The sequence below is a fragment of the Roseovarius confluentis genome (assembly GCF_002917925.1).
In the GTDB taxonomy this organism is placed as follows: domain Bacteria; phylum Pseudomonadota; class Alphaproteobacteria; order Rhodobacterales; family Rhodobacteraceae; genus Roseovarius; species Roseovarius confluentis.
Map to the genome: position 1 here is coordinate 227,727 of NZ_PPFE01000003.1, position 55,918 is coordinate 283,644.

The window sequence follows — 55,918 nt, forward strand, 5'->3', positions numbered from 1 at the left end:
GAACCCTGAACCTTTACCGCCTGGCAGTTTGGACCAAGATTTCTCTGACCCCAGTATAGATCGCGACAGAAATAGCCCGATTTCCATTGCCAAGCACCTGTAACCGGGCGACCAAAAGCCTTTCCCTTGATTTGGCCGGAAGGCGTCACAGTAAGGTTGATACCAAGCCGGGTGAGGTTCCGATCAGCAACGACCGACAAGAATTCAGACTTATTGTCGATCTGGTCGAACTCCTCCGCGATGGCTGGTCCGCTGGCAAACGCAGCGATTAACGCAATAACAGTCAGGCGCATTTTCTGGCTCCCGTAACAAACAATATCTAATACGGGGCACTGGCGGGTCTGGATTAGTTTTCGTTCAACCCCAGTACGTCCAACATGTCGTATTCGCCTGGTTTGCGTCCCTGACCCCACAAAGCGGCCTTCAAGGCACCTCGGGCGAAGACAGCGCGGTCAGAAGCAACGTGACGCAGAATGATGCGTTCGCCCTCTGTCGCGAACATCACGTCATGCTCACCCACGATATCGCCGCCCCGAATGGCGGTGAAGCCGATATGACCAGGCTTGCGAGCGCCCGTAATGCCGTCGCGGCCCCGGTCGGCATTCTGTTCCAGCAATATTCCGCGCCCGTCGGCGGCCGCCTGTCCGAGCATGAGTGCGGTGCCAGAAGGCGCATCGACCTTCTTGTTGTGATGTGCCTCGATCACTTCGATATCGTAATCCTCGTCCAGGGCGGCGGCGACTTTCTTTGTCAGTTGAACGAGCAGGTTGACGCCAAGGCTCATGTTGCCAGCACGGATGATGGTCGCGTGCCGGCCGGCCGCGGAAATCTTTGAAAGATCGTCATTGGCAAGGCCGGTGGTGCCAATGACGTGAACGCATCGTGCCTGCGCTGCCAATGCTGCGAACTCGACCGTGGCTGTAGGCGCCGTGAAATCCAGCACGGCATGTGCTTTCGAAATTGTTTCCAGTGGATCGTCTGACACAAAAATGCCCACAGGCGCACCGCCCATCGCTTCGCCTATGTCTTTACCAATCCAGGCGTGACCGCTTCGTTCCAGCACGCCGATAAGTCGCGCGCGTTCCGAGGCTTGCACCGTCTCGATCAGCATTTGGCCCATGCGACCGGAGGCGCCCGTCACTACGATACCTGGCAGGTCGGTCATGTCATTCTCCGTCTTACTGTTTGCATTCCTTAACTCGGTGATCATCGCTTGGCAAAGCCATGCACAAGGCTTAGATGCATTCTTATGGCAAAGAACAAGTTCCATGATGGGCCCGGACCGTCGCAGCGGCAATTACGGGTTGGAGAGTTGATACGCCGGACGCTGGCCGATGTGCTTGCGCGCGGTGATATCCATGACCCCGACCTGAACCGTCTCTCGGTTACGGTGGGCGAGGTGCGCACATCGCCCGATCTGAAGGTGGCGACGGCATATGTTCTGCCTCTTGGCGGTCATGGCAAGTCCGACGTGCTGGAGCTTTTGGGTCGCAACAAGGGCGAGTTGCGCCGAATCATCGGCAAAAAGGTTGGTCTGAAATTCGCACCGGAATTGCGGTTCCGGCTGGATGAAACGTTCGACCAGCTTGATGAGACGCGGCGACTGTTCGCGCAGGACGCCGTACGGCGCGACGTCGAGAACTGAGCCAATGTGGCGCGTGGTGCTTTTGGGGATGACGCTGATGGCCGGGCCGGCTTCGGCCGTCGAGTGCCAGCAGATCAGCTATGACGGTGCGCGTTTTACCACCTGCAAGGTCGACGTGGGCAAAGACAATTTGCGCCTTTTTCTGAATGACCCGATGTCCGGTGACCCGTTAGGCAGCTTTTCCAGCGTGGAGCGCAATGTGCGCGGAGAGGGCGGCGAGCTTTTGTTCGCGATGAACGCGGGAATGTACCATCAGGACCGAAGCCCGGTCGGGTACTATGTCGAGAACGGTAAAGAAACGAAGCCATTGGTGATGCGGGACGGACCAGGGAACTTTGGTCTGTTGCCGAACGGGGTCTTCTGCATCCGGCCAAATCGCACGGACGTGTTCGAAACGCGACGCTTCGACCGGGACAAGCCCGACTGTAGTTTCGCAAGCCAGTCGGGGCCGATGCTGGTGATCGATGGCAAGCTGCATCCACGTTTTCTCAAAAACAGCGACAGCCTTTATGTGCGCAATGGCGTGGGCTCTTCTGCCGACGGACGCACGGTATGGTTCGTCATTTCCGAGGACAGGGTGAACTTTCATACCTTTGCCAAGGTTTTTCGTGATCTTCTGAAGACGCCGCAGGCGCTGTATTTTGATGGCAACATCTCGCGGCTATTTGCGCCTCAACTGGGGCGGCATGACGGCGGTTTCCCGATGGGGCCTATCGTAGGCGTTGTCGCCGATTGAGCGCCGCTTGACGAATTGACTTGCACGGGGTGCTGCGATACGCGGCGATCTTTACACAGGCTAAGGCAGGAAGGTCATGGGGCGCAAACGCAAGGGACGTGATATTTCGGGCTGGTTGATCGTGGACAAGCCGTCAGGCGTTACTTCGACCGCAGTGGTCAACAAGGTACGATGGGCGCTTCAGGCCAAAAAGGCTGGCCATGCAGGAACACTGGATCCCGATGCGACAGGTGTGCTTGCGGTGGCGCTGGGCGAGGCGACAAAAACCGTGCCGTTCATCACCGATGCGTTGAAAGCTTATCGATTTCTCGTGCGTTTGGGGCAGGCGACCAACACCGATGATGCGGAGGGTGAGGTTGTGGCCGAAAGCAGCGAACGGCCGAGCGATGAAGATATTAAGAGCGCGCTTTCCCGGTTCGTTGGTGACATCCAGCAGGTGCCGCCAAAATTCTCGGCGGTGAAGATCGATGGTGAAAGGGCCTACAAGCGCGCCCGGGAAGGTGAAGAGTTCGAAGTCTCGGCGCGACCGCTTTGGGTGGAGGAATTACTGCTGACCGACCGGCCGGATGCCGATACGGTCGAGCTGGAAATGATCTGTGGCAAAGGCGGCTACGTGCGGTCCATTGCGCGCGACCTTGGCGAGGCGCTGGGGTGCTACGGGCATGTCGCTAGCCTGCGGCGAATTTGGTCCGGCCCTTTCTGTACTGCGGATGGCGTGACGATGGAACAGGTTGAAGCGATGGCACACGATCCTGCGCTGGACGCCTATTTGCGGCCTTTGGAAGAAGGCCTGAGCGAGCTGCCGCGAGTCAGTTGCAATGAGATGAGCGCAGCCCGGCTAAGGCATGGCAATCCTGCTCCGGTGATTGGTGGCGATGTCGAATATGGTGGTGAATGCTGGGCCGCGCTGAAGGGCCAAGCCGTGGCGGTGGGGCACTTCAAGGGCGGTGACCTGTATCCCAGCCGGGTGTTCAACGTCGCCCCGATGGCGCAATGAAGCAAGCTGCTCACGATCCTGGTGGCAAGGTGCGCCTTCGCTTGCCAGACGGTGTTGTCGGTGAGGCGCAGTTTTCGGATTGCGGGCGATACCGGCAGTCCCTGACGCGAGACTGGACGCCGAAAGACGCAGACCCTCGCGCGGTGCTGTTTATCGGTATGAATCCATCGGTTGCAGATGAGTCTACCTCGGATCCTACATGTCATCGGGAACTGATGTTCGCACGCGATTGGGGGTTCACCCGCTACCTCAAAGGGAACGTGCTTGACTGGCGGGCAACCTCACCAAAGGATATTCCACACGATCCCGGTCTCGCGTGCAGCACGGACAACATTCCCGCGCTGGTCGAAATGGCTATGGATGCAGAGATGATTGTTCTGGCCTACGGCAAGCTGCACAATCGGTTTGCGCCGTTGGTGCACGAAGCGCTGTCTGCTGTTGCAGCAACGGGACAGCCGTTGAAATGCTTAGGATTGAACAAGGATGGCTCAGCCAAGCATCCGCTTTACCTGCGGAAGGATACGGCTCTGCAAGAGTTCCCGACGCCGTTTTGAATGGTGGTCGCTTCGAAACGAAAACGGGCGCTTTTTAAAAGCGCCCGTTTCCCGTTCTGACTAAATAGCGTCTTTACTGAGGCTCATCTTCCGGTGCATCCAGCGACAGCGCTACAAAGCGCGGTTCGCCAGCGCGACGCACCAAGAGGAGGATCGACTTGCGGCCCGCTTCGCGTGCATCATCGATTCGGGCTTCCAGGTCGGATATGCTGGACAGCTTTTGTTGGCCGGCCTCGGTGATGACATCACCGGCGCGCATGCCTTTCTCGTAGGCTTCCGACAGGTTGTCGATGTCCGACACGACGAGGCCGTTGGCGTTGTCGTCCAGCTCCAGTTGGCTGCGCAGTTCGTCGTCGAGCTGCGACAGTGTGAGGCCAAGAATTTCGGCTTCGGACGGCGCTTCGGTCTCGCCCGGCTGGGCCGCGGGAACGACGCCTTCAGCCGCTTCGCGGCGGCCAAGCGTGACGCGCAGGGTCTGGGTCTTGCCTTCGCGGAAGACCACGACGCGCACAGTCTTGCCCACGGCGGTGTTCCCGACCCGGCGGACCAGCCCGCGGGTATCCTCGACCTCGTAGCCGTCGAACTGCATGATCACGTCGCCCGCTTTCATACCGGCTTCTCCGGCAGGGCCTTCGGGAACGTCCGTCACCAACGCACCGGCGACCTCTTCGAGGCCCATCGCCTCGGCGACGTCGTCGGTGACGTCCTGAATGCGGACGCCGAGCCAGCCGCGGCGGGTTTCACCGAATTCCTGCAGTTGGTCGACCACGCGGGTCACGACGTTGGAGGCCATCGAGAAGCCGATGCCGATCGAGCCACCGTTGGGTGACAGGATCGCGGTATTGACGCCGACGACCTGGCCGTCGAGGTTGAAAAGCGGTCCACCCGAGTTGCCGCGGTTGATGGCGGCGTCGGTCTGGATGTAGTCGTCGTAGGTGCCCGAAAGTTCGCGGTTGCGGGCCGACACGATCCCGGCGGAAACCGAGAAGCCCTGACCGAGGGGGTTGCCCATGGCGATCACCCAATCGCCCACGCGGGCGGTGTCGCTGTCGGCAAAGCTGACGAAGGGCAGCGGTTCGTCCGCATCGACCTTGAGCAGGGCGATGTCGGTCTTGGGGTCGGTTCCGATCACCTCGGCTTCGAGCTCGCGACCCGAGAAGAACTCGATGATGATCTCGTCCGCGGTTTCGATCACGTGGTTGTTGGTGACGATGTAGCCGTCTTCGGAGATGACGAAGCCCGAGCCGAGCGCGGACGTGCGCCGGGGGCGGTTGCCCTCGCCGTTGTTCCGGTCTTGGAAATCGCGGAAGAAGTCCTCGAAGGGCGAGCCTTCGGGAACAATTGGTGACGGGCCGGTGCCCTGGGCTACGACGGTCGAGGTCGTGATGTTCACGACTGCGGGGCTAACCTCCTGCGCGAGGTCGGCAAAACTTTCGGGACGGGCATTGGCGCTGATCGCCTGTGCGATGATCAGGGCCGTTGCCAGCGCCGTGAGCCAGATCGCGCGGATCGCTCCAGGCGGCGTCATGGGTTGAGAGAGAGTTTGTGCTTTCACGCGGGACCACTCCTTGATCAGTATTTGGAATTCCGGGGCCTACCGCGTGCGCGCGCGCAGACCGCTCTGGACCTTATTTAGGCACGCTCAACGAGAACGCAAAATTCACAACACGATGTCACGCCCATGTGAACGCTTTGTCAACGGTGGTGCAAGCACCTTGCGTCACGCGCCCACCATTTTGGCGCACCAGACCAGGATTATGCCGAAGGCAAGTGCCGCGAGGCCGACCAGCCGCCTGTGTTCGTCCGGCAGGGTGCGCAGGGCCGCCAGCATCTGTTCCACAAGCGAAGGGGCCAGTGCGTACACCAGCCCCTCGACAATCAGCACGAGCCCGAAGGCCAGAAAGATCGTTCCGATCAATTTGTGACGTCCTCGTCGCCCGCGTTGTCTTCCGCGGCCTCCTCGGCGGCGCCTTCCCTTTCGGCTTCCGCCTCCTCGGCCTCTTCCGCCTCTTGCTGGGCGGCGTCCTCTTCAAGGCGCTGGCGTTCGCTTTCAGGCAGGTCGGGTGAAATCTCTGTCTCCGGTGCCATATCGCGGAGACGGTCGATGTCGATATCCTCGAGCGCAACCTGGCCCAAGCCATCGGCGCGCACAGCGTCGAACATCTGGCCCAAGAACTCGCTGTTCGGCGAAAAGACCAGCGTGGAGTTTTCCTCGTTCATTGAGCGTTCAAGCGCGGCGAGCGAGCGGTAGAAAGCGAAGAAGTCGGGATTGTTGCCGAAGGCTTCGGCATAGATCCGGTTCCGCTCGGCGTCGGCTTCACCGCGGGTGATCTCGGCCTCGCGTTCGGCGTTCGACACGGTTTCCACCACCGTCCGGTCGGCGGCGGCGCGGACGCGCTGGGCGGCCTCGTTACCGCGGGCGATCTCGTCGGCAGCCTCGCGTTCACGTTCGGCCCGCATCCGGGCGAAGGTGGCTTCGAGGTTTTGCTGCGGCAGATTGGTCTGCTTCAGTCGGACGTCGACGATTTCGAGCCCCAACCCGGCCGCGCTGGCGCGGGCCTGTTCAAGAATACGCACGGCAAGTTCGCGCCGTTGCGGCGACAGGATCGTGTCGGATGTCACCTGATCAGCGCCGAGAACCTCGCGGATTTGGGCGTTCAGAACAGAAGCGAGCCGATCTTCGGCAACGCGGGTACCGCCGATGCCGACGGCTTGCCGGAACTGAACCACATCTGCGATCCGGTAGCGGGTGAAGGCGTCGACCACGAGGCGGCGATCATCAGATGGCGTGACCTCGATCGCGTCGGTATCCAGCGACAGGATGCGGCGGTCATAGCGCACGACCTCTTGGATCACCGGGATCTTTATACCGATGCCCGGCTCTTCGACGACCTTTTTGATCTGGCCGAATTGCAGCACGAGCGCTTTTTCACGTTCGTCCACGATGTAGAGCGAGGACAGGATACCGATGATCGCAACGGCGAGGACGGGAAGTAGCAGAGCGGATTTACGCATCAGTTCGATCCTCCGTTGCCGGTCTGGTTGGAGCGGCGTAACTGGTCAAGGGGCAGGTAGGGCAATACGCCCTCGCCCGAGGCCCCGGTGGATTCGTCGAGCAGGATCTTGTCCATCCTGCCCAGCGTGCGTTCAACGGTTTCGAGGTAGAGGCGGCGCTGCGTCACTTCGGGTGCCTCGTTGAATTCCTGCGCCACGGCGATGAAGCGGCTGGCCTCACCGATGGCTTCGTTCACCACGCGGGCGCGGTAGCCCTCGGCCTGTTCGAGGATCTGCGCGGCCTCACCGCGAGCCTCGGCCAGAACGCGGTTGGCGTAGGCGTCTGCCAGACGTTGTAGGCGGTCACGTTCCTGTTCGGCGGCCTGAACCTCGCGGAAGGCGTCGATCACGTCACTCGGCGGATCGGCGGTGTCGAGGTTGACCCGGACGATGTTGATACCGCTTTCGTACTCGTCGAGCGTCGCTTGGATATTCTCCCGCGCGGTGTCGGCGATGAGACCCCGGTCACGGTTGAGAATCGGCGCCAGGTTGGTGGCCGCGATGATCTCGCGCATTACGGCCTCGGACACGGCCTGTACGGTCAATTGCGGATCGCGGATGTTGAACAGCAGCTTGGCTGGCTCATTGATGTTCCAAACGACTTGGAAGTCGATGTCGACAATATTGGCGTCGGTGGTCAGCATAAGGCCGTCACCGCCCGCGGAGCTGCCGCGTCTGCTGCCGATGTTCTCGGTCCGCTCGGAGGTGACATTGACCACTTCCGCGGTGACCAGCGGCCACGGCGCAAAGTTCAGACCGGGATCGCCGGTGGAGTAGTACTTGCCCAAAAAGAGTTCGACCGACTGTTCCTCGGGCTTGACGGTGTAGAAGCTGGCCGCACCCCAGAGCGCCACCGCGATCAGGGCGCCGATCACTATGGTGCCGCGCCCAAAGCCGGGGCCGCCGCCATCGCCGCCGCCGGCACCGTTGCCACGGCCCTTGCCGCCGCGCCCGCCCATCAGCACGCGCAGCTGATCCTGTCCGCGACGGACCAGTTCGTCGATCTCGGGAATCTGCGACCCGCCTTCGGGGGGGCGCCGGTTGTCATTGCCGCGGTTGCCGCGATCGTCGTCGTCGCTCCCGCCGCGGTTGCCACCATTGCCGCCGCCGCCCCAAGGACCGCCAGAATGTCCAGCCATATAATCTCTTCCCTCTATCCTAACGCGCAGAGCGCCATCCCTGTGTCATAACTGTGCACAACAGTCAAAAATTCAACCAGTGCGCATCGGGTCGCGCATCGTCACGATCTCTTCCGACATGGTCGGGTGCACGGCGACAGTGCGGTCGAAATCCGCTTTTGTCGCGCCCATCTTGATCGCGACGCCGGCCAACTGGATCATTTCGCCCGCGCCCGGTGCGACGATGTGGCAGCCCAATACCGTGTCAGTCTCCCTGGATACGACGAGTTTCATCAGAACGCGGTAGGGTTGATCCGCGAAGGCCGTGCGCATGGGGCGAAACGAGGTGCAGTAGACATGCACCGGCTCCTGCTCGCGGGCTTCGTCCTCGGTCATGCCGACGGTGCCGAATTCGGGCTGGGTGAACACCGCCGACGGGATCAGCTTGTGATCGACCGGCGTGGGGTTGTTGTTGAACACGGTCTCGACGAAAGCCATTCCCTCGCGGATGGCGACGGGGGTCAGGTTGACGCGGTTGGTCACATCGCCAATGGCATAGACCGAGGGCACGGCAGTCTGGCTGTATTCATCGACGACGATCTCGCCGCCGCGGCCGAGTTCGACGCCGATCTCCTCAAGCCCCATGTCTTTCGTGTTGGGGGCCCGGCCGGTGGCGAAGAGAACCTTGTCGAAGACCGCTTCCTTGCCGTTGGTCGCCTTGACCCAGATCGGGCCGTCGTGGTCCTCGGCAATGTCGTGGGCCTCGGGCTCGTTCGCGGGGGCACCCATGGACGCGTCGGACGAGGTGAGCGCGCCGCTGACGCTGTGATCTTCGGAGGCGGGGGCCATATCGACGATATTGGTGCCGAAATGCAGGTCGATGCCTTTTTCGCTCATGCCTTCAGCGATGATGCCGCGTGCCTCTTCGTCGAAGCCGCGCAGGATCTGGGCGCCGCGATAGTAAAGCGTCACGTCAACGCCAAGGCCCGCCAGAACGCAGGCGAATTCACACGCGATATAGCCGCCGCCGACGATCAGGATGGATTTGGGCAGGGTATCCATGTGGAAAAGGTCATCCGACACGATGCCGAGTTTGGCATTCGGCACTTCGGGCCGGACGGGGTGGCCGCCCGTGGCGATGAGGATGTGTTTCGCGGTGACGTTCTCCCCCGTGGACAGGGTGACGGTGTTGGCGTCCTTGAGGCGGGCGCGGGCATCATAGGTGGTGACGCCGGAATTGCTGAGCAAGCTACGGTAGACACCTTCGAGGCGGTCCAGTTCCCCGTGCAAACGGTCGCGGAAGCCGCACCAGTCGAAGTCGCCCAGCGACATGTCCCAGCCATAGGCGCGTGCTTCGTCGGGCAGGTTGGAAAATTCCGACGCGAAGACCATCAGCTTCTTTGGTACGCAGCCCCGGATGACGCAGGTGCCGCCATAGCGGTCGTCCTCGGCCAGGGCGACTTTGGCGCCGGTGGCGCTGGTCACCCGGGCCGCGCGGACACCGCCGGACCCGCCGCCAATCACGAAAAGGTCGTAGTCATACGGCATGTCGGTCGCCCTTTCAGTCCTGCAGGTCAGTGAAGAGGTTGTCCGTTTCGACGAAATCGAGTCGATCCTCGGCGACCGTGCCTTCGTTGATGTCTCGCGTCTCGACCCGGCCATCGCCGTAGCCGAGGATGACGACATCGCAGATGTCTATGAAAAGACCGTTCTCCACCACGCCGGGCATTTGGTTGAGAACCATTGAAAGCTGATGCGCATTGCCGATGCGGCCCAGATGCAGGTCGAGGATGTAATTGCCCTCGTCGGTGACGAAGGGGCTGTCGCCGTTCATACGCAGGGTGGCGTCTCGGCCCAAAACGTCCATCGAGATAAGCAATTCCTCGATCAGCGACTTCGTGGTCTGCCAACCAAACGGGATGACCTCGACCGGCAACGGAAAGGCACCGAGTTTCTCGACTTCCTTGCCGACATCGGCGATCACGATCATCTGGTCGGAGGCTGTGGCGACGATTTTTTCCTGTAGAAGAGCGCCGCCGCCACCCTTTATAAGATTGAGGTTGCCGTCGAATTCGTCTGCGCCATCGATGGTCACGTCTATCCACCTTGCCTCGTCAAGGCTGATAACCTCGATGCCGACTTCGCGCGCAAGCTCCGCGGTTCGTGTGGACGTAGGCACGCCCCGGATCTTGAGCCCGTCTTCACGCACGAGCTCTCCAAGGCAACGGACCATCCAAGCGGCTGTAGAGCCGGTTCCAAGACCAACGCGCATGCCGTCTTCCACATAGTCGACGGAGCGCTTTGCAGCTACAAACTTGGCCTTGTCGATCGGTGACAACTCTCCGGTCATGCGCAATTCTCCTGCAGGCGTGCATCTTTGCCCGCGTTATAGGGAGTTTGCGCGTCAGGGGCGAGGGGTCATTTCAAGACCCAGGAAGTACGCTTCTTACTGCGCGCGTATTGCGGCCAGATCGGGCGAGATGGTGGACGGCAAGGTCTTCGTGCCGGTAGATTCACCGCCGAAGATTACAATGACACCGGCAGCGAGGAGGAGGATGAACCCTGTTGTCTGCATTTCAATTCTCCATGTTCAAAGAGAACGTTTGAGGCCGTTTCCGGTTCCACATTGACGTGAGTCGGTTAACCTTAGATGAACGCCTGTAAACCTTTGGCGAATATCTGCGCGTCGACGTCGGTTTTGTGCGACACCAAGAGCACGGCGCAGCATAGTGATGGCTTGGGTAACAGCCCCGAATGCGCTAGGTATTGAGCTCATGTTTCTGTCTGTCTTCGATATGTTCAAGATCGGCATCGGTCCGTCCTCTTCACACACGATGGGGCCGATGGTGGCTGCCGCCAGATTTCTTGATCTGATGCGAGCGTCACCGTTCGAATTTCAAGGTCTGCGCGCCAGTTTGCACGGATCTCTGGCCTTCACCGGCGTCGGGCACGCGACGGACCGCGCGACGATCCTCGGCCTTGCCGGGTTTCGTCCCGAGAATTACGATAATGACAAGGCAGAGGCGGTTCTGGCGGATATCCGCGAGACCCACAGGGTGACACCGCCCGAGCTGCCTGCGCTTCATTTCTACCCCAAGGAAGACTTGAAATTCGACTTCGGACCCAATTTGCCGGGCCATGCCAACGGGATGATCCTGATGGCTACCGACAAACAGGGCGACGTGATTTTGCAAGAGACTTACTATTCGGTTGGCGGCGGATTTGTTCTTACCGCGGATGAACTGGCCGCCGGGCAGGACACCGACGATGGCCCACCTGTGCCCTATCCGTTCAAAAGTGCGGCCGAAATGCTGGAGATGGCCGAGACCAGCGGCAAGTCCATTGCCGAAATGAAAAAGGCAAACGAGATCTCGCGCGGAGGCTCTGAAAACCTGCGCAGCGGCGTGTCGCGCGTCTGGCAGGTCATGAACGATTGCATCGAGCGCGGGCTTGCGAATGACGGTATCCTGCCGGGCGGTTTGCAGGTGCGTCGCCGGTCCAAGGCAATACATCAGGCTCTGCTGGCAGAGCGCGGCACGAACCTGAACGCTCCGCACAAAATCAACGATTGGATCAGCATCTACGCGATGTCCGTCAATGAGGAAAATGCCGCCGGCGGTCAGGTCGTCACTGCGCCCACCAACGGGGCAGCGGGTGTGGTTCCTGCGGTGATCAAGTATTGGCTGGAACATGTGCCGGGCGCCAACGAGCGCGAAATCGAGACATTTCTTCTGACAGCCGCAGCGATTGGCGGACTCGTCAAGTTCAACGCGTCGATCAGCGGCGCGGAGGCAGGATGCCAGGCCGAAGTTGGTAGCGCGTCTGCCATGGGGGCTGCTGGGCTGGCCGCGGTTCTGGGTGGGACGCCCGCGCAGATAGAGAACGCCGCAGAGATCGCGCTTGAACATCACCTTGGCATGACATGCGACCCGGTGAAGGGGCTCGTCCAAGTGCCCTGCATTGAACGAAACGGGCTGGGTGCGATCAAGGCGGTGAGTGCCGCGAGTCTCGCACTGCGGGGCGACGGGGTGCATCTCGTGCCTCTGGATGCCTGTATTGAAACAATGCGCCAGACAGGTGCGGATATGAGCGAACGCTACAAAGAAACCTCATTGGGTGGCCTTGCCGTCAACGTACCGAACTGCTGATCGGAAACGGCGAGCGAAGTAGCGAACTTCTAGAAACTAGAAGCAGCTTCGTTTCTGACGCACAGTTAGCGTGATCCGCATGACGGAGACAGGTCAAATACTAAAAGGTGTCCTTGCCCGCGCCGCAATCTGTTAGGCCGACGGCGGCCATGTGGCGGCGCTCCGCATCAGAACCTCCGCCGTCGCTTCAAAAGCTGACGCGGGCAGGATCAAGAGCATCTTTGGCGCTGTAAACTGGAGCGAAATGGGGCCGGTCGCCTTGTTCGAGGTTCCGATCCGGCCGTCCGGAGTGAAGGTCAGACCGGCGATCGGCCACTCAAGCCCATCCGACAAGCCCTCGACAATACCCAAGGGAAAAAGCGAAACTGGTGTTTCCGGCGCAAGATCCAATGCAAAAGAAGGCGGGGCGACGAAGATGATATTGTTGCTACCCAGAAGTATGCAGCGGCGATGGGGATATCGAACCAGCGTATTGAGATTGGCCAAGTGGTGATCGATCCGCTGCCCAGTGAATCCCACTCCCAGGATCAACGGTGCATCGACATTACGGAGGCATTTTTCGAAGTCGGTGCTATCTTGCTCAGAGATGTGATGCAGGCGGTCATGTGGCAACGCCGCGCGCGTGTCATCACCTAGTGAATCGAAATCACCGATCACGGCAGAAGAAACCAGCCCAGCGGAACGTACGGCATCCGCACCGCCATCTGCGGCGACGATGTGGTCACCGATGGCCAAAGCCCGGATAAAGTCTGTTTCACCAAGCTGGCCGCCACCGACCAGTGTGACTGGGTGAGAATGCTCAACAATCAAGGTGAATTTCCATCATTAACCACTATTTTGGAAACAGGACACATTCTCGCCTCGAAATGATACGGTAAAATTCTAAGAATCGGGCCGCTTTCGACGCTGCCATCATGGTAAAAAATATGATTGCAGGCAAAGTAGAGCGAGCGAAAAAATGGTAAGCACAAGCAAAATTCTGACCGTATCCTACGGCACGTTTTCGTGCACTTTGGAAGGTTTCGACGATTCGTTCGAAACAATGAAGGCCATTGCAGAGTATTTTCGCGACTTGGCTGCCGACGACAGGTATTTCGGTGCGGAACCACCGAGCCCGGACGCCGAGATGCTTGCCCGCATTGCCGAGCGCGAGATTTCCCGCCGCGTCGAAGCACGCGAAGAGCAAGGAAAAATCCACCTCCGGGCCGATGAGGGACATGGCGTTGCCGAGGCTCTTACACATGCCGCGCCGGTCGCGGCACCTGCCGCCGCCGACGAAGCGCCCGAAACCAAGCCTGAACCGGCGAAGGAAAATGTAGGCTCCGAAACTGAGCTTGAAGCTCAGCAGCCAACCGAAGCATCCGAGACGACAGCTGACACTGTGGCCGAATCCGCGCCCAAATCCCCGGTGGAAGCGTCGGAGCTCGATACGCTGCCAGCGCGACTGCCTGAAGATGATGCCAAGGTGGCTCCCGCAGAACCCGACGCGTTCGAATTGGCCGCTGAAGCGCCAGAGCAGATAGAGTCCGAATCAAAAACATCAGGCGATGTCGAAACGGCCGGAAACGAACCAGTTCCTGAAGCCGAAGACGTAATGGCCGGAATCGAGATCAAAGACGAAGCAATCGCCGATGAGGAGATTGCGAATGCCGGGACCACCTGTTCCGCCCCCGACGTTACGCGAGACGTAGATCCGTCTTTGGAAAGTGTGGTCGGGAGTGAAGCTTCGCCGGAGTCTGAGACCAAAGGCGATGCATACGACGCGGACGTCGAGGCGTTCATCGCCGACGCGGCGGCGGACGAAGCCAGTTCTTCTGCGCCGGACCAACGTGAAGCCGGAACCAGCGCTGCGGGTGATTATGACCCCGAACCCGCAGAGGCCGAGGTCACGGGGTATGGAGCACTCTCCCCAAGAGCCGAAGAAACTGAGGCGACTGTTGAAATTGTTACCGGTCCGCGAGACGAGCCTACGGCACGCGACGATGACGCCGATAGCGTCGCGGAAAAACTTCGTCGCATAAGGTCGGTCGTTTCGCAAAGTCATCTTGACTACGAAGTGTCAGATTACAGCGAAGATGAGCATGCCTACGGCACGATGAGCAACGCCTCGGAAGAGTTGGACGCACTGCTTAACGAATCTTATGCTGATAACGATGAAACGGCACACCATGCCGCACATACGGATGAAGCTTCGTCGGAAGACATCTTTACCGAAGAGCTGTCTGAGCTTGAGGGCGAACCGGAGCCGAAAGTCACCACCGCAGCAGAAGACGACGATGCAGAACAGACTCAAAGCATTCCGTCCGACGAGGATACGCTTGATGCGCTCATGGCCGACTTGGACGCGGATGCAGAAGAACAGTCCCAGAGCGCTGCTGAAGACACTACCGATGCGGATCTCGATGCTGAAACGTTAGAACGTGACAACAATGCCCAATCCGCACCGTCACTGGACCATGACACGGCCGCAAGAATAGACCAAGATACGCTGTCGCAACTTCTCGCGGATGCGGAGCCTGTTCAGGGCGCCGGTGCAGATGTGCCGGCGATTGCTGATAACCTGGATGATTTGGCAGAGGACGATCTGGGTGAAGACGAGGCCCCCGAGTCGCTTTTTGCCGATCTCGACGACGCTCTCGACGCAGGCGAAGAAGACTTGGATGACGAAGGTCAGTCGCCATTCGTACTGGGCGAGGAAGCGCGCATATCAGAGCACCACGAGAGCGCTACTTCGCGTCCTCTGAACGCTCGTGTACTCAAGATGAAACGTTCCGAATTCGAGACCGCGTTCGCGCAGGGCATGATCAAGGAGGAAGCCGAGGCGAACGCGTATATGGGCGACGGCGCGTACCTTGGCGATGAGGCGATCCTCAGCCCCGAAGAAGAAGCCGATCTGCAGCGCGAGCTAGCCGAAGTCGAGGCGGAACTGGCCGATAGTGGCTTTGAAAAGAGCATGGCTAGCGAAGCGGATAGGGCCCAATTCGACACCGAAGACGATAACTGGGAAGAAGAGGCTGACTTCGAGGATGCGGCCATTGCCGAGGCAAGCTCTCAGAATAGTGCGCTTGTGCAAGACAATCGTCAGCACGCCACAACAGAGTTTGAGGACGAGGATGAAGACGAGTCTCAGTCCGAAGCCCGGGATCGTGAGTTAAAGGCCTCGATTGACGAAGCCGCTTCCGCCAATGACGCTGCCCGGACCGAAGACGAGCACACAGCAGGTCAGGTGGCCAAACCTCGCAGCGGCCTCTCGCGACTGCTCGGTATGGGAAAACGCGCTCCCGAAGATGAAAAACGTATTTTCGAGGAAGCTGACAGCCAGATGGACGACAAGGACGCTAGTATGCGGCGCACGGCAATTCAGCATCTGCGTGCCGCCGTTGCCGCAACAAAAGCCGAGAAGAGTGCCGGTGTTGACGTGAACCAGGGGGTTGATGAAACCCCTTATCGCTCTGACTTAGCCGAAGTGGTGCGCCCGCGGCGCCCCAGCGCCCCGGCCTCGACAAGCCGTTCGGTACGGCCGAACGAACAACGTCCAGCGCCGCTCAAATTAGTGGCCGAGCAACGGGTTGATACTGAGCGTGCACCGGTGCGCCCGCGCCGCGTCACTTCGGTGCCGGCGCCGGTGCCGAAGTCAAACGACGGTGGCTTCACGGCCTTTGCCGAAGAGATGGGGGCGACCGACCTCTCAGACCTGCTTGAGGCCGCAGCTGCCTACATGTCGGATGTCGAGGGTCACTCGGAATTCACGCGTCCGATGCTTATGGGTAAGCTGAAAGAAGTAAACAGTGGAAACTACAGCCGCGAAGACGGCCTTCGCTCTTTCGGGCAGCTTCTGCGGCAAGGAAAATTGCGCAAAGTCCAAGGCGGACGTTTCTCGGCTACCGACGAAACCGAGTTCCGGGCCGAGGCGCGAAACGCCGGCTGATCTGGGCCAGGTTCGTCATGAAAACCCCCGGTCCACCTGCCGGGGGTTTCTGGTTTCAGTGAATGCCGTTGAAGGCCTGTCGTCGTACACTACAGGGAGTCTCGCCGTATTTTTTCTGAAACCAGCGCTTCATAAGCGTGACGTTTGAAAATCCGCAGGCAATGGCGACTTCGCCGACCGGTAGAGAAGTCTGTGTCATCAGGTCATGGGCGCGGTCGAGGCGCAGGTCGCGATAAACTTTCAGGGGGGAGCTCCCCAACTTTTCGGCAAAACCACGCTCAAGCTTTCGCGCCGAAATTCCTATGATTTCAGAAACTTGAGATACGCTCAAAGTGTCCTCAATATGGTCTTCCATGATCTGGAGCGCATCTGAAATCATTTCGCAACCCTGCGCCCGCCGGTGCAAACGCCAGCGCTCGCCAGCCCCGTTGCCGCTCCGAGACTCGGGTCCTTCCAGACCGAGATCACGCGCCAGTGCGGCTTCGGTAAAATTGCCTTCGCGGGCACCGATGAGTTCGACTATCATCTGCATTGCGGCGGCCGGACCGGTGGCGCTGCTGAAGGCTTTATAGTGACAAGTGGCCTCGTCTTGCATTTCCACGGTCGAGCAGGTTTCCCGCACACCGGCATGGAATGCCGAGTGCACGGACAAGCGCTTTGCCCCGAGCACGCCTGTCGCCAATGGCACGAATACTGCTCCCCCGACGACGCACACCCGCGCGGCGTTGCGTATTGCGGACCGCAGCGGAGATACCTCTGACCCAGTCGGTCGCCAAGGCGTTTCGACGCCGCCAATCAGCACCAGTATCTGATCCGGTGCACAGCTTAGTGTTTCGCTGCAAGAGTTCGCTGCTTCAACGCAGGTCCAGTCGTAGATATCGTGGGCCAAAATCTTGTTGGCGCGTCGCAGCACATGAATACAAGTTTCTGCGACAAATGCACTGTCTCTGTTTTGAACGAAGAAAACGAACTTATTCGAAAGGCTGCGCTGGTCTCGCAGCGGGCGCGGGTCGGGCGTGCCGACGGGATCTAGGTTTGAGAGGTACATGTCGTTTGTGACTTTCCCTGTTGTGAAACGGATCCCTGAATTCCGTGCTTGATGAATTGCCTTTAGGTTACGTTGACGAGAGAGGTCTCGACCGCATGCAGGAAGGACCCTGCCGAGGAGGATGCGGAGAGCAGAAGAAAGGCGTCGGGGCCAGTGCGAATAATCAGCACCCCAAGATGTTCCATGACCGTGCGAGCGGCGGCACCTTCGGCAAAGGCGTCGGGATGCAGATCGATCGGGCAGATGCGTTCCAGCGCGGTTCGGGCCAGCGGCCCGTCGAGCATCAGACCTGTCCAGACATCGGTCTGGTCGGTGGTATAAGCCGCGCCTTTCAGCAGGCTCTGCACATGTGGTTCTGCATCGGGCGTTGCGCGCGTGAAAATCGCGAAGGCCTGGTCGGGGCCAAGGCGCACAAGGCGGGTATCGTCATTGCCCATGACCGACTGTCCCGGCGCGGGCAAGTCGGCGCCAAAGCCCGATTTGACCGCTTGAAGCGTCGCATCCTCGGCACCGAGCGGTAAAGCGATGGACACGATCGCCAGGTCGTCGGGCGCGTAAAGCCGCGTGTCGCCGAAGTTGTGGTCGACGCCCTTGAGGGGTGGTTCGGCAATGAGGGTGAAATCAGCCACGCAGACGCTCTCCTTCCGGGTCGACGAAATGGGCCGAGACGATCTCGACCTCCATTTCGGTGCCGTGCACGGGGCTGACCGCGCGGACGATCTCGCCCATGCGCTCGTGCCCGCTCTTGATGAAGCCCAGGCCGATATGGTGGCCGAGGTTGGGCGAATAGGCGGCCGAGGTCATCCATCCCTGGTCATGCTCCATGTCGGCGGGGGCCTGTTTGTTCAGGAAATGCGAGCCGGCGATCAGCTTCTTGTCGCGGTCGACGGGGCGGAAGCCGACTAGCCGGACGGCGTCCTCGCGCACCATCTCGGGGCGTTGCGCCAGGACCTGGCCGATGCATTCCTTCTTCTGGCTGACCATCTTTCCCAGCCGGATATTGTGGGCGGTCGTCTGGCCGTTCAGCTCGTTGCCGGTGCAGTGGCCTTTTTCGATCCGCATGACGCCAAGCGCCTCGGTTCCATACGGTGCCGCATCGAATTCTGCGCCCGCCTCGTTCAGCACCGCCATCATCGAGTTGCCGAACCGCGCGGGCACGGCAATTTCATAGGCCATCTCGCCCGAGAACGAGATCCGGAACAATCGCGCGGGCTTGCCGCCGCAGACGGTTACGTGACCGCAGGCCATGAAGGGAAACGCCTCGTTCGACAGGTCGTGTTCCGCGTCGATCACCTTGCGCAACAGGTCGCGCGATTTTGGCCCAGCGACGGCGAACTGCGCCCAGCCGTCGGTGGTGGAAATCAGGTGAACGTCCATGTCGGGCCAAAGGCACTGGCGTGCGAATTCCAACCGGCGAAAAACCGTGACGGCGTTGGCGGTAGTCGTGGTCATCACGAAGTGGTTTTCATCCAGCCTTGCGGTGGTGCCATCGTCGTAGCAGATGCCATCCTCGCGCAGCATTAGGCCATAGCGGACCCGGCCGACCTTAAGGGTCGAGAAGGTGTTGGCATAGACCTTGTCGAGGAAGGCGCCGGCATCCTTGCCCTGGATGTCGATCTTGCCCAGCGTTGTGACGTCGCAGATGCCGACGCTAGTGCGGGCTGTCAGGGCCTCGCGGTCGACGGAATCGCGCCAGCCTTGCTCGCCCGGACGCGTGTACCATTCAGCCCGCAGCCAGTTACCCACGGTGACGAAGCTGGCGCCGTTCTGCTCGGCCCATTTGTGGCTGGGGGTCAGGCGGTAGGGGCGGAAATCCTTGCCGCGCGCGCGACCGGCCAGCGCGCCGATGGGCACGGGTGTATAAGGCGGGCGGAAGATGGTTGTGCCGACCTCGGGAATGGTCTTGCCGCGTTCCTCGGCCAGGATAGCGAGCCCCGCGATGTTCGAGGTCTTGCCCTGGTCGGTTGCCATGCCCATCGTCGTGTACCGCTTTAGCAGTTCGACCGAGCGGAAACCCTCGGTGTTGGCCAGCTTGATATCCTTGACGGTGACGTCGTTCTGCAGGTCAACCCAGGCCCGATGCTTGCTTTGCTTGACGTGCCAGAAGGCGGCGGCCCCGCGCGGTTCATCCTCGGCCTGCGGCAGGTCGGTGGCCTTGGCCTTGATGCCGAGCGCGTCGAGTTGCGCGGTGGCTTGGGCCTGGCCTTCGGCCAGTGCGGCAGCGAGGGTCATCGCCCCGTTCGCGGCCCCGGCGACGGCCATGCCCACCGGCAGGTCGCCGCCCGGAACGAATGCGCACAAGTCGTCGCGCCATGTAGGACGGCCGCGCTGGTGGCAGGTGAGGTGCACGTTTGGGTTCCAGCCGCCTGACACGGCCAGCGCGTCGACGGGAATGACCTTGCCATTGGTCAGGGTGATCGACTTTACGCCCTTGCGACCGATGGTGTTCATAACCGCCTCGCCCGCGACATGCCGAACGCCTGGCAGGTCAATGGGGGCGGGCGTGTCACGGCTGTCGACCACGACGGGAACCTCGATGCCCTTGGCCACAAGATCGGCGGCGGTGCGCCAGCCGTCGTCGTTGTTGGTGAAGACGGCGACGTGCTTGCCCGGGGTGGCGGCATAGCGGTTGGCATAGCTGCGCACGGCGCCGGCCAGCATGATGCCGGGGCGGTCGTTGTTGCCGAAGGCGATGGGGCGCTCGGTGGCGCCTGCCGCCAGAACGGCCCGCCTGGAATAGATGCGCCACAGGATCTGGCGCGGCTTGTCGCCGCCATCCGCAAGGTGATCGGTGCAGCGTTCGAGCGCGCCGTAGATGCCGTGATCGTAAGCGCCGTAGACGGTGGTGCGGGGCATTAGACGGACGTTATCCATCGACGCCAATTCGTCCGCGGTTTGCGCCGCCCAGTCGGTGCCGGACATGCCGCCCAGCTCCAGCGTCTCGCAGTTGAGGCGACCGCCGGGGCGGAAATCCTCATCCGCGAGGATCACTCTGGCACCTGAGCGCGCGGCGGTCAGTGCCGCCATCAGGCCCGAGGGACCCGCGCCGATGACCAGCAGGTCGCAATGCAGGAAGCCCTTGTCGTACGTGTCGGGATCGTCCTTCATCGACAGGCGCCCAAGTCCGGCGGCGGAGCGGATCACTGGCTCGTAGAGCTTTTCCCAGAACGCCTTGGGCCACATGAAGGTCTTGTAGTAGAAACCCGCCGACAGGAAGGGCGAGAAGAAATCGTTGACCGCTAGCAGGTCGTATTCCAGCGTGCCGCGATGGTTCTGCGAGGTAGCGTTCAGCCCCTCGAAGAGTTCGACCATCGTGGCGCGTGTGTTCGGCTCCTGATAGGCGCCGTCGCGCAGATGGACCAGCGCGTTGGGTTCCTCGGAGCCGTCGGTAAACACGCCGCGCGGGCGGTGATACTTGAAGGAGCGGCCCATCAGAAGCTGGCCATTGGCGAGAAGCGCCGAGGCGAGCGTGTCGCCGGGATGGCCGCGGAACCACTTGTCGTTAAAGCGGAACTTGATCTCTTTCGAGCGGTCGATCAGGCCGCCCTTGATACGGTTTTTCTGGGTCATTTGCCGCGCCCCCGTTTGCGTGCCACGTCACGGGCCAGTTCGACCGCCGTGATCTCGTGGGTCAGGGTGTTGCGCGTGACCACCAGCCAGGAGCGGTCGCCTTGTTCGTGGTACCAAAGCTCCTGGTGCTGGCCTGCGGGGTTGTCGCGCAGATAGCCGTAGCTGTGGAACTGTTCCATCGCGTCGGCGGCCTGCCAGTCGGGCCGGTCGATGAGGGCGGCATCGCCGAGATAGACGAATTCGGCGGCGTCTCGCGGGCCCAGAAGGGGATGGTCGATAATCATGTCTGTGCGCCCCTCAGTGCAGGTTGGGCTGGTTGCCCATGCCTTTTTCGTCGATCAGGTTGCCGGTCATGAACCGGTCCAGCCGCATTTCCGTCGCGGTGGGGTGCGGCTCGTCCTTGGCCAGCAGGTGGGCATAGCAGAAGCCGGAGGCGGGCGTGGCCTTGAACCCGCCATAGCACCAGCCGCCGTTGAAATAGAGCCCGTCGATATGTGTCTTGTCGATGAAGGGCGAGCCGTCCATCGACATGTCCATGACGCCACCCCAGGACCGCAGCAGGCGGGCGCGGCCGATCATCGGCATGATCGCCATGCCGCCCTCGCAGACGTCCTCGACGACCGGAAGGTTGCCGCGCTGGGCGTAAGTGTTGTAGCCGTCGATGTCGCCGCCGAAGACCAGCCCGCCCTTGTCGGACTGGCTGACGTAGAAATGGCCGGCGCCGAAGGTGATCACGCCGGGAAGAGTCGGTTTGAGACCTTCAGAGACGAACGCTTGCAACACGTGCGATTCAATGGGTAAGCGCATGCCAGCCATCGCGGCGACGCGGCCGGAGGACCCGGCAACGCACATTGCCACTTTCTTGGCGCGGATGGGGCCGCGCGAGGTTTCGACCCCGAGGCAGCTGCCATTCTCGATCTGAAAGCCAGTGACCTCGCAATTCTGGATGATATCAACGCCGCGGCTGTCGGCGCCGCGGGCATAGCCCCAGGCGACGGCGTCGTGCCGCGCGGTACCGCCGCGGCGTTGAAAGAGGCCGCCCTTGATGGGAAAGCGGGCGTTGTCGTAATCGAGGAACGGCAGTTCCTTTTTCAGCTGGGCGGCATCGACCAGTTCGGCATCGGCGCCAGCGAGGAACATCGAGTTCGCGCGCCGCACGAAGGCATCGCGCTGGCCGTCGGTGTGGATGAGGTTGAGGATCGAGCGCTGCGAGACCATCGAGTTGTAATTCGTGTCCTGCTCGAGGTTTTCCCACAGCTTCATCGAGAATTCGTAGAACGGCTCGTTGCCGGGCAGCAGGTAGTTGGAGCGGATGATGGTGGTGTTGCGACCGATATTGCCCGAGCCGAGCCAGCCTTTTTCAAGAACGGCGACGTTGGTCAGGCCGAATTCCTTGGCGAGGTAGTAGGCGGTCGACAGGCCATGCCCACCGCCGCCAATGATGACGATGTCATATTCCGCCTTGGGCTCGGGTTCGCGCCAGGCGCGTGTCCAACCCTTGTTGCCGGTCAGGCCTTCCCAGAGGACCTTGAATCCACTGTAGCGCATAAGATGATTCCCACGATTGCTGACATCAGTGTGCGGCATTCTTGGCGAATGGACTTTTCCAAAACGGACGGATAATTTCTGATTATGGACAATATTGGTTCAAATCTGGATGCCTCGCGCAGAATCGGGATCTTACCGGTCCCGGGCTTCGCAATGATGTCCTTTGCCGCGCTGACTGAACCGATGCGGGCTGCGAACCTGCTGGCGCGGCGGCAGCTTTACGAGGTGGTGACCGTCGGATCTGACATGGATCCAGTGCCGAGTTCCGGGGCGGGCATGGTGGTGCCCGAGATCGAAGTGGGTGAGACGGACGCGTTCGATTACCTCTTTGTCGTGGCGGGCGGGGACCCCACGCTTTACAACGACCGTGCGGTGCTGAACTGGCTGGCGCGGGTGGCCCGGGCGGGCGTGCCGCTGGGCGGGGTGTCGGGCGGGCCGATCATCCTGGCCCGGGCGGGGCTGATGCAAGGGCGGCGCATGACAGTCCACTGGGAACACGCCGGGGCGCTGGCCGAGATTTCCCCGAGCCTGGTTCTGGAACGCTCGCTTTACGTGATCGACAGGGACCGGGTGACCTGTGCGGGCGGCACCGCGCCGATGGACCTGATGCACGCGCTGATCACGCAGCATCACGGGGCGCATTTCGCGCGGTTGGTCAGCGACTGGTTCATGCATACGGAAATTCGCCCTTCGGCCGGTCCGCAACGCTCCGGTCTGGTGGAGCGGGTGGGTACGACCGTTCCCGCCATTCTCGATGCGGTGGAGGCTATGGAGGCGAATGTCGCCGAACCGTTGGACCTGTCGCGCCTGTCTTCGGTTGCAGGCCTTTCGTCGCGCCAACTCAACCGCGTGTTCCGCGACAAGCTGGGTCGGCCGGTAATGCGTTACTATCGTGAGTTACGACTTGAAAAGGCGCAGAGTCTTTTGCGAAATTCCCCGCTCAGCCTGACCGAAATCGCGCTCGCCACCGGCTTTGCAAGTTCCGCCCACTTCTCGCGTGCCTACAGCAAACGTTTCGGTCAGCCGCCCTCGGCCTACAGATAGGTTTGCGTCAATCGTGCTGCGGTTTGCGCCGCGCGGCTTGCCACGGCCATTGGGCGCGTTAGGGTTCGGAAAACATCTACGGCGAGGTTACTTATGCACATCTTGGTACTGCAACACGAACGCGTCGAGCATCCTGCAGTTTTTCGCAAGTTCCTTCGCGAGGACGGACATACGTGGGACGCGATCGAGCTGGACGAAGGAGAGGCGTTGCCCGAAAGCATGGATGGTTACGATGCACTTTGGGTACTGGGCGGTCCGATGGACACCTGGCAGGAGGATCTGCATCCGTGGCTGAAGGACGAAAAGGTGTTCATCCGCGATGCGGTCGAGGGGCAGGGTATTCCGTTTCTCGGGCTTTGCCTGGGACATCAGTTGCTTGCAGAGGCATTGGGCGGTGCGGTCGGCCCATCGAAGACTCCCGAAATCGGCGTGTTGGACGTACAGTTGACCGAAGCCGGGGCAAGCGGGGTGTTTTTCGATGGCTTGCCGGAAGTATTCCAATGCCTTCAGTGGCATTCTGCCGAGGTGACCGAGCTGCCGGAAGGGGCGCAGGTCCTCGCGACGTCTCCTGCCTGTCCCGTGCAGGCGATGAAATGGGGAACGCGCGCTTACTCCATGCAGTTTCACATCGAGATTGAACATGACACGGTCGAGGCGTGGGGAGAGATCCCGGAATATGCTGGCGCCCTGGAAAAGGCGCTGGGCAAAGGAGCCCTTGGCTCTTTTCAGGAAGATTGCGCCAAACGCATGGACAGGTTCAACGAGATGGCCGAGCGTATCTACATCAACTGGCTTCAGGCGACGGCGCGGACCTAGGCGCTTTCGGAAGCGAAGGGCGGGTTCTGCGGTGCAAGCTGCGCATGCCCGGCGATGAAATCCGCCGCACGGGCCGCTAGCATCTGGGTCGGCGCGTTGAGATTCGCGCTGATCACGCGGGGCATCACCGAGGCATCCACAACGCGCAGCCCCTCTATACCGTGAACGCGAAATCTTTCATCTACCACGGGGTTCTGTCCCAGCCGCATCCGGCATGTCCCGCATGGATGGAATTCCATTGTCACGTTCGCACGGATCCATGCGCGGATTTCTGCATCGGTCTTTACGTCCGGTCCTCGGTCGATCTCGACGTCGCGAAATGTATCGGAAAGCTCACGCGGCTTTTGCACATCGGCCCGGACCCGAGAACCAGGATTTTCTTCGACCTGTCGCGTCGCAAACCGTTGGCGAGCGTACATCCGGCAGATCCTGCGCCGATGATGATATAGTCATATTCGCGGGACGGATGGCTCACGCGTCCTGGCCCCAGCCTTCGGATTGCATCTCTCGAAGGCGGCTCGCGGTGCGTTCGAATTCAAAGCTGCCCTCACCTTCGACGTATAGATACTCGGGTTCTGCGGCAGCAGAGCAGACGAGTCGGACCTTTGCCTCGTAAAGCGCGTCGATCAGGGTCACAAATCGCTTGGCCTCATTGAAGTTCGACCGGCTGAGTTGTGGTATGTTTTCCAGCACCAGAACCCGGGCTGCCTGAGCGAGGGCAAGATAATCAGCGGGACCAAGCGAGCGCCCGCAGAGGTCATAGAAACTGGCCCGCGCCACGCCGTTGTGAAAAGCGGGAATCTCAACCTCGCGTTTGTTGACGACAAGGGTTAGTGGCGCGCCCTTGCCCTCGGTCAGGTCGCGCCACACTTCCTTGATCTTGGCGCGGGCCTCTGGGGTATTTGGTGTGAAATACGTTGGACTGCCTGCCAGCCGACCCTGACGATGGTCGGTGGGGCTGACCATCTCGTGGATGACCATCCGTTCTTTCAGAAGCTCGATGAAGGGCAGGAACAGCTGGCGGTTGAGACCGTCCTTGTAAAGTTCGTCGGGCTCGCGGTTGGAGGTTGTCACCACCGCGACACCCGAAGCGAATAGCGACTCGAAGAGCCGGCCCACGATCATGGCGTCGGTGATGTCGGTGATCTGCATCTCGTCGAAGGCCAGGCACCGCACCGAATCCGACACCTCCTTGGCGACGGGGGCCAGCGCGTCTTCTTTTCCGGCGGCGCGGGCCTTGTGCATCCCGGCATGGATCTCCTGCATGAAGGCATGGAAATGCACGCGGCGCTTGGGCACCGACAGCGTTTCCACGAACATATCCATCAGCATCGACTTGCCGCGCCCGACACCGCCCCAGAGGTAAAGACCTTTGGGCGCCTCGACCTGCCTGCGAAAGAACCCCTTTTTCTGGGGTTGAGCCAGATCGGCGCGCAGACGCTCCAGCTCCTCGACGACCGCGACCTGCGCATCGTCGCGTTTCAGAACGCCCTCGTCGACCAGGCGTTCGTATTTGTCGGGGACCGTCTCCATGCCCTTGTGGATACCGAAGCTGCGACGGCGTGGAAAGCAGGAAGCGGTTCGCGAAGCCGAATTGTATGCATCACAATCGCTGAATTGACGCTTCGGCGGGGGCGGGTACTGTCGCGGCATTCTTCGGAGGGTCCCATGCAGAAATCCGCGTCGATCTTCACGCCTGTGCTGATGGCGGGCTGCTTGATCATGCTGGTGTCGTTCTCGATCCGGGCGGCGTTCGGTGTGTTCCAGATCCCGATTGCCGAGGAATTCAACTGGCTGCGGGTGGAGTTCAGCCTGGCCATCGCGGTGCAGAACTTGGCCTGGGGGATCGGCCAACCGATATTCGGCGCGATTGCCGAGAAAGTGGGCGACCGCAAGGCCATCATCCTTGGTGCGTTGATGTATGCCGCCGGACTGGTGCTATCTTCCTTTGCCACGACGCCGCTGGCGCATCAGCTGTACGAAGTGCTTGTGGGATTCGGGATTGCGGGCACAGGGTTTGGCGTGATCCTCGCCGTGGTGGGGCGCGCCAGCAGCGACGAGAACCGCTCGATGAGCCTGGCCATCGCGACGGCGGCCGGATCGGCGGGGCAGGTATTCGGTCCACCTATTGCAGAGTACCTGCTGTCGATGATGGGCTGGCAGTCGGTCTTCCTGATCTTCGCGGCGGCGATCCTGGCTGTACTGGCCTGCCTGCCGCTCATGCGCGCGCCGGAACCCGCCAGCACGGCGGAGTTGGCAGAGACCATGGGCCAGATTCTGGTCAAGGCGTTCCGCGATCCGAGCTATACGCTGATCTTTCTCGGCTTTTTCTCCTGCGGCTACCAGCTAGGCTTTATCACCGCACATTTCCCGGCCTTCGTGACGGAGTATTGCGGGCCGATCGTGGCGGGCAGCGTGTTGCACAACATGGGGGTGACCACGACCTCGGCGCTGGGGGCGGTGGCCATCGCGCTGATCGGGCTGGCCAATATCGCGGGGACGCTGACGGCTGGATGGTTGGGAAAACGCCACTCCAAGAAGCTGTTGCTGGCCGCGATCTATACCGGGCGGACCCTTGTCGCGGCCGCTTTCATCCTGTTTCCGATCACGCCGACCAGTGTGCTGCTGTTCTCGGCGGCGATGGGGTCACTGTGGCTGGCGACCGTGCCACTGACCAGCGGGCTGATCGCGTATATCTATGGGCTGAGATACATGGGTACGCTTTACGGGATCGTTTTCTTCAGTCACCAGCTGGGTAGTTTCCTGGGTGTTTGGCTGGGGGGGCAGTTGTATGATATCTACGGAAACTATTCGATGGTCTGGTGGATCGGCGTGGGAGTGGGCGCATTTTCAGCAATCGTGCATCTTCCGGTAAAAGAACGGGCGCTGCCGCGCGGTGCCTTGGCCTGACGCTCGCGGCGCTGTTTCTTCTGGCGCTGGGCCCGGCCTTTGCGGAGGACGTCGACGATTGGATCGCCGCCACGCCCGAACGGTATCATCAGACGTTGCGCGCGGGGCAGGAAGATCCGACTTTTTCGGCCTTTCGCGAGATGTGCCCGGCGGATGTTTTTCGCGACCTCGGCCGCACGCCGGGCGGTTCGCGGGATTGTACGGATCGACCGGGATGGTGCTTGGCGTTGTGCCGGACGGGGCAGGCGCGGGCCTGTTTCGGACTGGCGCGCGCGGTGGAAATCGAGCTGGACGTCGAGGGCCAGGCCACGGTAAAGTTTCCTTTCTTCATGGCCGCATGCGCGGCAGGGGACGCCAATGCGTGCACAAATGCCGGCGCCACGGCGACGCGCGGCAGCTGGATCGCGGGAACGCGACCCGCCGTCGCCGAGGCGCGGGAGTGCCAAGTTCGCACCTACGAGATGGCCTGCACGGCGCAGGCACCTTGGGGCTGTTACATGTTGGGCGCGGAATGGGCGCAGGCGGGTGACATTGCCAAGGCGCGGGACGCGTGGCAGCGCGTTTGCGATGTCGACGCCGATGGCAGCGCCTGCGAAGCAGCGCGGTCCCAACTGGATTAGGGCGCCACGCCCTTTGCGACGTGAAGCGTGTCCATGACCTGGGCGACCTCGGCCACATGGGTGTAGGCCAGCGTGTGCCCTGCGCCGGGGATGACGACGTTGCGCGCAGCTGGGTTCAGTGCTGCCAGCCGGTCGCGGCCCGCGAGGGGGATCACGTCGTCGGTCTCGCCCCAGATCGCCAAGGTCGGAATGCCGGCGTCGCAGATGGCGCGGTGGGCGGGAGCGAGGTCTTCGTCCATGATGCCCCTGAGCGAAGACAGGACGGCAGGTGCGAACCCGTGTTTGCGGCTTTCGGCAATTTGCAGTTCGACCATGTCGGGGATGGCCGACGGCAGGCTACGTTCGGAGTTCAGGCCACGGCGCAGGCTCCGGGGATAAAAGCCCAGCATCATCCACTTGCCGATATTGGGGTGGTTGATGGCCACCCGGGCCACCGGCCCGAGGTCGTGACCCAGACCGGCGGGCGCGATCAGGCAAAGCTGGCACATCCGGTCGGGATGTGCAGCGGCAAATCCCGTCGCGATGGCACCGCCCATGGAATAGCCGAGCAGGGTGAAGTCGCCCTCGATCCCCTGGTGATCCAGCAGCGCGGCAAGCTGGGCTGTGAAGAATGTGCTGACCTGTTCGCCTTTGGGGCGGGCCGAGAGGCCGCGACCATAAAGGTCATAGGTCAGGACGCGAAAGCCCATCCCGGAGAGGTTGTCGGCGAGCGGACCCCAGACAAAGCTGGGCGTGGTCAGGCCGTGGACGCAGACCGCGACAGGGCCACCTTCGGGCCCGCGCCACTGGAACCATGTCGGGCCGTTCGGCAGATCGGCCACCTGGCCCGTGGCCGCTGCGCGTTGCTTGTTTGTGACGCGGGGGCGGAAGGCCTCGGCGATTAAGGGGGCGGCGACAAGGGCAGTGCCGGCGGAGAGAAACGCCCAGCCGATCACCGCGCCGCCTGCCAAGCTTCGAGGATGTAACGGCTGGTCATCAGGTCCAGATGCGCGCCGCCGCCGTTCTTGAAGAGGGTGATGTCTTCGTCGCTGCCGCGGGTGAAGTGTTCCGGCTCGTAATAGTCGGCTACGAGGTGATCGCGGGTGATCGTGCCGGCCTCGAGCGGGATCTTGATCTCGCCGATATGACCCACCGTCGTGTCGTAGCTGTCGACAAAGACGCGGGCGCGTTGCAGGGCGGTGTCGTCGGCCTCTCGCATGTCGGGGCGGTAGGCGCCGATAAGGTCGATATGCTGGCCGGGCTGGAACCAGTCGCCCTTGAGCACGGGTTCGGTGGACATGGTGGCAGAGGTGACGATGTCGGCGGCTCGCACGGCGGTTTCCAGGTCGTCGGCCACGGTCAGGCCGGGGCAATCATTCACCATCGCCTCGGCATTGGCGCGGGTGCGGTTCCAGACGGTGAATTGTGCGTCGGGAAAGCCCGCGCTGTAGGCCTGGAAGAGCGACCGGCCCACGGTGCCCGCGCCGACGATCAGGATGTTGCGGCTGTCGGGCCTTGCGAGCCGGCGAGCGGCGAAAAGGCTGTCTCCGGCGGTCTTCCACTTGGTCACGAGGTGGAAGTCGATGACGGCCTCCAAGCTGCCATTGCTGTCGGAAAAGACGCTGACCGAACCGTTGATCATCGGTTCGCCCTTGTCAGGGTTGCCGGGGAAGATCGTGGCGGATTTGACCGCCAGCCCCATCCCGTCGATCCAAGCCGACCGGCTGAGCAGCGTGTCAGGGTCGCGGTAGAGGAAGGTATCGCCGATCTCGGCCTTGGGGCGCTTATGACCGGCCTCGAACGTGTCGCAGAGCGCCAGCCAGTCGAGCAGCGTCTCGCCTTCGTCGAAGGGGATGATGGATATGCTCATGGGCGCGCTCCTTGCTTTTGGTATCGGAAGGTATGCGTGCTGGCGCGGTTGGCGTCAAACGCTGCGCGCGTCACAGGTGGCGGGGTTCGTCACTGGCTACGATCTGATCCTTCCGGGACTCGCGCCAGATCAGGTAGAGGCCGGAACCCAGGATCAGGGCGATCCCGATCCACGCTGTGCGGTCCGGCCACGTGCCGAACACAGTGACGCCCCACATAATGGCCATGGGCATGGCGACGTATTCGAAGGGCGCGGCGAACGCGGCCTCGGAAATGCGGTAGGCTTGGCTGATGAAGAACCCGCCCAGCACGCTGCTGACGCCCAGCATGACCAGAATCCACCAGTCATGCGCCGCGATCGTACCCCACGCACGGAACAGGAAGGCCAGCGAGGCGTGATCCTGCTGGGCGAACTTTCCATCGCCGATCGAAAGACCGATGATGCTGCAGGAGAGGATGAAGGTGATTTGGATGTAAACCGCCATGGTCGCCGCCGATTCCGTACCGCCGACCTTGCGGGCGACCATGTGAATTACGGCGTAAAGCACCGCCGCGGCCATGGGCAGGAGGGCGGCAGCCTGAAAGGCTGAGGTGCCGGGCTTGACGATCACCAGAACGCCCACGAAGCCCACGGCGATGGCCGCCCAGCGCCGGGCGCCCACGGTTTCGCGCAGGAAGATCACCGAGAAGACGGTGATGACCAGCGGCGAAATGAAGAACACCGCCACCGCGTCGGCGATGGGCATCGCCGCCAGTCCGAGGAAGAGGCAAGAGTTGGCGCCGACCACGCAGATCCCGCGCAACAGGTGCGCGCCGGGGCGCCGCGTGCGCAGCACCCGCAGGCCGTAGAAAGGCAGGAAAATCACCGCGAAGGTCAGCAAGCCGATGGCCGACCGGAAAAACACGATCTGGTGCAGGGCATAGTCGTTAGACAGGAATTTGATGCCCACGTCGTTCAGCGAAAAGCACATGACAGCCAGCAGGGCGCAGCCCGCGCCGGCAAGGTTCGTGCGCGACACGCTCATCCTTGCGCTGCCTTGCGGACCATGCGTTCCAGCGCATCGAGAAAGCGCGAGCGGTCGGCCTTGGTGAACCCCTTGCCGCCGCCCTGCCGGAACGGATCGGCGGCGCGCAGATCGCTCATCAGGTCACGGGTGGCCAGCGCGTTGCCGATATTGGCTTGGGTCAACGCCTCGCCATTGTGTTTCAACACCAGCGCGCCTGCCTCGACGCATTTGGCCGCGAGGGGGATGTCGCCGGTGATGACGACGTCGCCCGGCCCGGCACGCTCGGCGATCCACATGTCGGCCACATCGGGGCCGTCGGGCACGATGATGGTTTCCACCAGCGGATTGCGCGAGGGGCGCAAGCCGCCGTTGGAGACGATAAAAATCTTTTGCTTGTGACGGGTGCCGACCCGCTCGACCTCGTCCTTGACCGGGCAGGCATCGGCGTCAACGTAGAGGGACATGGGCCTATTCCGCCGCCTTGGCGCCGCGTGCGACCTTGTATTCCTCGGGGATAGGCATCCGGTTGAAGGCATCCAGACCGGCGATCTTGTAGGCCTCTGCCAGTGTGGGATAGTTGAACGTGTTCTGCACGAAGTAGTCCACCGTGCCCTTCAGGTTCAGCACGGCCTGCGCGATGTGGATAAGCTCTGTCGCGCCTTCGCCGACGATCTGGACGCCCAGCACCCGGCGGGTTTTTAGGGAAACGAGCATTTTCAGCATCCCGTGTTCCAGCCCCATGATGTTTCCGCGCGATGTCTCGCGGAAGCGGGCGATGCCGACCTCGTAAGCGATGCCACGCTCCTGCATTTCCTCCTCTGACATGCCGCAGGTGGAAATCTCTGGCACGGAATAGATGCCGTAGGGGAACCACGGGCTTTCGGGCAGGGTGGGCGTATCGAGCGCGTGGCAGGCGGCGATGCGGCCCTGTTGCAGGGAGGTCGAGGCGAGCGAGGGATGCCCGATCACGTCGCCCGCAGCATAGATATGCGGCACGCTCGTCTGGTAGGTTTTGCGATCCACCTCCAACCGGCCGCGGTGGTCGGTCTTCAGCCCCGCCTTGTCGAGGCCCAGCCGGTCGGTGGCGCCCATGCGCCCGGCGGCGAAGAGCAGCATCTCGGAGCGGACGTGCCGCCCGTTGGCGAGCGTGGTCTCAATATGCTCACCCGCGTCCTCGATCGTCTCGATGGCCGAGCCGAGGCGCAGGTCAACGCCGTTCTCGCGGATCTGGTGGGTGAAATCGTCGATCAGGGTCTTGTCGATGAAGTCGAGGAAGCTGTCGCGGGGCTCGATCAGGGTGACGCGCACGTCGAGGGCCGAGAACATGGTGGCGTATTCGACGCCGATCACGCCCGCGCCCACAACGACAAGGCTGCGAGGGATCTGGCCGAGTTCGAGAAACTCGTCACTATCCACGACTGTCTTGCCGTTGAAAGGCACGTAATCGGGACGGTACGTCTTGGTGCCCGTTGAGATCAGGAACCGATCGGCGGTGAGCGACATGGTCTCGCCCGCCTCGGTCGCCACGTCGATGGCATTGGGCCCGGTGAAACTGGCCAGCCCGTGCAGGGTGTCAACGTGGTTGCGGTTGAACTGATGTTCCAGCACGTCGACCTCGTAATCGAGGGTTTTGTGCAGGCGCATCTTGAGGTCCTGCGCGCCGATATCGTCCTTTACCCGGTAAGAGCGGCCATAAAAGCTGCGCTCGCGGTAGCCCGAGAGGTTGAGCACGGTTTCCCGCAAGGTCTTGGACGGGATCGTGCCGGTATGCACCGACACGCCGCCCAGGCGCTCCTTGCGGTCCACGACCAGCACCCGGCGTTTCAGCTTGCCCGCCTGGATCGCGGCAGAGCGTCCGGCGGGGCCGGAGCCGATGATGATGAGGTCGTAATGGCTCATGTCTTACCCTGCGTAGAGCGCTTCGGCGTGGAAGGCGACGTGTTCCTCCATGAAGGAGGAGACGAAGAAATAGCTGTGGTCGTAACCGGGCTGCATCCGCAGGATGGATTGCTGGCGGCGGGTGGCGCAAGCCTTGGCAAAGCTTTCGGGCATCAGAAGGTCCAGAAACTGGTCCGAGGTTCCAGTATCGCACAAAATCGGACCATCGAAGCCCTTCTCGTTCATCAGAAGCGTGGCGTCATGCTTGGCCCACTGGCTTTCGTCAGAGCCCAGGTAAGCGCCGAACTGCTTGCGGCCCCAGCTGCTTTGCGTGGGGTTCACGATGGGCGAGAACGCCGAGACCGAGGCGAAGCGGTCGGGCATGTTCATCGCGATGGTCAGCGCGCCGTGCCCGCCCATGGAGTGGCCGGTGATGGCCTGACGGGCGCTGTCGATGGCGAAGTTCGAGGCGATCAGAACGGGCAGCTCCTCGGTCACGTAGTCCCACATGCGGAAATGCGGCGCCCAGGGGTCCTGGGTGGCGTTGACATAAAAGCCCGCGCCCTGCCCGAGGTCGAAAGCGTCGTCATTTGCCACGCCCTCGCCCCGCGGCGAGGTGTCGGGGAAGACCAGCGCGATGCCCTGTTCGGCGGCCCATTGTTGTGCGCCGGCCTTGGTCATGGCGTTTTCATGGGTGCAGGTGAGACCCGAGAGATACCACAGCACGGGCACGGTGCCCCATTTCGCCTCCTGCGGCATGAACAGGCCGAATGTCATGTCACAGTCGCACGCCTTGGATGTGTGGGTGTAGACACCTTGCGTGCCGCCGAAGCAGGCATTTTCCGAAACGGTTTCCATCACGATCTTCCTTCTGTCCTTTGAGCGGTGAGACACCGGATTGTCGTCACCCGGCGGCTGTCGCGCGGACCGTATCATGCCCAGCCCTGCGGCCAACCGCGAATTTTGTCGGCATCGGCATAGCGCCAACAGGTTTCAGTTTTGCAAATGCCGGGCAGCGGGGCAGGCCGATTACTGGTATAGGCCGGTGACCCAGCCAATGACGATCGACACGGTAAAGACGGCAACGGCGGTAGAGACCAGGATCGAGGCCGAGACCCGCTGGGGCGCGACGCGGTAGTGCTCGGCCAGGATGTAGACGTTGCCGGCGACGGGCAGGGCGGCGGCGGTGATCATCACGGCGGCCGGGTAGGGATCGACCGGGAAAAGGTAGAGCGCGGAAAAGGCGACGAAGAGCGGATGCAGGATCAGCTTGTTGAAGCTGAGCCAGCCCGCGACGAAGGGGCGTTCGGCGGATTTGGTGGCAAGCGACGCGCCGATGGCAAAGAGCGCACCCGGGGTCGCCGCGCCGCCCAGCAGAGACAGGAAATCGTTCATGACCGGGTGGATCGGGAGGTCGAAGGCGGACCACGCGAGCCCGAGCGTGATGGACACGATCATCGGGTTTTTCACGAGGCCGATGCCGACGGTGCGAAAGATCCCCAAGCTCATGCGTCCGTCACGGGTGCCGGTGACGACGATCACGATGAGCGAACCGAACACGATGAGGTCGACGGCCAGCACCAGCATCACGGGTCCGATGGCATCCGGCCCCAGCAGCAGGGTCAGCATCGGCACGCCGAGAAAGCCCACGTTGCCGATTACGCCGCATTGCGCCTCGAACGCCGCTTCCTCGGCCTTAAGCTTGCGGAAGAAGGCGACCAGCGTCACCAGCCCGTAAACGAAGGCCGTGCCCCAGAGGTAGGCCATCACGAACCGCCAGTCGAAGATCTCGCTCATCGTCAGGTTCGCGGAGAACCGGAACAGCATCGCCGACAGGGCGAAGTAAAAGACGAATTTCGTGAGGTAGGCCGTGGCCTCTTCGCTGAAGAACCCGGTGCTCCCTGCCCAGTAGCCAAGCCCGATCAGCAGGAAGAAGGGCAGGGTTTGCATGAAGATATCCAGCATGACGCGGTGGTAGCATGCTGGCGGGGGGCGTCAATCGCGATGACGTCAGCCGCTGCCGATCAGTACCCCTGCGGCGAAGACCAGTGCCCCGCCCAGCACCACCTGGAAGGCGGCGCGAAAGAACGGGGTTTCCATGTAGCGGTTCTGGATCCACGCGATGGCCCAAAGCTCGACGAAGACCACGATGACGGCGATGATCGTGGCGGTCCAGAAATCGGGGATGAGATACGGCAGGGCGTGGCCCAGCCCGCCTACGGTGGTCATGATGCCCGAGGCGAAGCCGCGTTTGATGGGACTGCCACGGCCAGACAGTTCGCCGTCATCGCTGGCCGCTTCGGTGAAGCCCATGGAGATGCCGGCGCCGACGGAGGCGGCGAGGCCGACGAGGAACGTCGTCCAGGTGTCCTGCGTGGCGAAGGCGGTGGCGAAGATCGGGGCGAGGGTCGAGACCGACCCGTCCATGAGTCCGGCCAAACCCGGCTGCACCCAGGTCAGAAGAAACTGACGCTTGGCGGTGCGCTCCTCGCTGTCTCGGGCGTCGGCGTCGAGATGTTGCTCCTCGAGCTCTCCGGCGCGGCCCTGGTGTCCGGCCTCGGCGGCGGCCAGATCTCCCAGCAGGGCGCGGGTGGCGGCATCCGTCGTGGCCTTGGCCGCGTTGAGGTAAAAGCGTTCGGCATCGCTTTCCATTGCCTCGGCCTCGGCGCGGATGCGCTCGATCCCGAGGTTTTCCATCAGCCAGACGGGCCGGCGGGCGTAATAGCCGGCCACGTGCTCGCGCCGAATAAGCGGGATCACGTCGCCGAAACGCTCTTGGTGGAGGTCGATCAGGCGGCGGCGGTGCTCGTTTTCCTCGGTTGCCATGCCATCGAAGATCTTCGCGGTATCGGGATATTCAGCCCGAAGCATCTCGGCGTAGCTGCGGTAGATGCGGGCGTCGTCCTCTTCAGAGGAGATGGCGAGTGCGAGGATTTCCTGCTCGGACAGGTCCGAGAAACGACGGCGGGACGTGACACCGGGAATCATCGGATGACCTCCAGTAGTTTAGAATAATTCTAATGTACCTGAGAGGCTGACCAGGTCAAGCCCGGGGCGTCCGATCATACTTGAATAGCAGGTATGCAAAAATCTGAACCGAATAGTTTACTTTAGCCCTTGCAAGCTGAACTGATCTGTTTAGATTGGCGATTGTGAACTGAATGGTTCAGATAAGGAAACGCGATATGAAACCTCTTCTTTTGACACTGACCCTTGCCGCCTCGGCGCTGGCATCCCCTTCCATGGCGATGAATGTTGACATGTCGAGCCTGACGCCGGTTCTGACATTTCCTCAGCCCGCGCCCGAGCCCGTGACGCAGGGTGACAGCGGCATAGATGCACAGTAACCCGGCGCGCACTGTCTGTGGGTGGGTGTTCCTTCGTCCTCTCCTTCCGCGCCCGCCCGCAGACAGGCTTGCAGTTCGACGCCCACGACCTGTAAGCTGACAGGAACAGGCAGGAGGACTTGCATGACGGCCATGGACGCCGAGATCAAGAAAGGTCGAAAATTCGACCAAGTGCTTGAGGGTGCACGGCAGATTTTCATGCGAGACGGGTTCGAAGGCGCCAGCGTGGATGACATCGCGCGCGCCGCGAGCGTGTCCAAGGCGACGCTTTACAGTTACTTCCCGGACAAGCGCTTGCTGTTTTCCGAGGTCGCGCGGGTCGAATGCAATCGGCAGGCCGAAGAGGCGTTGCAGCAAATCAACCCGGGCGCCACGGCGCGAGAGGTTCTGCTGGAGGCGGCCAATCGCGCGGTGCGTTTTTTCCTGTCGGATTTCGGGCTGCAGATGTTCCGCATCTGCGTCGCCGAATCCTATCGCTTTCCCGAACTGGGCCAGAGGTTCTATGCGTCCGGTCCCGGCTTGTTCAGCGAACGCATGGGACGGCTGCTGACCCCCTATGTGGATCGCGGGGAGCTGAAGATCGACGACATGGACCTTGCGACGAAGCAGTTCGGGGAGTTGTGCAAGTGCGATCTGTTCGTCCGCTGCCTGTGCGGTGTGGACTGTGACACGTCCGAGGCGGGGATCGAGCGCGTGGTTCAGGGCGCGGTCGAAACCTTCCTGGCGCGTTACGGGACCTGAGGCGGGCAAAAGAGAGCGGGCGGCGCAAGATATCACCGCCCGAAGATTACCCCGAAAATTTCAACAATCGTTAACGGTGCGCTCAGGCGCCCACGTCAATGATCGCCTGCGCCAGCAGCGGCACCGTCCTTGAGTTGAGCCCGGCGATGTTGATCCGGCTGTCGCCCACCATGTAGATCGCGTGGTCCTTGCGCAGCGCCTCGACCTTGTCGGGCGCGAGGCCGAGACGCGAGAACATGCCACGATGCTGCGCGATGAAGCCGAAGCGGTCCGAGCCCGAGAGCGTGCGCAGTTCCTGGGCGAGTTGCTCGCGCAGGCCGAGCATGCCGCGGCGGACCTCTTCGAGTTCTGCTTGCCAGTCGGCGCGCAGGGCGTCGTCGTTCAGCACCAGCGAAACCAGCCGTGCGCCATGGTCGGGCGGGAAGGAATAGTTCTGGCGGTTCAGATATGCGAGATTGGCCTGCGTCGTGGGGCGGCGGGCGCTGTCCTGGCAGACGGCCATCAGAAGACCTGTCCGCTCGCGATAAATCCCGAAGTTCTTGGAGCAGCTTGCTGCGATCAGGACCTCGGGGCAGGAGGACACAACGTGGCGCGTGCCGGCCGCATCAGCATCGAGGCCGTCGCCGAAGCCTTGGTAGGCGATGTCGATCATCGGGATAGCGCCCTTGGCGTTCGCTAGATCGGTCACTTCGCCCCATTGCTGCATCGTCAGGTTGGCGCCGGTCGGGTTGTGGCAGCAGCCGTGCAGCAGGATCACGTCGCCTGCCTGAACCCCATCCAGATCCTGCATCATGCCGTCGAAATCGACGCCGCCGGTTTCATTGTCGAAATAGCGGTAGGGGACGTGTTCGATCCCCATGTGTTTCAGGATGCTGAGGTGGTTTGGCCAGGTCGGGTCCGACACGAAGACGCGCGCATCCGGGTTGGCCATTTTCACCAGGTCGAACGCCTGCCTCACCGCGCCGGTGCCGCCGGGCGTGGCCACCGCCGCCACCGCGTCGCGCGGGGCGGCATCGTCGAGGATCAGCTTGATCATCGCGTCGGAAAAGGCCGGGTCGCCCGCGAGGCCGACATAGGCCTTGGTCTCTTCCTCTTTCCACCATTCCTTCTCGGCGGCCTTGACGGCGCGCATGATCGGCGTGCGGCCTTCGGCATCCTTGTAGACACCGACGCCGAGGTCGATCTTGGTGTCGCGCGGATCGTCCTTGTAGGCCTGCATGAGGGCTAGGATCTTGTCGGCAGGTTGCTCTTTTAGGTGTTCAAACATCAGGCTTCTCCGGTTGCGACGGAGACGGTAGGAAAGGCTCCCCATTCGGTCCATGATCCGTCGTAGAGCGCGTGGTCGGTCTTGCCGATCCGTTCCAGCGCAAGATTGATCACCGCGGCGGTCACGCCGGAGCCGCAGCTTGTGATGACGGGTTTCGTGAGATCCGCGCCGGCGGCATCGAAGATGGTGCGCAGGTCGTCGGGGGATTTCATCGTGCCGTCGTCGTTGAGCAAAGTGCTGTAAGGGACGTTGCGGGAGTTGGGGATGTGCCCGGCCCGCAGCCCTTCGCGCGGCTCAGGCTCGTCACCCCGGAACCGGCCGGGCGCACGGGCGTCGAGGATGGTGTAGTCGCCCAGCTTGGAGGCGGAAGCGACCTGTGTGACATCCTTGACCCGGTGCGCTTCGCGCCGGACGGTCATGTGCCGGTCCCGGATCATCGGGGGCAGGTCCTCGGTCGGGCGGCCCTCGGCCAGCCACTTGGGCAGGCCACCATCCAGGACGGCCACGTCGTATTGTCCCATCAGGCGGAATAGCCACCACACGCGGGCCGCCGAGAAGAGGCCATGGGTGTCGTAGACCACCACCTGGTGACCGTCGCCCACGCCCATCTGGCGCATGCGCGACATGAACTTTTCCACTGGAGGCGCCATGTGCGGCAGGTCGGAACGATGGTCGGAAATATCGTCGATATCGAAGAACCGGGCGCCGGGGATGTGCGCCTGATCGTATTCCGCCTTTGCATCGCGGTCGATGCCCGGCAGGAAGTAGGTTGCGTCAAGGACCCGCAGGTCAGGATCATTGAGATGCGCCGCCAGCCAATCGGTGGATACCAGTGTTTTCGGATCGTCGTTTGCCATGACAGCCCCCTGAAACCATTGCCATTGACGTAGCGCGGGACGCGGGACAGTGCAAGCGGACGGGGTGTGCTGTTCCCTGGGTCAGCGGGTCAACAGATTGCGCAGCAGGCCAGCGGCCAGAAGGCATGCGCCGCCGCCAAGTGCGCCCGCGGCCAGTTGCGTCGTCAGTGCCGTGGGGTCGAGCGCCACGCTGTCGGGCGCGGTTTGCGCAAGGCCGCCAAAGCCCAGCAAACCAAGGGCGTGGCTGCCAAGAGCGCCGCCGAGAACACCGGCACCAGAATTGATCAGAACGCCCACGTTCAGGCGGGGCACGAGGCCGCCGGCGATGTTGCCGCCGATGGCGCCGGCAATGAGGCTGATCAGTAAGTCCATGCTTCCCGCTCCCCCGTGCTATCCCGCGCTGTGCGCCCGGAACGAGGGAGAATATAGCAAAAGCGGCGGCACCCGCAGAGGGTGTAATCCGAGACGCCTACATACCGTGGCGCAAAAGCCGCTGCTTCTGGCGGTTCCAGTCGCGCTTGGCCTCGGTCTGGCGCTTGTCGGTGTTCTTCTTGCCCTTGGCGATGCCGATCTTGATCTTGGCGATGCCGCGGTCGTTGAAGTACATCACCAACGGCACGAGGGTCATGCCCTTGCGCTGGGTCTCGTTCCACAGACGCGCCATTTCCTTGCGCGAAACCAAGAGCTTGCGGCGGCGCCGGTCCTCGTGGCCGAAAGGCACGGCCTGTTCGTAGGGTGCGATGTAGCTGTTGACCAGCCACAGCTCGCCATCCTCGACCGCGGCATAGCTTTCAGCGATGTTGGAGGTCTTCTGGCGTAGGGATTTGACCTCGGACCCTGCGAGCACCATGCCGCATTCCAGATCGTCCTCGATGGCATAGTCGTGCCGCGCCTTGCGGTTCTCGGCGACGACCTTGTAGTTTGGATTGATCTTGGGCTTGACCATGTCGATTTCTGCCTTCCGGGCGGTGCAAGAGAGCAAGATAGCCCCTGTGGCGAAGGCTTCCAACCCCCTGAAGCGAATCGAAAGGTTAACGGGACCCGAGAAGGCGAATCCGAACGTCGGTATCACGTCGGTATTCAAGTGGTATTGCGACGGTGCGGTTTTTTGCAGGTGGCCGGATCAACGGAGCGTGCGTTGCGCCGGCGCGGTTGCGGTTGACAGGCGGGCCACTGCGCCTATCGTTCGGCACAAGCCAGGGGCGCCTTCGGGCTGAGATGCACCCTTTGAACCTGACCCAGATCATGCTGGCGGAGGAAGGCGCGACCGGAGCCGGTCGGACCCAGCCTTTCGACGCCGCGAAAGGAGCCGGATGACCCCCGACACAAGGAACACAGCCAAGGGCCGGATCGCCAACATCCTGTCGGTCGCGGGCTCGGACCCGTCGGGCGGTGCGGGCGTGCAGGCCGATCTCAAGGCGATCTCGGCGAACGGAGCCTACGGGATGGCGGCGCTGACGGCGTTGACGGCGCAGAACACCCAAGGCGTGCAGGGCGTGCATCTGGTGCCGCCGGACTTCGTGGCCGACCAGATCCGGGTGGTAGCCGAGGACGTGCGGATCGACGCGGTGAAGATCGGGATGATCGCCACGGCAGAGATCGCCCGGGCGGTGGCGGACGCCTTGCCGGACGTGCCGGTGGTGCTGGACCCGGTGATGGTGGCGAAGGGAGGCGCATCGCTCCTGGCCGAGGACGCGGTGGTGGCGCTGCGCGAGGCGCTGGTGCCGAAGGCGGCGGTGATCACGCCGAATCTGCCGGAGGCGGCGGCGTTGCTGGGCTGCGCCGAGGCGGCGACGCGGGAAGCGATGGCAGAACAGGCGCAGTCGCTGCGGGCGCTGGGCTGTGGCGCGGTGCTGCTGAAGGGTGGGCACCTGGAGGGCGAGGACAGCCCGGACGTGCTGGCCGATGCGGACGGTGTGCATTGGTTCGAGGGCACGCGGGTGGCGACGCGGAACACCCACGGTACGGGATGCACCCTGTCGGCTGCGCTGGCGGCCCGGATCGGGAGGGCAGAACCTCTGCCCGAGGCGGTGGCCGAGGCCAAGGCCTATGTCGCGCGGGCGATTGCCGGGGCCGGGGCGCTGGATGTCGGGTCCGGGCATGGACCGACGCATCATTTCGCCGGGTTATGGGCGTGACCTTCGTATCGGCCGCTTCCTGCCCCGGACCTGATCCGGGGCCTCTTGCCCGATGGGAGAAAGACCGTCTTTGACGGATCGGGATCGGCCGGTTCCCGCTCTCGGGAATCGCGGCGGGACGTGGTAGGCTCCGCCAAACCAAGCGGAGCCCTCTGCCATGTCTTCCCCCAGTGTCAGCCTCCTTGTCGGCACCACAAAGGGTGCCTTTATCCTGTCCGCAGACGCGGGCCGCGACTGTTGGGACGTCACCGGCCCGCATTGCGACGGCTGGTGCATCAACCACATGGCGGGCGATCCCCACAGCGGCACGATCTGGGCTGGGGGTGGCGGTGCGTTTTACGGGGCGGGCGTGTGGCGGTCCGAGGATCGGGGCCGGTCCTGGACGCTGGAGCGCCTGACGCGGGGGCAGATGGACGACTGGGCGGCGAACGATCCGGGCTTTGCCGAGATGATCGGCTGGACCGACGCGCCGCTGCCGTTCGACGACGCCTTTGAACAGGTCTGGTCGCTGGGGTTCGCACACGGGACGCTGTATGCCGGGACGAAGCCCGCGACCCTGCTGAAGAGCACGGATCACGGTCGGACATGGCGCCAGGTCGATGCACTGACCGAGCATCCATCGGCGAAGGACTGGAACCCCGGGGCCGCGGGGCTTGTCCTGCACTCGATCGTGTTCGACCCCGGCGCGCCTCAAAAGCAGTGGATCGGGATTTCCGCCGCGGGGGTCTTTGCCACCGAGGATGGCGGGGCGAGCTGGGAGCGGCGCAACCGGCTGTCCAATACCGAGGCCTGCGGCGCGCATGACCATCCCGCCGCCCCGAGCGGCGGAGAGACCGGGCATTGCGTGCATAACATCATGCGCGCGCCGGGCGATGCGGACCTGCTTTATCAGCAGAACCATCACGGCGTCTGGCGGTCGTCTGATGGCGGGCGGTCGTGGGACGATATCACGCCGGGCCTGCCCTCGACCTTCGGCTTTCCGATCCGGGTGCATCCGCGCGACCCGCGCACGATCTGGACGCTGCCGCTGAATGGCGACATGGCGGGGCGGTATCCGCCCGATGCGGCCTGCGCGGTCTGGCGGTCGCGCGACGGGGGCGAGACGTGGGCGGCGCTGCGCGAGGGGTTGCCGCAGGAGAACTGCTTTTTCACCGTGCTGCGGCAGGCCATGGCGGGGGACACGCTGGATGCGCCGGGGCTGTATTTCGGGACCAATTCGGGGTCTGTCTTTGCCAGCCTTGACGAGGGCGACAGCTGGCGCGAGATTGCGCGGCACATGCCCACCATCCTGTCGGTCGAGGCGTTTGCGCCTGCCGACTGAGCGCGCAGGACGGGAATTGAACAGACGTTCATTTTCCTTTATGCACGCCCCGACCCCTTGCACGACTTCGGGAGACAGCCGATGCCCCAGCGCCCCGCCTTTGCCAAATGGCTTGACGACACCAACGACGTGACCGCCACTTTCCTGGCCGCCGGGCGCATCCCGGGGCTGGTCAACCTTGGCGGTGGTCTGCCGGGCACCGAGATCTGGCCGATCGAGGACATGACGAAGCTGGCGACGTCCGCCGTGGCCGACCACGCGGACGAAACGCTGGCCTATGCCCCCGTCGCGGGACTGCCCAAGCTGCGCGACCTGATTGCGGCGCGGTATTCGGAAGGGGACCTGACGCTGACGCGCGATAACGTGCTGATCACCGCGGGCGGGGCGCAGGCGCTGAACCTGCTGGGTACGGTGTTACTGGAGGAGGGCAGCACCGTCGCCTCGCAGACGCCGGCCTATCTGGGGGCGCTGGACAACTGGCGGCCGCGCCAGCCGGTCTATCGCCCGATGCGGCTGGAGGCGAATGACCTTGATCCGGTGGCGGCGATGACCGGCGCGCAGTTTGCCTATACCGTGCCGAATTTCTCGAACCCTACGGGCAAGCTGGTGAATGCGGCGACGCGCCGGCGGCTGGTGGATGCCGCGCACGAGACCGGCACCTGGCTGATCGAGGATGACCCCTACGGCACGCTTTATTATGACGACGCGCCGCTGCCGCGGATGCTGACGCTGTCTGCCGAGCGGGTCGGGGCGCCTTATGACGGGCCGGTGATCTATCTTGGCACGGTGTCCAAGGAGCTGGCGCCGGGGCTGCGGATCGGCTGGATCATCGCGGCGCCCGAGATGATCGAGGTGCTGAAGGCCGCCAAGCAGAGCGCCGACATGTGCACCAGCGGCCTGTGCCAGCAGATCACCCATGACGCCTTCGCCACCGGGCTGGCCGATGACATGCTGCCCAATATCCTCGACCTTTACCGCAAGCGGCGTGATGCGCTGTGTGCTGCGATGGACGAACACCTGCCGGAACTGTTCACGTGGGAACAGCCCACGGGGGGCATGTTCGTGTGGGCCACGGCGAAGGACCCCGCGCTGGATACCAACCGGCTGATGGAGGTGGGGCTGGACCATGGGGTGTGCATTTCGCCCTCGTCGGTGTTCGATCCCGAAGGGCGTGACCACAGTTCGATCCGCATCAACTTTACCTACAATACCGAGGACAAGCTGGTGACCGGGATCGAGCGGCTGGCCACGGCGACCCGCGCCGCGCTTGCGGAAACCTGACCCTTTTGCTCTAACGGGCGGCAAATTGACTACCCGGAGGCCGCCATGGTCGACATTGCAACCCGTGTCTGGAACCATAAATGGAAGATCGACCCGATCGTCCGTTCGCTGATCGACACCGATTTCTACAAGCTGCTGATGTGCCAGTCGGTGTTCCGCAACCGTCCGCACACCTCCGTTACCTTCTCGTTGATCAACCGCAGCAAGGATATCCGGCTGGCTGAACTGGTGGACGAGGGCGAGCTGCGCGAGCAACTGGACCACATCCGCTCGCTGTCGCTGTCGCGGGGGGAGTCGACGTGGATGCGCGGCAACACGTTCTATGGCAAGCGGCAGATGTTCACGCCCGAATTCATGGACTGGTTCGAGAAGCTGCGTCTGCCGCCCTATCACCTGGAAAAACGCGATGGGCAGTACGAACTTACGTTCGAGGGTACCTGGCCGCAGGTCATGCTGTGGGAAATCCCGGCGCTGGCGGTGCTGATGGAACTGCGGTCGCGCGCGGTGCTGCACGACATGGCCCGGTTCGAGCTTCAGGTGCTTTACGCCCGCGCCATGACCCGCCTGTGGGAAAAGACCGAAGTGCTGCGCGACACGCCCGGCCTGCGTATCGCCGATTTCGGCACGCGGCGGCGGCATTCTTTCCTATGGCAGGATTGGTGCGTGCAGGCGATGACCGAACGGCTGGGGGACAATTTCGTCGGCACCTCCAACTGCCTGATCGCCAAGAACCGCGACCTCGAGGCGATCGGCACCAACGCGCACGAAATGCCGATGGTTTATGCCGCGCTGGCCGAGAATGACGAGGAATTGGCCCGCGCCCCCTACGAGGTCCTGTCCGACTGGCACGACGAACATGACGGAAACCTGCGGATCATCCTGCCCGATACATACGGTACCGAAGGGTTTCTGGCCAAGGCGCCCGACTGGCTGGCGGGGTGGACGGGCATCCGCGTTGACAGTGGCGACCCCGCCCGCGGCGCAGAGACCGCCATCCAGTGGTGGAAGGACCGTGGCGAGGACCCGACGCAGAAGCTGATCATCTTTTCCGACGGGCTGGACGAGGAGAAGATCCTGTCACTGCACAAGCAGTTCGCGGGACGCGCCCGCGTCTCCTTCGGCTGGGGCACGCTGCTGACCAACGACTTTCGCGGCCTTACCCCCGGCGACGCTCTCGCCCCCTTCTCGCTCGTCTGCAAGGCGGTGGCCGCCAACGGCCGCCCGACCGTCAAGCTGTCGGACAACCCCCGCAAGGCCATGGGGCCGGAGGGCCAGATCGACCGCTACAAGCGGGTGTTCGGGGTGGGGGACCAGGAGGAGATCGAGGTGGTGGTGTGATCACGCCCGGTGTCTGCCTCACTTTCGACGACCTCTATGTCGAGAATTGGCTCGCCGCGGGACCGATCTTTCAGGCGCATGACGCCCGAGCCACCTTCTGCGTCTGCTGGATGCATGCCGCCACGCCTGCGCAGATCGATGGCCTGCACCAGTTGCAGGAGGACGGTCACGAAATCGCCTATCACGGCCGCAACCACGAGAAATTGCAGCCCTACCTGCGCCAGCATGGCCTCGACCACTGGCTGGAAAACGAGATCGCCCGTGGCGTGGCAGAGCATCGCGCGCTCGGCTTCCCGACCACCAGCTATGCCAGCCCTTTCTATGGCTCCAACCGGCAAACCCGCGCGGCCACAGCGCCCTATTTTCAGATCACCCGCGCCGGCAGCGGGCGCGATCTGTCGGTCGAAGATGTGCCGAAGCGGATCTACCAGCGGCCCGATCCCGACGGGGCGGTGAGCAGCATCGGCTTGATCGACTTTCAGAATCCCGGCAGCCGGAGCTGGCGGGAGATCGGCGCCGCGCTCGACATGCTGGTCGCGCATCGCGGCGTCGGCATCTTCAACGGTCATGACATCCGCCCGCGCAAGGCGGGTCCGGGCCGCTACAGTGCGCACCGGCAAATCGACCGTCTGCTGCGCGCAATCACCGACCGTGGACTGGCCTTTCATACGCTCAGCGGGTTCGCCCGTGCCGCTCAGGCCGATCAGGAGGCGCCGCAATGCTTGCCGGCATCAAGGTAGTAGAGTTCGAGGGCCTAGGCCCCGCACCCTTCGCCGCCATGATGCTGGCGGATCTGGGCGCGGAGGTGACGGTTGTTCAGAGGCCGGGACCTGCCAATCCGACGATGGGCGAGCGCAACATGCTCGACCGCGGCAAGCGGGCCGTGGTGCTGGATCTCAAGGATCCCGGCGACATGGCTGTTGCGAAGGCGATGGTGAACGAGGCCGATGCGCTGATCGAAGGGCTGCGGCCGGGGGTGATGGAGCGGCTTGGGCTGGGGCCGGAGGTGTTTGCGGAGAGCAATCCGACGCTGGTTTATGGACGGATGACGGGCTGGGGGCAAGGCGGGCCGCGGGCGCATCTGGCGGGGCATGACTATAACTATATCGCCACGGCGGGGGCGCTCTACTATGCTTCGACCCCGGGCGATGCGCCGCTGACGCCGCCGACGATCGTGGGGGATATCGGGGGCGGGGCGCTGTACCTTGTGGCCGGTGTGCTGAGCGGTCTGTTGAACGCGCAGCGGACGGGCCGGGGCACGGTGGTGGATGCAGCCATTACCGACGGGTCGGCGCATATGATGGCGCTTTTCATGGCGATGGCGGGGGCTGGGAACTTGTCGCAGGAGCGGGGGCAGAGCCTGCTGGACGCGCCGCCCTGGGGGCGGACATATGTTTGTGCCGACGGGCGGTACCTGTCGGTGCAATGCCTTGAGCCGCAGTTCTATGCGATGTTTCTGGACCTTCTCGGGCTGGATGACGACCCGCTATTTGCGGCGCAGTATGATCGGGCGCAGTGGCGCGAGCAGACGGCGCGGTTGACGGCGGTTTTCGCGACGCAGCCGGTTGGTCATTGGGCCGACCTGTTCGAGGGGTCGGACGCCTGTGTCGCGCCTGTGCTGAGCCCGTGGGAGGCGGCGGAGGATCCGCATATCGCCGCGCGCGCGATCTGGCACAATACAGAAGGCGGGTTCCAACCGGCCCCGGCGCCCCGGTTCGACGGGAAGGCGCAAGCGCCGAACCCGGTGCCCGCGCGGGGGCAGGATACCGAGGCGCTGCTGAAGGATCTGAAGGCGCGCGGGCTGATCTGACGGCGTTGGACATACGTTTTCGTATGGTGCGATGTTCCGAACTTGATCCGGGATTTCCTGCCGCGGGAGGTCCCGGGTCAGGCCCGGGACGGGGAGCGCGGTTTCAGCCGCCGTGGACTTGCTTGCTGTCGTCTGGCGCCTCGTCGCGCTCGAACATGCCGTAGTCGCGGATGACCGACACGACGCGCAGGCGGTAATCGTCGAACATGATCTCGCGGCCTGCGCGCTGGGCGCCGCGGTGGGCCTCAAGCCGGCGCCATTCGTCCAGAGCGGCCTCGTCGCGCCAGAAGCTGAGGGAGAGCAGCTTTTCCGGGTTCACCAGGCTTTGAAAGCGTTCGACCGAGATGAAGCCGTCTATGCCTTCCGCAAGCGGTTTCATCTTGGCGGCCATGTCGAGATAGGCGTCTTTCTGGTCAGGGTGTGGCATGACCTCGAAGATGACGGCGATCATTTGGTTTCTCCTTGCTGCGGTGTGGAGACACATTTCAGGAAGGTGCGGTCCTCGCGCAAGAGGAAGTTTTCGGATTGCGCGAAGGCGTAATTTTCGCGCCCCAGTGGATCGGCGGCGAGGCGGGCGCGATAGGCTTCGTATTCGGCCAGGCTGGGGATGTTGTAGATTCCGTAGGCCAGGGTCGAGGAGCCTTCGTGCGGAGCGAAATAGCCGATGAGGTCGGCGCCGCAGCGCGGGATGGCGGTGCCCCAGTTGCGGGCGTAGTGCGCGAACTGGGCGTGTTTCGTGGGGTCGACGTGGTAGCGGATGATGCAGGTGAGCATGATGGGTCTCCTTCGGGGTCGCCCCTGTTGTAGCGGATGGACGGGGCGCGATGGTTCGGTTAGTGTCGAACTATGAAGGATGGCCCGGACATATCCCGCGTGGCCGCGCTGATCGGAGATCCGGCGCGGGCCAATATGCTGACCGCGCTGATCAGCGGGATGGCGTTGACCGCGAGCGAGCTGGCGGCTGAGGCGGGGGTGACGTTGCAGACAGCCTCGGCGCACCTGTCGAAGCTGGAGGCGGGCGGGCTGATCACGCTGCGGCGTGAAGGGCGGCACAAGTATTTCCGATTGGCCAGTGACGAGGTGGCGCATGTGCTGGAGGCGCTGATGGGGCTGGCCGCGGGGACCGGCGCGTTGCGGACGCGGCCCGGGCCGCGAGACCCGGAGATGCGGCATGCGCGGGTCTGTTACAATCATCTGGCCGGGGACATGGGCACGCAGATGTATGACGCGTTGCTGGCGCGGGGTGCTTTGCGGCAGAAAGGCGAGGCGCTTGAACTGACGGACGCGGGACGAGGTTTCGTGACAGGGTTCGGGATTGACCTGGACGGTTTGCCGAAGTCGCGGGCGCCGCTTTGCCGTGAGTGCCTGGACTGGTCGGAGCGGCGCTCGCACCTGGCGGGGCAACTTGGGCGGGCGATGTTCAGCCGGATGGAGGCGTTGGGCTGGGCGACCCGGGTCAAGGGGACGCGGGTGGTGCGATTCTCGACGGACGGGGCGGCGGCGTTTGCGGAGGCGTTCGGCGGGGGCCTGCGCCAGGGGTAAGGGGCGCGTGGGTTTTCACCCACCCTACGCGGTTTGTGTGGTGCCGCGCCCTCGGTGGCGGAGGGCGGGCGCGGCATGTGTCGGTCAGATCTGGCGGCGCTTTTCGACCATGTCACGGAACGCGTCGGTGACGCTGTCATCCACGTGATAGCTGTGGTCGTCGTCGGGAAAGGCGCCGGAGCGCACATCGGCGGCATAGTCGGACAGGCCCTTCACGGCCACCTCGGTCAGGTTCGCGTAGCGCTTGGTGAACTTCGGTTTGAAGTCGGTGAAGACACCCAGAAGATCGTAGCTGAGCAGGATCTGCCCGTCGGTGCCCGCGCCGGCGCCGATGCCGATGGTGGGAATCTCGAGCTCGGCGGAGATGATGCGGGCGATCGAGGCCGGCACCGCCTCGAATTCGAGCATGAAACAGCCGGCGTCCTGGATGGCCAGCGCGTCCTGCAGGATGTCCATCGCGTCCTCGGGTGTCTTGCCCTGTACGCGGAAACCGCCATACATCGCGACGCGGTGTGGGGCCATCCCGATGTGGCTGGCCGTGGGGATGCCCGCGGCCACCAGCGCCTTTAGAATGTCGGCCTGGCTGCGGCCGCCCTGGGGTTTCACGGCGTCGCAGCCGCCGTCCTGCATGAAGCGGGTCGCGTTGGTCAGGGCGCGGTCCACGGTGTGATAGCTTTGGTAGGGCATGCAGCCGAGCGAGAAGGTGTTGGGCGCGCCGCGGCGGATGGCCTGGGCGTGCATCACCATCATGTCCATCGTCGCCGGAACGGTCGAAGCGTGGCCGTGGGCGATCATGGCAAGGCTGTCGCCGACCACGACCACGTCGACGCCCGCCGCCTCGGCCCATTGTGCCGAGGTGTAATCGGGCACGGAGGTGTAGACCATGCGCGTGCCATCATGTTTCGAGGCCCTGATCTGGGTGATTGTCCGTTTCTTCCGTTCGGTCATGTGGCCGTCCTCCCTTGAGCCATCGACGCGCCACTTCGCAGGTGGCGCTGAATTGTCGTCAATTGATATATCATTAGGATATTTAATGGCAACGGTTGAATTTGTCGAGATCGTGATCGGTCCAGATTGCCGCGGCAATGGAGCCAGTGTAGGCTGACGCGCATGGCCATATCGGTGGAAAGCTTTTTCCTGTCGCCCGAGGCGGAAGGGACGTTGCAGGCGCAGATCCAGCAGATGATCGCGCAGGGCATCCTGTCGGGGCGATTCCGGAAGGGCGAGAAGCTGCCGAGTTCGCGCAAGATGGCCGAGCACCTGGGGGTGAGCCGGATCACGGTGACGCTGGCCTATACCGAGTTGCAGGCCAACGACTATCTGGAGAGCCGGGACCGGTCGGGGTATTTCGTGTCGCAGAACGCGCCGGAGCCGCCCGCGTTTACGCCCAGTGCGGCGAAGGGTGACATGATCGACTGGGGGCGGGCGATCGGGCGGCGATATACCGGCGGAGCGACGCCCGAGAAGCCGCGGGACTGGTCAAGCTATCCTTATCCTTTCATCTTCGGGCAGACCGATCCGAGCCTGTTCGATCACGCAAGCTGGCGCCATTGCGCGCTGCGGGCGCTGGGGCAGAAGGAGTTCCAGGCGCTGGCGGCGGATGCCTATGACCAGGATGACCCCAAGCTGATCGAGTTCATCGCGCGGCACACCCTGCCGCGGCGGGGGATTTTGGCGGAGCCGGGGGAGATCCTGCTGACGATGGGAGCGCAGAACGCGCTGTGGCTGACGGCACAGGTACTGTTGACACAGCGGCGGACGGCGGCGGTGGAGGAGCCGTGTTACCACGCGCTGCGCGATATCCTGACCCAGTCGCGCTGTCACATGGCGCCGGTGCCGGTGGACCGCGACGGGCTGCGGCCGCAGGATTTGCCGGAGCGGGCGGACGTGATTTTCACCACGCCCAGTCACCAGGCGCCGACCAACGCGACCATGCCGCTGGACCGGCGGCAGGCGTTGTTGGCCCGCGCGCGGGAGATGGAGGCGCTGATCGTCGAGGATGATTACGAATTCGAGATCAGCTTTTTGCGCGCGCCGCTGCCGTCGCTGAAATCGCTCGATACCGACGGGCGGGTGATTTACGTGGGGAGCTTTTCCAAGTCGATCTTTCCGGGTCTGCGGCTGGGGTATCTTGTCGGCCCGCAGGCGTTCATACGCGAGGCGCGGGCGTTGCGGGCGAGCGTGCTGCGGCATCCGCCGGGGCATGTGCAGCGGACCACGGCCTATTTCCTGAGCCTGGGGCATTACGACAGCCTGATCCGGCGGATCGGCAAGGCCTATGCACAGCGGCGGCAGGTGATGGAGACCGCGCTGGAGGATCAGGGCCTCGGCGTAGAAGGGCGCGGCGTGTTCGGCGGAAGCTCGATCTGGATGCGGGCGCCGGAGGGGGTGGATACCGAGGATCTTGCGCGCCGGTTGCAGGCCCGGGGCGTTCTGATCGAGCCGGGGCGGCCGTTCTTCGAGACCGCGCGGGCACCGCGCAACTTCTATCGATTGGCTTATTCCTCGATTCCCTCGGAACGGATCGCGGACGGTATCGAGATACTGGCAAATGAGCTGGGCTCGTAAGGCCAGTTGGGGCCATGGTGCGGAATCGATCGAACGCCTTGTTCAAAAGGCGAAAATAACGTTCTTCCGGGTGCGTCACGTTTCCGGATTTCTCATTTTTGAGACCAAAAGTCTCAATAAAAATATTCTCTGGCTATAGTCTGCGCGGGAAACTGGCCCTAGAATGGGGGTGACTGCAAGGGTAGCTTTCCCCCAAACCGCGCCGGGGGAGGACCGGCCCTTTTTCAATGTTCAGGAGCACTGTCATGAAGATGACCACCGAAGAAGCCTTTGTAAAAACGCTGCAACGTCACGGGATCCAGCACGCGTTCGGGATCATCGGGTCGGCGATGATGCCGATCTCGGACTTGTTCCCGAAGGCCGGGATCACGTTCTGGGACTGTGCGCACGAGGGCAGCGCGGGGATGATGGCCGATGGCTATACTCGCGCGACGGGCAAGATGAGCATGATGATCGCGCAGAACGGGCCGGGCATCACCAACTTCGTGACCGCCGTGAAGACCGCCTATTGGAACCACACGCCGCTGCTGCTGGTGACGCCGCAGGCGGCGAACAAGACGATCGGTCAAGGCGGGTTCCAGGAAGTCGAGCAGATGAAGCTGTTCGAGGACATGGTGGCCTACCAGGAAGAAGTGCGCGACCCCACGCGTGTGGCCGAGGTGCTGGCACGGGTGATCAGCCAGGCCAAGCGCCTGTGCGGGCCGGCGCAGATCAACATCCCGCGCGATTTCTGGACGCAGGTGGTGGATATCGAGATTCCCAGCGCGATCGAGTTCGAGGTGAGCCCGGGCGGCAGCAATTCGGTGGCTGAAGCGGCCGCGCTGCTGAGCGAGGCCAAGAACCCGGTGATCCTGAACGGTGCGGGCGTGGTGCTGTCGAAGGGCGGGATCGCGGCGTCGATGGAACTGGCCGAGCGGCTGACCGCGCCGGTCTGCGTGGGCTATCAGCACAACGACGCGTTCCCCGGCTCGCACCCGCTGTTCGCCGGGCCGCTGGGCTATAACGGCAGCAAGGCGGGGATGGAGCTGATCAAGGACGCAGACGTGGTGCTTTGCCTTGGGACGCGGCTGAACCCGTTCTCGACCCTGCCGGGCTATGGCATGGAATACTGGCCTGCCAACGCCAAGATCATCCAGGTGGATATCAACCCCAACCGGATCGGCCTGACCAAGAAGGTCAGCGTGGGGATCGTCGGTGATGCGGCCAAGGTGGCGCAGGGCATCCTGAAGAACCTGGGCGAGACCGCGGGCGATGAAGGCCGCGAGGAGCGCAAGGCGAAGATCGCCGAGACCAAGAGCAAATGGGCGCAGCAACTGGCCAGCATGGACCACGAAGATGACGATCCCGGCACCACCTGGAACGAGCGCGCGCGCAAGGACAAGCCGGACTGGATGAGCCCCCGCATGGCGTGGCGGGCCATTCAGGGTGCGCTGCCGCGGAATGCGATCATTTCCAGCGATATCGGCAACAACTGTGCCATTGGCAACGCCTATCCCGACTTCGACGAGGGTCGGAAATACCTGGCGCCGGGGCTGTTTGGCCCGTGTGGGTACGGCCTGCCGGCCATTGTTGGCGCCAAGATCGGCTGTCCGGATGTGCCCGTGGTGGGCTTTGCCGGTGACGGCGCGTTCGGCATCGCGGTCAACGAGCTGACGGCCATTGGCCGGAGTGAGTGGCCGGGGATCACGCAGATCGTGTTCCGCAACTACCAGTGGGGCGCGGAAAAGCGGAACTCGACGTTGTGGTTCGACGACAACTTCGTGGGCACCGAGCTGGATGACGATGTCAGCTATGCCGGGATCGCCAATGCCTGTGGATTGAAAGGTGTCGTGGCGCGGACGATGGACGAGCTGACCGATGCGCTGAACACCGCGATCAAGGAGCAGATGGAGAACGGCACGACCACGCTGATCGAGGCGATGATCAACCAGGAACTGGGCGAGCCGTTCCGCCGGGACGCCATGAAGAAGCCGGTGGAAGTGGCCGGGATCAGCGCCGACGATATGGTCGAGCAACGGGTCTGAGACGTCGCAATCCTGTGGCCCCGCGGGCATAGTGTGCCACGCGGGGCCGAACAGGGCCCTGGACAGAGTGACAGGACAAGACATGACAGACCGATATCCCTTTCTTGCGGCGAGTGAGCCCAAGTGCCCGCCTTCGTTGTTGACGCGGGCGCAATGTTTGCCACGGCCGCGCGTGGCGCTGGTGAATGCCGGGGCGCCGAACCCGTTGCAGGGGATCCGGGAGGCGGCTGAGGCCGGTCTGGCCGATCCGGTGCTGATCGGGGACAGCGACAAGATCAAGGCCACGGCGGCGGAGATCGGGTGGGATATCGCGGGCTTGCCGCTCATCCACGCACCGAAGGAGACCGCCGCGCCGGTGGCCGCCGAGATGGCGCGGACCGGCGAGGTTGGCGCGATCATGAAGGGGCAGATTCACACTTCGACTTTCCTCAAGGGGCTTTTGCCGTCAAAGGCGGGGCTGCGGGAGAAGGGCACGCGCTGCGGGCACGTGTTTCACATCACGATGCCGGAGTCGGAGCGGCCACTCTTGCTGACCGATGCGGCGCTGAACGTGGACCCGGACGTGGAGACGCGGCAGGCCTGCCTGAGCCATGCGGTGATGCTGGCCTACAAACTGGGGATCGAGCGGCCCAAGGCGGGCATCCTCGCCCCGACAGAGGACCCGATCCCGACAGTGCCGAACACGATGGAGGCGGTCGAGATCGCCGAGTGGGCCAAGGGCGCGCTGCCTGGTGCGGTGGTGCAGGGGCCGATGGCGATGGACCTGATCCTGTCGAAAGCGGCGGCAGAGGCGAAGAACTACGAATCCGAGGTGTCGGGCGATGCCGATATCATGCTGACGCCGAACATCACCACGGGCAACGCGCTGTTCAAGCTGATGTCGTTCGGCATGGGCTGTTGCTGTGCCGGCGTGGTTCTTGGGGCGAAGGTACCGATTCTGCTGACCAGCCGGGCCCAGGGCGCGGAAGAGCGTATCGCTTCGGCGGCGTTGGGTGTGATTGGGGGGGCGGCATGATACTGGTCGTGAATGCCGGGTCGTCCTCGATCAAGGTGGAGCTGTTCACGCCTGCGCTGGAGTCGGTTCTGTCGGGATCGGTGACCGAGATCGGCGGGCAGGGGCGGCTGAGCCTTGGGGGTGAGAAGCAGGATGTTTCGGTTGCCGACCATACGGCGGCATTGGGTCTTGTCTTCGAGAAGTTGGAGGCCGCGGGGCATCCAGTGTCCTCGCTGATTGCGGCGGGGCACCGTGTGGTGCATGGCGGGGCGCATTTGACAGCGCCGGAGCGGCTGACCGACGAAGTGATCGCCAAGATCGAGGCAGTGGTGCCGCTGGCGCCGCTGCACAATCCGCATAACCTTTCCGGCGTGCGGGCGCTGGCGGCGCTGGCGCCGGACCTGCCGCAATTCGCCAGTTTCGACACGGCGTTTCACGCGACCAACGCGCCGGTCGCCGTGACCTATGCATTGCCGCAGGCGGAGCGCGACAAGGGCATCCGACGCTATGGGTTTCACGGGCTGTCCTATGCCGGGATGGTGGCGCAGTTCGGTGATGACCTGCCCCGGCGGTTGCTGGGACTGCATCTTGGAAATGGCGCGAGCCTGTGCGCGATGGTCGAAGGCAAGTCGGTGGCGAACTCGATGGGTTATTCGCCGCTGGATGGCCTTGTGATGGGCACCCGGACGGGATGCATCGACGGGATGGCGGTGTTGCGGCTGGCCGAGGATCACGGGATCGACAAGGCGGGCACGATTCTGAACAAGGAAAGCGGGCTGAAGGGGCTGGCGGGGACGAACGACATGGCCACGCTCTTGAGCCGCGACGATGAGGATGCGCAGTTCGCGGTGGAGCATTTCTGTTACTGGGCGGCGCGGCAGGCCGGATCGGCGATTGCCGCCATGCATGGCGTGGATGCCGTGGCCTTTACAGGGGGGATCGGTGAAAATGCCGAGACCATACGCGACCGTATCATGGAGCATCTGACCTGGCTGGGGGATATCCCGGTGCACGTGGTGCCAGCCGACGAGGAGCGGCAGATCGCGCGGGATGTCGTCGGGCTGTTGCCCGGCTGAGCGAAGAATTTCCGCTTTCCCGGCAGAGCGCTTTGGGAAAGCGAACGAACCAAGACAAGCGGTCGCGGGGCGGTGTGAACTGGCCTGGCGTGACCGGGAAGAGACAAGGGAGGCGACGACATGCTGGATCAGCCCAAACTGGATACCTCGCCCAAGGTATCAGACGAGGTGCGCAAGACCACCTGCTATATGTGCGCCTGCCGTTGCGGGATCAACGTGCATATGAAGGAGGGCAAGGTTGCCTATATCGAGGGCAACCGGGACCATCCGGTCAACAAGGGCGTTCTGTGCGCCAAGGGCAGCGCGGGGATCATGCAGCATAACGCGCCGTCGCGGCTGCGCGCACCGTTGAAACGGGTCGGGCCGCGCGGGTCGGGCGAGTTCGAGGAGATCAGCTGGGACGAGGCGCTGGAAATCGCCACCGGCTGGCTGGAGCCGCTGCGGCAGGAGGCGCCGGAAAAGCTGGCCTTTTTCACCGGGCGCGACCAGAGCCAGAGCTTCACCAGTTTCTGGGCGCAGAATTTCGGGACACCGAACTATGCCGCGCATGGCGGTTTTTGCAGCGTCAACATGGCGGCGGCGGGCATCTACACGATGGGCGGCGCGTTCTGGGAATTTGGGCAACCGGACTGGGAGAACACGAAGCTGTTCATGATCTTCGGCGTGGCCGAGGACCATGACAGCAACCCGATCAAGATGGGCATCGGACGGCTGAAGGAGCGCGGCGCCAAGGTGATCGGAGTGAATCCGATCCGGTCTGGATACAACGCCGTGGCCGACGAATGGGTCGGGATCACGCCGGGGACCGATGGGCTTTTTATCCTGGCGCTGGTGCATGAACTGCTGCGGGCCGGGAAGATCGATCTGCGGTATCTGGCAGAGTATACCAACGCGCCGGTGTTGGTGAATTGCGATACCAGTTCGCCGGACCACGGGCTGCTGATGCGGGATGCGGATGGCAAGCTGCTGGTGATCGACCGCGCGACGGGACAGCCTGCACCGTTCGACAGGAAAGGCGTGAAGCCGGACCTGTCGACCAGTTATGAAAAGGATGGCGTGACGCATAGGCCGGTGATGCATTTGCTGGCGGAGCGCTACATGGGAGAGGACTACGCGCCCGAGGCCGTGGCGGAACGCTGTGGCGT

Annotated in this window: 56 protein-coding genes and 1 riboswitch (2 of these 57 only partly in view); of the genes, 24 read left to right on the forward strand and 32 right to left on the reverse strand. The window is 63.0% G+C overall.

Annotation, left to right across the window (positions count from 1 at the left end; translation table 11 throughout):
* Positions 1-293, reverse strand: partial view of a dihydrodipicolinate reductase gene (locus C2I35_RS09090; protein WP_103762720.1) — the 5' portion only. Its footprint begins 61 nt before the window's first position; only the first 293 of its 354 coding nucleotides appear in the window; the start codon lies at positions 291-293; its stop codon lies off the left edge, out of view.
* A 53-nt stretch (positions 294-346) separates the two neighbouring features.
* Positions 347-1,165 carry a 4-hydroxy-tetrahydrodipicolinate reductase gene (gene dapB, locus C2I35_RS09095; RefSeq protein ID WP_103762721.1) on the reverse strand — a complete coding sequence of 273 codons (819 nt, stop codon included), beginning with the start codon at positions 1,163-1,165 and terminating at the stop codon, positions 347-349.
* An 84-nt stretch (positions 1,166-1,249) separates the two neighbouring features.
* Between dapB and rbfA the strand changes: the two genes are divergently transcribed.
* The 4 genes from rbfA to C2I35_RS09115 all read left to right on the forward strand — a co-directional run bounded on the left by rbfA (position 1,250) and on the right by C2I35_RS09115 (position 3,932).
* The gene (gene rbfA, locus C2I35_RS09100; protein WP_103762722.1) at positions 1,250-1,645 is read left to right on the forward strand and encodes a 30S ribosome-binding factor RbfA; all 396 of its coding nucleotides are present in this window, start codon (positions 1,250-1,252) and stop codon (positions 1,643-1,645) included.
* Between the two features lie 4 nt (positions 1,646-1,649).
* Positions 1,650-2,381 (forward strand): phosphodiester glycosidase family protein, encoded by a 732-nt coding sequence (locus C2I35_RS09105; protein ID WP_103762723.1) that lies wholly within the window; start codon positions 1,650-1,652, stop codon positions 2,379-2,381.
* Between the two features lie 76 nt (positions 2,382-2,457).
* Complete coding sequence (truB, locus tag C2I35_RS09110; RefSeq protein WP_103762724.1) at positions 2,458-3,378, forward strand: tRNA pseudouridine(55) synthase TruB; 921 nt, start codon at positions 2,458-2,460, stop codon at positions 3,376-3,378.
* The gene (locus tag C2I35_RS09115; protein WP_103762725.1) at positions 3,375-3,932 is read left to right on the forward strand and encodes a DUF1643 domain-containing protein; all 558 of its coding nucleotides are present in this window, start codon (positions 3,375-3,377) and stop codon (positions 3,930-3,932) included. The genes truB and C2I35_RS09115 overlap by 4 nt, the downstream gene beginning before the upstream one ends.
* Positions 3,933-4,005: 73 nt before the next feature.
* Here C2I35_RS09115 and C2I35_RS09120 read toward each other — a convergent pair whose 3' ends face one another.
* The 7 genes from C2I35_RS09120 to C2I35_RS22605 form a co-directional block, all read right to left on the reverse strand.
* Positions 4,006-5,460 (reverse strand): Do family serine endopeptidase, encoded by a 1,455-nt coding sequence (locus C2I35_RS09120; RefSeq protein ID WP_103762726.1) that lies wholly within the window; start codon positions 5,458-5,460, stop codon positions 4,006-4,008.
* A 192-nt stretch (positions 5,461-5,652) separates the two neighbouring features.
* Entirely contained in the window at positions 5,653-5,847 is a 195-nt protein-coding gene (locus C2I35_RS09125; RefSeq protein WP_103762996.1) for a DUF2065 domain-containing protein, read from the reverse strand.
* Positions 5,847-6,947: a protease modulator HflC gene (gene hflC, locus C2I35_RS09130; protein ID WP_103762727.1), complete on the reverse strand. Its 1,101-nt coding sequence runs from the start codon at positions 6,945-6,947 to the stop codon at positions 5,847-5,849. The genes C2I35_RS09125 and hflC overlap by 1 nt, the downstream gene beginning before the upstream one ends.
* Positions 6,947-8,125 (reverse strand): FtsH protease activity modulator HflK, encoded by a 1,179-nt coding sequence (hflK, locus tag C2I35_RS09135; protein WP_103762728.1) that lies wholly within the window; start codon positions 8,123-8,125, stop codon positions 6,947-6,949. Before hflK ends, hflC begins: the two co-directional genes overlap by 1 nt.
* Before the next feature lie 72 nt (positions 8,126-8,197).
* Complete coding sequence (locus C2I35_RS09140) at positions 8,198-9,652, reverse strand: FAD-dependent oxidoreductase (protein ID WP_103762729.1); 1,455 nt, start codon at positions 9,650-9,652, stop codon at positions 8,198-8,200.
* A 13-nt stretch (positions 9,653-9,665) separates the two neighbouring features.
* The gene (gene rpiA, locus C2I35_RS09145; protein WP_103762730.1) at positions 9,666-10,454 is read right to left on the reverse strand and encodes a ribose-5-phosphate isomerase RpiA; all 789 of its coding nucleotides are present in this window, start codon (positions 10,452-10,454) and stop codon (positions 9,666-9,668) included.
* A gap of 96 nt (positions 10,455-10,550) precedes the next feature.
* Positions 10,551-10,679, reverse strand: a complete 129-nt coding sequence (locus C2I35_RS22605; RefSeq protein ID WP_281255057.1) for a hypothetical protein — start codon at positions 10,677-10,679, stop codon at positions 10,551-10,553.
* A gap of 199 nt (positions 10,680-10,878) precedes the next feature.
* Between C2I35_RS22605 and C2I35_RS09150 the strand changes: the two genes are divergently transcribed.
* Positions 10,879-12,252, forward strand: a complete 1,374-nt coding sequence (locus C2I35_RS09150) for an L-serine ammonia-lyase (protein WP_103762731.1) — start codon at positions 10,879-10,881, stop codon at positions 12,250-12,252.
* A gap of 132 nt (positions 12,253-12,384) precedes the next feature.
* Here C2I35_RS09150 and C2I35_RS09155 read toward each other — a convergent pair whose 3' ends face one another.
* Complete coding sequence (locus tag C2I35_RS09155; protein WP_103762732.1) at positions 12,385-13,062, reverse strand: thiamine diphosphokinase; 678 nt, start codon at positions 13,060-13,062, stop codon at positions 12,385-12,387.
* A gap of 148 nt (positions 13,063-13,210) precedes the next feature.
* Between C2I35_RS09155 and C2I35_RS09160 the strand changes: the two genes are divergently transcribed.
* Positions 13,211-16,180 (forward strand): hypothetical protein, encoded by a 2,970-nt coding sequence (locus tag C2I35_RS09160; RefSeq protein ID WP_103762733.1) that lies wholly within the window; start codon positions 13,211-13,213, stop codon positions 16,178-16,180.
* A gap of 55 nt (positions 16,181-16,235) precedes the next feature.
* Here the strand turns inward: C2I35_RS09160 and C2I35_RS09165 are convergent, their stop codons facing one another.
* The 5 genes from C2I35_RS09165 to C2I35_RS09185 form a co-directional block, all read right to left on the reverse strand.
* A complete protein-coding gene (locus C2I35_RS09165) occupies positions 16,236-17,228 on the reverse strand; it encodes a helix-turn-helix domain-containing protein (RefSeq protein ID WP_103762734.1) in 993 nt (330 codons plus the stop codon).
* Positions 17,229-17,290: 62 nt separating this feature from the next.
* On the reverse strand, positions 17,291-17,857 hold the full coding sequence (locus C2I35_RS09170) for a sarcosine oxidase subunit gamma (protein WP_103762735.1): 567 nt from the start codon (positions 17,855-17,857) through the stop codon (positions 17,291-17,293).
* On the reverse strand, positions 17,850-20,798 hold the full coding sequence (locus C2I35_RS09175) for a sarcosine oxidase subunit alpha family protein (protein ID WP_103762736.1): 2,949 nt from the start codon (positions 20,796-20,798) through the stop codon (positions 17,850-17,852). The genes C2I35_RS09170 and C2I35_RS09175 overlap by 8 nt, the downstream gene beginning before the upstream one ends.
* On the reverse strand, positions 20,795-21,082 hold the full coding sequence (locus C2I35_RS09180; protein WP_103762737.1) for a sarcosine oxidase subunit delta: 288 nt from the start codon (positions 21,080-21,082) through the stop codon (positions 20,795-20,797). The genes C2I35_RS09175 and C2I35_RS09180 overlap by 4 nt, the downstream gene beginning before the upstream one ends.
* Before the next feature lie 13 nt (positions 21,083-21,095).
* Positions 21,096-22,346, reverse strand: coding sequence for a sarcosine oxidase subunit beta family protein (locus tag C2I35_RS09185; protein ID WP_103762738.1), 1,251 nt, complete (start codon positions 22,344-22,346; stop codon positions 21,096-21,098).
* Positions 22,347-22,499: 153 nt separating this feature from the next.
* Here C2I35_RS09185 and C2I35_RS09190 point away from each other — a divergent pair, with 153 nt between their 5' ends.
* Complete coding sequence (locus tag C2I35_RS09190) at positions 22,500-23,390, forward strand: GlxA family transcriptional regulator (protein WP_245890457.1); 891 nt, start codon at positions 22,500-22,502, stop codon at positions 23,388-23,390.
* Between the two features lie 93 nt (positions 23,391-23,483).
* On the forward strand, positions 23,484-24,206 hold the full coding sequence (locus tag C2I35_RS09195; RefSeq protein WP_103762740.1) for a type 1 glutamine amidotransferase: 723 nt from the start codon (positions 23,484-23,486) through the stop codon (positions 24,204-24,206).
* Here C2I35_RS09195 and C2I35_RS09200 read toward each other — a convergent pair.
* Together C2I35_RS09200 and zapE are read right to left on the reverse strand one after the other, a co-directional pair.
* Complete coding sequence (locus C2I35_RS09200) at positions 24,203-24,625, reverse strand: GMC oxidoreductase (protein ID WP_103762741.1); 423 nt, start codon at positions 24,623-24,625, stop codon at positions 24,203-24,205. The genes C2I35_RS09195 and C2I35_RS09200 overlap by 4 nt on opposite strands.
* Positions 24,626-24,677: 52 nt before the next feature.
* Positions 24,678-25,739: a cell division protein ZapE gene (gene zapE / locus C2I35_RS09205; protein ID WP_103762742.1), complete on the reverse strand. Its 1,062-nt coding sequence runs from the start codon at positions 25,737-25,739 to the stop codon at positions 24,678-24,680.
* Between the two features lie 135 nt (positions 25,740-25,874).
* On the opposite strand from zapE, the gene C2I35_RS09210 reads away from it, so the two are divergent.
* The gene (locus C2I35_RS09210) at positions 25,875-27,116 is read left to right on the forward strand and encodes an MFS transporter (RefSeq protein WP_103762743.1); all 1,242 of its coding nucleotides are present in this window, start codon (positions 25,875-25,877) and stop codon (positions 27,114-27,116) included.
* 221 nt (positions 27,117-27,337) lie between these two features.
* Positions 27,338-27,736: a hypothetical protein gene (locus tag C2I35_RS09215; RefSeq protein ID WP_146049993.1), complete on the forward strand. Its 399-nt coding sequence runs from the start codon at positions 27,338-27,340 to the stop codon at positions 27,734-27,736.
* Here the strand turns inward: C2I35_RS09215 and C2I35_RS09220 are convergent.
* The 8 genes from C2I35_RS09220 to mbfA form a co-directional block, all read right to left on the reverse strand.
* A complete protein-coding gene (locus tag C2I35_RS09220; protein ID WP_103762997.1) occupies positions 27,733-28,671 on the reverse strand; it encodes an alpha/beta fold hydrolase in 939 nt (312 codons plus the stop codon). The two genes, C2I35_RS09215 and C2I35_RS09220, sit on opposite strands and share 4 nt — an antisense overlap.
* Positions 28,668-29,585, reverse strand: coding sequence for an ornithine cyclodeaminase family protein (locus C2I35_RS09225; RefSeq protein ID WP_103762745.1), 918 nt, complete (start codon positions 29,583-29,585; stop codon positions 28,668-28,670). The genes C2I35_RS09220 and C2I35_RS09225 overlap by 4 nt, the downstream gene beginning before the upstream one ends.
* A 70-nt stretch (positions 29,586-29,655) precedes the next feature.
* Positions 29,656-30,609, reverse strand: a complete 954-nt coding sequence (locus C2I35_RS09230; protein WP_103762746.1) for a DMT family transporter — start codon at positions 30,607-30,609, stop codon at positions 29,656-29,658.
* Entirely contained in the window at positions 30,606-31,055 is a 450-nt protein-coding gene (locus C2I35_RS09235) for a YaiI/YqxD family protein (protein ID WP_103762747.1), read from the reverse strand. The genes C2I35_RS09230 and C2I35_RS09235 overlap by 4 nt, the downstream gene beginning before the upstream one ends.
* A 4-nt stretch (positions 31,056-31,059) precedes the next feature.
* Positions 31,060-32,490, reverse strand: a complete 1,431-nt coding sequence (gene sthA, locus C2I35_RS09240; RefSeq protein WP_103762748.1) for a Si-specific NAD(P)(+) transhydrogenase — start codon at positions 32,488-32,490, stop codon at positions 31,060-31,062.
* A 3-nt stretch (positions 32,491-32,493) separates the two neighbouring features.
* Entirely contained in the window at positions 32,494-33,327 is an 834-nt protein-coding gene (gene fghA / locus C2I35_RS09245; RefSeq protein ID WP_103762749.1) for an S-formylglutathione hydrolase, read from the reverse strand.
* Positions 33,328-33,498: 171 nt separating this feature from the next.
* Positions 33,499-34,434, reverse strand: coding sequence for an AEC family transporter (locus tag C2I35_RS09250; protein WP_103762750.1), 936 nt, complete (start codon positions 34,432-34,434; stop codon positions 33,499-33,501).
* Positions 34,435-34,479: 45 nt separating this feature from the next.
* Positions 34,480-35,457 (reverse strand): iron exporter MbfA, encoded by a 978-nt coding sequence (mbfA, locus tag C2I35_RS09255; protein ID WP_103762751.1) that lies wholly within the window; start codon positions 35,455-35,457, stop codon positions 34,480-34,482.
* A 197-nt stretch (positions 35,458-35,654) separates the two neighbouring features.
* Here mbfA and C2I35_RS22125 point away from each other — a divergent pair, with 197 nt between their 5' ends.
* Complete coding sequence (locus C2I35_RS22125) at positions 35,655-35,816, forward strand: hypothetical protein (protein ID WP_170067168.1); 162 nt, start codon at positions 35,655-35,657, stop codon at positions 35,814-35,816.
* 123 nt (positions 35,817-35,939) lie between these two features.
* Positions 35,940-36,557, forward strand: coding sequence for a TetR/AcrR family transcriptional regulator (locus C2I35_RS09260; RefSeq protein WP_103762752.1), 618 nt, complete (start codon positions 35,940-35,942; stop codon positions 36,555-36,557).
* Positions 36,558-36,639: 82 nt separating this feature from the next.
* Here C2I35_RS09260 and C2I35_RS09265 read toward each other — a convergent pair whose 3' ends face one another.
* From C2I35_RS09265 to smpB, 4 genes are all read right to left on the reverse strand, one after another.
* A complete protein-coding gene (locus tag C2I35_RS09265; RefSeq protein ID WP_103762753.1) occupies positions 36,640-37,824 on the reverse strand; it encodes an amino acid aminotransferase in 1,185 nt (394 codons plus the stop codon).
* On the reverse strand, positions 37,824-38,681 hold the full coding sequence (gene sseA / locus C2I35_RS09270) for a 3-mercaptopyruvate sulfurtransferase (protein ID WP_103762754.1): 858 nt from the start codon (positions 38,679-38,681) through the stop codon (positions 37,824-37,826). The genes C2I35_RS09265 and sseA overlap by 1 nt, the downstream gene beginning before the upstream one ends.
* Positions 38,682-38,762: 81 nt before the next feature.
* Entirely contained in the window at positions 38,763-39,053 is a 291-nt protein-coding gene (locus tag C2I35_RS09275; protein WP_103762755.1) for a hypothetical protein, read from the reverse strand.
* 97 nt (positions 39,054-39,150) lie between these two features.
* Positions 39,151-39,627 (reverse strand): SsrA-binding protein SmpB, encoded by a 477-nt coding sequence (gene smpB, locus C2I35_RS09280; RefSeq protein ID WP_057791393.1) that lies wholly within the window; start codon positions 39,625-39,627, stop codon positions 39,151-39,153.
* Positions 39,628-39,869: 242 nt separating this feature from the next.
* Positions 39,870-39,958, forward strand: a riboswitch (TPP riboswitch).
* 36 nt (positions 39,959-39,994) lie between these two features.
* Here smpB and thiD point away from each other — a divergent pair.
* The 6 genes from thiD to C2I35_RS09310 all read left to right on the forward strand — a co-directional run bounded on the left by thiD (position 39,995) and on the right by C2I35_RS09310 (position 46,569).
* Positions 39,995-40,819: a bifunctional hydroxymethylpyrimidine kinase/phosphomethylpyrimidine kinase gene (gene thiD, locus C2I35_RS09285; protein ID WP_103762756.1), complete on the forward strand. Its 825-nt coding sequence runs from the start codon at positions 39,995-39,997 to the stop codon at positions 40,817-40,819.
* Between the two features lie 157 nt (positions 40,820-40,976).
* Entirely contained in the window at positions 40,977-42,140 is a 1,164-nt protein-coding gene (locus C2I35_RS09290) for a WD40/YVTN/BNR-like repeat-containing protein (protein ID WP_103762757.1), read from the forward strand.
* A gap of 81 nt (positions 42,141-42,221) precedes the next feature.
* Complete coding sequence (locus C2I35_RS09295) at positions 42,222-43,421, forward strand: aminotransferase-like domain-containing protein (protein WP_103762758.1); 1,200 nt, start codon at positions 42,222-42,224, stop codon at positions 43,419-43,421.
* Positions 43,422-43,466: 45 nt separating this feature from the next.
* Complete coding sequence (gene pncB / locus C2I35_RS09300) at positions 43,467-44,759, forward strand: nicotinate phosphoribosyltransferase (RefSeq protein ID WP_103762759.1); 1,293 nt, start codon at positions 43,467-43,469, stop codon at positions 44,757-44,759.
* Positions 44,756-45,499 carry a polysaccharide deacetylase family protein gene (locus tag C2I35_RS09305; protein ID WP_103762760.1) on the forward strand — a complete coding sequence of 248 codons (744 nt, stop codon included), beginning with the start codon at positions 44,756-44,758 and terminating at the stop codon, positions 45,497-45,499. The genes pncB and C2I35_RS09305 overlap by 4 nt, the downstream gene beginning before the upstream one ends.
* Positions 45,478-46,569 (forward strand): CaiB/BaiF CoA transferase family protein, encoded by a 1,092-nt coding sequence (locus C2I35_RS09310; protein WP_103762761.1) that lies wholly within the window; start codon positions 45,478-45,480, stop codon positions 46,567-46,569. Before C2I35_RS09305 ends, C2I35_RS09310 begins: the two co-directional genes overlap by 22 nt.
* 103 nt (positions 46,570-46,672) lie before the next feature.
* Here the strand turns inward: C2I35_RS09310 and C2I35_RS09315 are convergent, their stop codons facing one another.
* Positions 46,673-47,020, reverse strand: coding sequence for an antibiotic biosynthesis monooxygenase family protein (locus tag C2I35_RS09315; protein WP_103762762.1), 348 nt, complete (start codon positions 47,018-47,020; stop codon positions 46,673-46,675).
* Entirely contained in the window at positions 47,017-47,343 is a 327-nt protein-coding gene (locus C2I35_RS09320; protein WP_103762763.1) for an NIPSNAP family protein, read from the reverse strand. Before C2I35_RS09320 ends, C2I35_RS09315 begins: the two co-directional genes overlap by 4 nt.
* A 72-nt stretch (positions 47,344-47,415) precedes the next feature.
* On the opposite strand from C2I35_RS09320, the gene C2I35_RS09325 reads away from it, so the two are divergent.
* Positions 47,416-48,111, forward strand: coding sequence for an ArsR/SmtB family transcription factor (locus C2I35_RS09325; RefSeq protein ID WP_103762764.1), 696 nt, complete (start codon positions 47,416-47,418; stop codon positions 48,109-48,111).
* Positions 48,112-48,195: 84 nt separating this feature from the next.
* On the opposite strand, the gene panB is transcribed toward C2I35_RS09325, so the two are convergent.
* Positions 48,196-49,059 (reverse strand): 3-methyl-2-oxobutanoate hydroxymethyltransferase, encoded by an 864-nt coding sequence (gene panB, locus C2I35_RS09330; RefSeq protein WP_103762765.1) that lies wholly within the window; start codon positions 49,057-49,059, stop codon positions 48,196-48,198.
* A gap of 162 nt (positions 49,060-49,221) precedes the next feature.
* Here panB and pdxR point away from each other — a divergent pair, with 162 nt between their 5' ends.
* The 5 genes from pdxR to C2I35_RS09355 all read left to right on the forward strand — a co-directional run.
* A complete protein-coding gene (gene pdxR, locus C2I35_RS09335) occupies positions 49,222-50,679 on the forward strand; it encodes a MocR-like pyridoxine biosynthesis transcription factor PdxR (RefSeq protein ID WP_103762766.1) in 1,458 nt (485 codons plus the stop codon).
* A gap of 245 nt (positions 50,680-50,924) precedes the next feature.
* Entirely contained in the window at positions 50,925-52,703 is a 1,779-nt protein-coding gene (gene xsc, locus C2I35_RS09340; RefSeq protein ID WP_103762767.1) for a sulfoacetaldehyde acetyltransferase, read from the forward strand.
* Between the two features lie 82 nt (positions 52,704-52,785).
* Positions 52,786-53,718, forward strand: coding sequence for a phosphate acyltransferase (locus C2I35_RS09345; protein WP_103762768.1), 933 nt, complete (start codon positions 52,786-52,788; stop codon positions 53,716-53,718).
* On the forward strand, positions 53,715-54,773 hold the full coding sequence (locus tag C2I35_RS09350) for an acetate/propionate family kinase (protein WP_103762769.1): 1,059 nt from the start codon (positions 53,715-53,717) through the stop codon (positions 54,771-54,773). Before C2I35_RS09345 ends, C2I35_RS09350 begins: the two co-directional genes overlap by 4 nt.
* A 120-nt stretch (positions 54,774-54,893) precedes the next feature.
* Positions 54,894-55,918, forward strand: partial view of a molybdopterin oxidoreductase family protein gene (locus C2I35_RS09355; protein WP_103762770.1) — the 5' portion only. Its footprint extends 1,801 nt past the window's final position; the window shows 1,025 of its 2,826 coding nt (coding positions 1-1,025); its start codon is at positions 54,894-54,896; its stop codon lies off the right edge, out of view.

What these genes read in the sequence shown, in the direction of transcription:
- panB (WP_103762765.1), bottom strand. Translation starts at nt 49,059, where the DNA reads ATGACCGAACGGAAGAAACGGACAATCACCCAGATCAGGGCCTCGAAA.
- C2I35_RS09140 (WP_103762729.1), bottom strand. Translation starts at nt 9,652, where the DNA reads ATGCCGTATGACTACGACCTTTTCGTGATTGGCGGCGGGTCCGGCGGT.
- fghA (WP_103762749.1), bottom strand. Translation starts at nt 33,327, where the DNA reads ATGGAAACCGTTTCGGAAAATGCCTGCTTCGGCGGCACGCAAGGTGTC.
- zapE (WP_103762742.1), bottom strand. Translation starts at nt 25,739, where the DNA reads ATGGAGACGGTCCCCGACAAATACGAACGCCTGGTCGACGAGGGCGTT.
- rpiA (WP_103762730.1), bottom strand. Translation starts at nt 10,454, where the DNA reads ATGACCGGAGAGTTGTCACCGATCGACAAGGCCAAGTTTGTAGCTGCA.
- C2I35_RS09120 (WP_103762726.1), bottom strand. Translation starts at nt 5,460, where the DNA reads ATGACGCCGCCTGGAGCGATCCGCGCGATCTGGCTCACGGCGCTGGCA.
- sseA (WP_103762754.1), bottom strand. Translation starts at nt 38,681, where the DNA reads ATGGCAAACGACGATCCGAAAACACTGGTATCCACCGATTGGCTGGCG.
- C2I35_RS09175 (WP_103762736.1), bottom strand. Translation starts at nt 20,798, where the DNA reads ATGACCCAGAAAAACCGTATCAAGGGCGGCCTGATCGACCGCTCGAAA.
- pncB (WP_103762759.1), top strand. Translation starts at nt 43,467, where the DNA reads ATGGTCGACATTGCAACCCGTGTCTGGAACCATAAATGGAAGATCGAC.
- C2I35_RS09310 (WP_103762761.1), top strand. Translation starts at nt 45,478, where the DNA reads ATGCTTGCCGGCATCAAGGTAGTAGAGTTCGAGGGCCTAGGCCCCGCA.
- C2I35_RS09200 (WP_103762741.1), bottom strand. Translation starts at nt 24,625, where the DNA reads ATGTACGCTCGCCAACGGTTTGCGACGCGACAGGTCGAAGAAAATCCT.
- sthA (WP_103762748.1), bottom strand. Translation starts at nt 32,490, where the DNA reads ATGAGCCATTACGACCTCATCATCATCGGCTCCGGCCCCGCCGGACGC.
- hflK (WP_103762728.1), bottom strand. Translation starts at nt 8,125, where the DNA reads ATGGCTGGACATTCTGGCGGTCCTTGGGGCGGCGGCGGCAATGGTGGC.
- C2I35_RS09295 (WP_103762758.1), top strand. Translation starts at nt 42,222, where the DNA reads ATGCCCCAGCGCCCCGCCTTTGCCAAATGGCTTGACGACACCAACGAC.
- C2I35_RS09210 (WP_103762743.1), top strand. Translation starts at nt 25,875, where the DNA reads ATGCAGAAATCCGCGTCGATCTTCACGCCTGTGCTGATGGCGGGCTGC.
- pdxR (WP_103762766.1), top strand. Translation starts at nt 49,222, where the DNA reads ATGGCCATATCGGTGGAAAGCTTTTTCCTGTCGCCCGAGGCGGAAGGG.
- C2I35_RS09195 (WP_103762740.1), top strand. Translation starts at nt 23,484, where the DNA reads ATGCACATCTTGGTACTGCAACACGAACGCGTCGAGCATCCTGCAGTT.
- thiD (WP_103762756.1), top strand. Translation starts at nt 39,995, where the DNA reads ATGACCCCCGACACAAGGAACACAGCCAAGGGCCGGATCGCCAACATC.
- C2I35_RS09275 (WP_103762755.1), bottom strand. Translation starts at nt 39,053, where the DNA reads ATGGACTTACTGATCAGCCTCATTGCCGGCGCCATCGGCGGCAACATC.
- C2I35_RS09235 (WP_103762747.1), bottom strand. Translation starts at nt 31,055, where the DNA reads ATGTCCCTCTACGTTGACGCCGATGCCTGCCCGGTCAAGGACGAGGTC.
- truB (WP_103762724.1), top strand. Translation starts at nt 2,458, where the DNA reads ATGGGGCGCAAACGCAAGGGACGTGATATTTCGGGCTGGTTGATCGTG.
- C2I35_RS09160 (WP_103762733.1), top strand. Translation starts at nt 13,211, where the DNA reads ATGGTAAGCACAAGCAAAATTCTGACCGTATCCTACGGCACGTTTTCG.
- C2I35_RS09250 (WP_103762750.1), bottom strand. Translation starts at nt 34,434, where the DNA reads ATGCTGGATATCTTCATGCAAACCCTGCCCTTCTTCCTGCTGATCGGG.
- dapB (WP_103762721.1), bottom strand. Translation starts at nt 1,165, where the DNA reads ATGACCGACCTGCCAGGTATCGTAGTGACGGGCGCCTCCGGTCGCATG.
- C2I35_RS09260 (WP_103762752.1), top strand. Translation starts at nt 35,940, where the DNA reads ATGACGGCCATGGACGCCGAGATCAAGAAAGGTCGAAAATTCGACCAA.
- rbfA (WP_103762722.1), top strand. Translation starts at nt 1,250, where the DNA reads ATGGCAAAGAACAAGTTCCATGATGGGCCCGGACCGTCGCAGCGGCAA.
- C2I35_RS09185 (WP_103762738.1), bottom strand. Translation starts at nt 22,346, where the DNA reads ATGCGCTACAGTGGATTCAAGGTCCTCTGGGAAGGCCTGACCGGCAAC.
- C2I35_RS09225 (WP_103762745.1), bottom strand. Translation starts at nt 29,585, where the DNA reads ATGAGCATATCCATCATCCCCTTCGACGAAGGCGAGACGCTGCTCGAC.
- C2I35_RS09115 (WP_103762725.1), top strand. Translation starts at nt 3,375, where the DNA reads ATGAAGCAAGCTGCTCACGATCCTGGTGGCAAGGTGCGCCTTCGCTTG.
- C2I35_RS09325 (WP_103762764.1), top strand. Translation starts at nt 47,416, where the DNA reads ATGAAGGATGGCCCGGACATATCCCGCGTGGCCGCGCTGATCGGAGAT.
- C2I35_RS09265 (WP_103762753.1), bottom strand. Translation starts at nt 37,824, where the DNA reads ATGTTTGAACACCTAAAAGAGCAACCTGCCGACAAGATCCTAGCCCTC.
- C2I35_RS09290 (WP_103762757.1), top strand. Translation starts at nt 40,977, where the DNA reads ATGTCTTCCCCCAGTGTCAGCCTCCTTGTCGGCACCACAAAGGGTGCC.
- C2I35_RS09190 (WP_245890457.1), top strand. Translation starts at nt 22,500, where the DNA reads ATGATGTCCTTTGCCGCGCTGACTGAACCGATGCGGGCTGCGAACCTG.
- C2I35_RS09105 (WP_103762723.1), top strand. Translation starts at nt 1,650, where the DNA reads ATGTGGCGCGTGGTGCTTTTGGGGATGACGCTGATGGCCGGGCCGGCT.
- C2I35_RS09150 (WP_103762731.1), top strand. Translation starts at nt 10,879, where the DNA reads ATGTTTCTGTCTGTCTTCGATATGTTCAAGATCGGCATCGGTCCGTCC.
- C2I35_RS09320 (WP_103762763.1), bottom strand. Translation starts at nt 47,343, where the DNA reads ATGCTCACCTGCATCATCCGCTACCACGTCGACCCCACGAAACACGCC.
- xsc (WP_103762767.1), top strand. Translation starts at nt 50,925, where the DNA reads ATGAAGATGACCACCGAAGAAGCCTTTGTAAAAACGCTGCAACGTCAC.
- C2I35_RS22125 (WP_170067168.1), top strand. Translation starts at nt 35,655, where the DNA reads ATGAAACCTCTTCTTTTGACACTGACCCTTGCCGCCTCGGCGCTGGCA.
- C2I35_RS09230 (WP_103762746.1), bottom strand. Translation starts at nt 30,609, where the DNA reads ATGAGCGTGTCGCGCACGAACCTTGCCGGCGCGGGCTGCGCCCTGCTG.
- smpB (WP_057791393.1), bottom strand. Translation starts at nt 39,627, where the DNA reads ATGGTCAAGCCCAAGATCAATCCAAACTACAAGGTCGTCGCCGAGAAC.
- C2I35_RS09315 (WP_103762762.1), bottom strand. Translation starts at nt 47,020, where the DNA reads ATGATCGCCGTCATCTTCGAGGTCATGCCACACCCTGACCAGAAAGAC.
- C2I35_RS09165 (WP_103762734.1), bottom strand. Translation starts at nt 17,228, where the DNA reads ATGTACCTCTCAAACCTAGATCCCGTCGGCACGCCCGACCCGCGCCCG.
- C2I35_RS09180 (WP_103762737.1), bottom strand. Translation starts at nt 21,082, where the DNA reads ATGATTATCGACCATCCCCTTCTGGGCCCGCGAGACGCCGCCGAATTC.
- hflC (WP_103762727.1), bottom strand. Translation starts at nt 6,947, where the DNA reads ATGCGTAAATCCGCTCTGCTACTTCCCGTCCTCGCCGTTGCGATCATC.
- C2I35_RS09350 (WP_103762769.1), top strand. Translation starts at nt 53,715, where the DNA reads ATGATACTGGTCGTGAATGCCGGGTCGTCCTCGATCAAGGTGGAGCTG.
- mbfA (WP_103762751.1), bottom strand. Translation starts at nt 35,457, where the DNA reads ATGATTCCCGGTGTCACGTCCCGCCGTCGTTTCTCGGACCTGTCCGAG.
- C2I35_RS22605 (WP_281255057.1), bottom strand. Translation starts at nt 10,679, where the DNA reads ATGCAGACAACAGGGTTCATCCTCCTCCTCGCTGCCGGTGTCATTGTA.
- C2I35_RS09345 (WP_103762768.1), top strand. Translation starts at nt 52,786, where the DNA reads ATGACAGACCGATATCCCTTTCTTGCGGCGAGTGAGCCCAAGTGCCCG.